This window comes from Streptomyces sp. NPDC020801 (assembly GCF_044334385.1).
In the GTDB taxonomy this organism is placed as follows: Bacteria; Actinomycetota; Actinomycetes; order Streptomycetales; family Streptomycetaceae; genus Streptomyces.
In genome coordinates this window covers 172,472-221,775 of sequence record NZ_JBIRST010000011.1, presented here as the reverse complement: position 1 = coordinate 221,775, position 49,304 = coordinate 172,472, and the positions used below count along the sequence as shown (strand labels likewise).

The window sequence follows — 49,304 nt, the reverse complement described above, 5'->3', positions numbered from 1 at the left end:
ATTCGCCGAAGACGGTGTACGGCTGGCCACCGCGGATGGTGCAGGTGACGCCCCGGCCCTGCGGCAGGAGCCGCGGATGCGAGAGCAGCACCAGCAGTCCAGCGCCCTCACCGGCCCGGCGGATCCGGGTCAGCAACTGCTCGTCGGCGACTAGGCCGGACACTGCGGCGCGCTGCTCCCAGCGCAGCCTGTCGAAGCCGGGTCCGTCGTAGCCGGGCTGGGACTGGTCGGTGAGGAACCCGGCCCGGTTCGCTGCGGCGAGGGTCGGGATCATCAGGGTGGTCTCCTCGTCGGCCCCGGCCGCATGGCCGGGCCACATCGTCAGCTCGCCCTCCAACCACAGGGCCATCAGGTCGGCCAGCTCGGGCAGGGTCTGCGCGGCGGCCCAGCGGCGCCGGTCGGCGCGCGCCTTCCTCCAGCGGCGCATCACACGGCCGCCTTCGGGGCGGGCGAGGGCCGGTGGCGGAGGTAGGCGATGACGGCGGTCAGCAGCAGGACAGGGCCGGGGATCGCGGCGAGGACGTGGGCGGCACCGGCGGACGCCCACGCGATCGGGGCGACCGCGGCCGGCCACAAGCCGATGACGATCAGCACGGCGGCCAGCAGCAGCCAACGGACGGCGGGGCGACGGAACATGACGACCTCACACAGGGTCAGAAACGGATTGGTGGGGGTGGTTGGCGCCCCGGGCCGGATTCGATCCGGCGGCATCACGCCGGGTCCGGGGCTGGTGGGTCGAGCCGGTCAGCGCTTGGTCTTCGCTCCGAAGAAGCCGTTGCCCGGGGTCGTGGTGTGGCTCTTGTGGATCCGTGCGTTGCTGTCCTTCGTGCGGACGGCGGGGTCTTGTGGGGTGGTCTCGTGGCCGCAGGCCTGGCAGGGCTTGCCGGTCTCGTTCTTGCTGAACAGGCTCACGGTGGGCTCCTCTCTGATGGGGGTTGGGATCAGCTGCGCTTGGCCTTGGCGGCGAGTTCCGCCATGGCTTCCTGCCGGTCGGCGGGGCTGGCGTGCTTGAGGATCATGTCGGCGTGCTGGCGGGCATCGGCCTCGCTGATCACTCCGGCCTTCGCCATGCCGACCTGCATCTCAACCTGGGCGGCGAGGATCTTCCCGAAGCCCATCGCTCAGGCCTTCTTCGGCTTGCGGCCGTAGGTGGCGTCGAGCTCAGCGGGTACGTCCTTGGCCTGGCCGCGCTCGATCCGGTCGTAGACCTGCTGGCCCTTGGCGACGTTCTCCTTGCTGGTGAGGTCGGACGACTTGGACTTCTTGCCGAACATGCGGTTCCTTCCGGTTGGTGATCGTTGGGGTGGTGCGCTGGTGCCGGGCGCGGGACGGGGGATGCGGCCGCGCCCGGCGGCTTGTAGGGGTCAGGCGGCGTCGCCGAGGCTGGCGCCGAGCAGCTCGTCCACGAGGGAGGCGCCTGGGTTGGCGCGGTCGTAGTCGGTGGCCTCGGCGAGCAGGTGCAGCTCGACGGCGAAGTCGTCAGCAACCAGGAACCGGCGGATCAAGTCGGTGCGGTACGCCGCATCCGACGACGAGGCTGAAGAGATCAAGCGCAGAGACATGGGGGATCCTTCGGGAACGCGGATTGGGGTTGGTCAGGCGGTGGGGCGGGGCAGGGCGCGGCAGACCTCGGCGTGGGCCTGTGCCCAGGTGGCGGCCTGCTTGGTCGCCCAGCCCGTTGCCCGAGCTCCGGTACACATCGGGTCGAAGCTGAAGTCGGCCTCGCTGTCGGGGCAGACAGTGCAGCGAGCGAGGACACTGTCGTCCTTCTCGATCAGGTCCACGGTGACGGTCGGGTCACCGATCGCCTTGCCCGCATCAGTCAGGTAGCGGGCGATGACGCCCTCCGGCCAGGTGACGGCGGTCTGGGTGGTCTGGGCGGTAGCAGGCATGGCTGATCTCCTCGGTTGGTGATGCCAGGAACGGGATGGGGGGTGGAGAGCCGTGGACGGCGGAGGCCGCGGGGGATTTCGGAACTTCCCCGCCGCCCACGGGTATGGGGGAGGTCAGCGGCGCCGGGCGGCCTCGTCGCCAATGTCGTGGACGTCGACGCCGTGGGCCTCGGCCGCGTCGTTCAGACGGTGTGACTCACGAACCGCGGCCTGCCAGAACGGATCCGAAGTGTGGTCTTGGCCCTTGGTGTTCAGGCCGGCGGCGATGCTGCGGCACACGTTCATCTGGTCAGCTGCCGCGCCGAGCGCGTCGGCGGTACGGGCGCGGTCGTCGATCTGGCTCTGCAGCCAAGCAGGCTGGGACATGGTGGTCTCCTTCAGTCGATTCGGGTGATGTTGGTCGGCTCGGGGTCGAGGCGGGTGCCGCCACGGTTGAGGCGGTTCAACAGCCGGCCAGCCTTGTCCGCGGTCTTCTCGACCGCCTCGTCCGCCGTCTCGGCGCGGGCGCTGTACGTGTACTGGCCTCCCGCGCCAGGGCCTTCGACACCTCGGCGGGTAACGGCCCATCGGGACATAGCGGACTCCTGGGAGAAGAAGGGGGGTGGGGTTGGGTGGCCGCGGGCGCGGGACGGGGGGACTGTCGGACCGCACCCGCGGCGGAACGGGGGCCCTACTTGGGCAGGGGGTGCTCGCTGCGGTCGTTGACCGCGTGGAGCCGGCGCATCATGCGCTCGTAGCTGACGAAGCAGGTCCCGAGCCGCTGCCCGGTCTCCACGTCGGTGACGGCCACCCGCAGCAGCTGGCCCGAGTCGATCGGCTCGGCGACCTTGGCGATCACCTCGTCGGCCTTCTTCTGCGCCGCGGACAGGCGCTTGATCTCGGCGGTCACGACACGGCCTCGATCACGAGGAACGCGTCGGCCTTGAGGTCCATCACGACGTCCACGGTGCGGCCGTCACGACGCAGGCGGGCCGCGAACTCCTCCGCCGGCCACGAACCGCGCGGGGCACCGGCGGGGAAACGCTCGATCACCGTGCGGGACGGCTTCGGCGCGGGCTGGGCGCGGACCGGGCCCTGCGCGGCGGCGTGGGCCAGGCGATCGGCGGGGCTCATCGGAACCACCGCCGCTTCGGCTTCGGCGGGTCCAGCAGGGCGCGGGCGGCACCGTAGGAGAACTCGTGCAGCATGCCTACGAAGTCGTAAATCTCCCGAGTCGCGCGGCTAGCGCCAGGCTTGCGCACCTCATCGAACAGTTCCTGCGCCAAGGCGAGCGTCTCAGCGGCGATCTCATCGAACACCCTGCCGACCGGCACGTCATCGCCAGGCCGCAAAGCCGCAGCCAGAGACGACAGGTGATTCGCGGTCGGAGCGGGGAGCTCGGCGGGAGTGCTCATGGTCTTGCTCATCTCAAGCCACCTCCGTGGCGGTCGGGGCGACCTGGGCGCCGCGCAGGTACTCGACCACGGCAGACTGCGGGACCTTGAGACCGGTGCGGCGCTTCTGGCCGCTGCCGATCCGGACGGTCCGCAACTGTCCGCTGGCGATCAGGCGGTAGACGGTCGCGGGGTGAACATCGAGGTACTCGGCGACCTCTGCCGGCTTGAGCGCGCCCTGCAACTGGGCGAGCTCTTCGGCGAGTTCGTCGTTGGGCTTGGGCACAGAGGCCTCCGGGCATTTGGGCAGGTCAGGACTAGGTTCCGCGACTTGGATACCCAAGCTGCGGATATAGAGACCGTAGCCACTACAGCTTGGGTATGCAAGTACTGCGACAAGTTCCCAGGCACACAAAAAGCCCCCAACCGCTAGGCAGTTGGGGGCGTCAGCAGAATGAGCAGGGATTACGGCACATCGATCACGTACCTGAAGGTGTGGCGGTCGCACGGCACGACCGAGTCGAGGACCTCGAGGGCGCTCCCCGCAGAGTCGTATGCGGTGCGCATGACCTTGGCGACGGGCACGCCAGCCGGGATCTCGAGCTGCTCGATCTCGTGCGGGTACGGCATGCGGATGTCGAGGTCTTCGATGAACTGAACGATGCGTCGACCGATCGGACCATCCGGGTTCTCGATGAAAGCGTTGGCCCCACCCTTGATGAGCTTGGCCTCGGCGAGCGGTGTGCCAGCCGCAAGGGTGCGCTCGTAGTAGCTGTCGCACAGCTGCATCGGCTGGTCGTCGACCGTGAAGAGCAGACGGCGGACAATCACAGGTGCACCAGGCTCAATGTCGAAACGATCAGCGATCTTTTCCGGGGCAGCCGTCTCGACGACTTCGCGGATCACCTGCTTGGGGCGCTGCCCCTGAGCCTTGGCCTCCGCGTTGTAGTTCGCCTCCCCCGTCGACCGCCGCGCTCTGTAGATGCTGCCCGTCTGGCGCATGCTGACGTGCGGACGCTCGCGCACAAAGGCGCCCTTGCCCTGGTGAGAGGTGATCAAGCCTTCCATGCGGAGCAGGGCGATTCCCTTCCGGACCGTAGCCCGGGTGACGCTGAAGCGGTCCGTGAGGTCGTTCTCGGATGGCAGCTTCGCGCCTGGCGCGAGGTCCCCCCTAAGGATCTCCGCGCGCAGTTCGTTGGCGACCCTTTCATAGGGGTGCTCTCGTGCCGGGTTCGGTGTCATCACTCTCCTGTCGGATGGCTACGCAAGTGAGCGTAACCGGATGTCACCAGGATTCGTCTACTCCTTCTTTGCCACCCACCCTGACCAGCGGCTTACGCGAATCTCGATCACGGGCCCGGCTGGGCGACGCTCGCGATACTGCTCGTACTTGTCTACCAATGCGTCTACAAGTTCGTAGGCAAGTTCGTTCTCGATCACGCGAGCCTCTCCGTCAGCGCGCACCCACCACAGGCGGTCCCAGTCCTCATCGAAGCGATCGACGAGGAGCGTGACGGCCGGGTTCTCCTGGATGTTGCGGAGGCGCTTCAGGTTCGAGTGCCGCTTCGGCTTGTGATCGACGGCGATGACGACGGTGTCGCCGACGACGGCGAAGGTGGCAGGCACGAGGTGTGGCTTACCCGCCGCGTCGGCAGTCCCCAGGTGTAGTACCCGGGCCCGCGTAAAGCGCTCGCGTAGCTGTTCTTCGGTCAGCCCCATGCCGCGACCGTACCCAGCATTCGTTTCGTCGCACTACTTGCACGCTCTGCGACAGTGGCGCTACTTTCGGGAAGCCAGCTTGGATATCCAAGTCTCCCGAGCTCGGGAACGGCAACGGCCGAGGTGCGTCAACACCCCGGCCGTCGAAGTCATCAGCGGTGCCAGCCGCTGACCGCAACTCAATCCTGTGAGATGGAGTCTGCCCATGAGCTTAGCTCTTGCCCTCTCCCCCGACCACCTGCTCGACGCTCCTCTCGACGCCCTGATCGCCGAGACCGGAGTCGAGATCATCGACAGCACGATCACCGACGCCGCCTTCTTCGGCGCGGTCGTCCAGCGCAAGACCGGCGAGGTGCTGCTCGCCATGCCGACCGGACGCACCGAGTTGGAGCACGACACGGTGGCCCGCTACCTGCTCGCCCAGGTCTTCGACGTCGACCTGCCTGAGCTGCCGGCGCCGTTCGTCACGACCGAGCTGTAGCACGCGATCCGTTCGACTCGCGGGGCTTCCTCCTGTGACGGGTGGGGGCCTCTGCTTCTTCATAGACTGACGGGGCCGGATGAGAGGATAGAGAAAATGCGACCCGCCGAATATCGCGACCACCTCGTTGACGTGCTGAAGAACACGCCTGACGTGCAGAAAGTCGACGTGCTGGAGGGTGGCCCGTACCCGTATGCGCTTACGGTCACCGCGGCTGGTCGTGAACAGCGTTGGCAGGTGATCGGGCAGCTCGCTGAGGGGGCGAAGCATGACACGCCGACCCCGGCTGTTCAGGCTGGGCCGCCTGCTTTCACGTCGGTGCCGGTTGATGGCTCGCCGGATGCGTGGCTGGCCGGTGCGATCGGGGCGGCGGAGCCGGCAGACACCCAGCGGATCGAGGTGTGGTCGGCGCGGGAGGGCAAGCAGGATCGGGGGGTCACGGTCTTTTTCCACAATGGCGAGCGTGCTTTCTTGCGCCATCTGTGAGACCTCCCGCCGCCTTGCGGCATGCGGTGGAGTGCACCACACGTCAGCACTGTCCCGATGACCAAGGGAGAACTGATCATGTGTGAGCACCGGCACGGCCACCGTTTCGATCCGGGCGAGTTAGCCGGGTCCTGCCCGGTCTGCGGGGCGGGTGTGGGCTCGCCGCCGGGATCGCCGACGACGATGCATCAGCGGGCGGGCAGCGGGACGGAGACCTGCCCGGGTAGCGGGCAGCCAGCCCTCTGAGTCGCTCGTAGACAGGTGAAAGCCCCGGCCGTCTGGCCGGGGCTTTCGTCATGCCGCGGACCGGGCTACGGCGTCTGCGTTCAGTTCGGCGTCGGTGTAGGCGTTGCCGCAGGCGGAGCAGCGCACGTACTGGTCCCAGTCGGTGCGGGTCAGGGCGAGGAGTCCGCAGTCGCTGTTCGGGCATGGCCGGCTGACGGCCCGGGTCCGCACCTCAACCCGCGCTATCCCCCGAATGGCGATCGTGAGGTCCCGCAATTCCTGCGCCATTTCACCGATCCAGGCCATCGTGGACGCCCACGGCAGAGCGGTGGACAGCCATGCCGACAGACCGGCCTCGCTCCAGTTGTCGGGCTGCTTGAAGTCCCGCTGGTGGCGCCGGGGGTGCTCTTCGAGGACGAGCCTGGTCCACGATCCGAGGAAGTCGATGATGGGCCGCTGCCCGATCTGGTCGCCGTGGAGGTCGCGGACGTCGGTGGTGGAGGCGGGTCCGATGAAGTTCATCGTGGTCGGCCGGCCGGGCAGCGGGGCCTCTTTGGTGCCGCCGCGTCCGCCAGACTCGCCGGACCGTTCGCGGTGCATGCTGCCGTCCGCCAGGACGATGAGCAGGTTGGGTACGGCGCGGAGCCACGCCCGCATCTGGTCTACGCAGGGTCGGCATATCTGCCAGTTGGCACTGGTCTCCCAATCCCTCAGCAGGCGGGTGCAGTGCTCGGCGATGCAGGCGGCGGTCATCGGTAGCTCCTTGGTGCGGGGCGGGGTTGGGGCGGTGGGGCGGCTACTCGCCGTTCTTCTGCAGCGGCCAGCGCCGGTCGACTTCGGCGCATTCGCGGATGGTCGGCCCGGCGTTGTGGGCGGGCGGCTGGTCGAGGGCGGCGTGGATGTCCTTGGCGACGGCGCGGCGGAGGCTGTCGGCTTCGATGTCGACGCCGTGCTGCTGGACGGCGAGCCGGTCGGCGACCGCACGCACGCGGGCGAGGGCGGCCCGGGTGTCGGCGAGTTCGATCTCCGACTTGCCGAGCGCGGCGAGGGCGGCGTCCAGCTGGTCGCGGCGCTCTGAGTCGAGGTGGGGCTGGATGACGGCGAGGACGGCGTCGGCGAGGTTGTCGGCCTCGTTCATGTTGAGGATGATCGGCTCTCCGCGCTGGACCATGGCCACGGCATTCGGGCCGAGGTGGAGCGGGACGGTGCGCGCGGCCTTGGCGATCTGTCCCCGAAGCGCCTCGCGCCTGCCTGCGGCCCGTTCGTCGTCTCGGCCCTCCGTCGCCCCGCCTGCCGCCTGCGGGGCGCTCACGCGGGCACTGGCGGGCTCCGTGGGGGTGGACGCCGGGTCGTCTCGCCGGGGCATGTCGTAGGCGCTGAGCCGTTCCCGCGGCGGCTTGCCAGCCAGACCTTCGTCCCGGCCCCACCGGAACAGCGTGTCGGCCTGCTCGTAGAGGTCCGCCCAGTCCGGAGCGCGGCACAGGATGCAGACCCGGACGTGGATCGGGTGCGCACCGAGGATGCGGGTCTCGTAGTGGTGCTCGCAGTTGTCGGCTACGGCCTGCGGCTGGTCGGTCATGCGGCTGCCTCCTGGGCGTTGTTGCGGCGTCCGCCTTGCGGGATCGAGTGAAGGTCGCGGACCCGTGCAAGATTGGCGTCGGTGAACCCGCAGGGCCGGAACCGATCGCAGCGGGCGCACTGGCCGTAGCCGTCGTGGTCGAGGACGGGCTGCTCGCAGACGCAGGTGGCGTGCGCCCGCTCGATCGCCGAACAGTCGTGGTGGAACAGGCCGGGCTCGCCCTGCCACCAGTGCCCGCGCGGCCCGTCCCACGAGTGGGAGACGTTGACCGGGTCGCCCTTGCGGTGGCGGCCGTGGCACCAGGAGCAGCGGGTGAGGAGACGACGGCGGAGTTCCTGCAAAGGATGGACCTGGATGCGCCAGTGGTGGACGTGGAGCTGCCACCGCTTGCCCCGGCAGGTGATGTGGTCGTAGCCGGACGGGTCCCGGTGCCACACGGTGATCAGGGCTGGGAAGTACAGGCCGCGCCCGGCGAGCACCCAGAAGGCGCCGTTGAACTGCCAGCGGATGCCGGTACGTGCCGCGTGCTCGGTCTTCCAGGTTTCGAGCTTGGGCCACGGGCGGCGGAGTTCGAACGCGACGGTGAGCGGATCGTGCATCAGGCTGCCTCCTGGCTGGCGGGTTGGGTGATGGTGGCGAGGTCGGCGGGGCTGATCTGGCCGGACCAGATCGCGAGCACGACGGCGTGGGTGCGGTCTCGGGCGCCGAGGCTGCGGTAGGCGGCGGTGAGGATCTCGGCAACCGAGTGCGCGCTGTTGCCCAACTGGGCGGCGATGCGGGCGTTCGTGTTGCCGGCCGCCGCGAGGAAGAGGACTTGCCGCTGCCGGCGGGTCAGGGGTTTCACTGCGGCCTCCCGAGAAAGCCGAGCGCACGATCGATGTCGGCGCTGTGCTGCTCGGCGTAGTGCCGCTGCATGGCGTCACCGGACGTGCGCGGGTCCGACGCGCTGGTGACGTGCCCGCAGTTGAAGAAGCAGTGAACCGAGTACACAGGCGCGGGCTCGGGCTTCGCGGGGACCATGTCGGCTATCTCGAACAGGGCGTCGCTCACGGCCGCCTCCCTTGCCGGGGTTCGCGCCGTACCTGGCCGCGGCCGTCGAGGATGCCGTCGGCGATGGCGAGGTGCTTCAGCGCGCGGCGGAGGACGGAGCGCAAGGGTTCGCGGGTGCGGGCGTAGGCGGCGAGGATCCGCGCGGAGCCGTCGTCGGGCAGCCACTGGATACGGGCGCGGGTCACCGGGTGCTCCCGTTGATCGCGCGGGCCACGGCGAGGGCGGCGTCCGGAAGAGCGATGTGACCTTCGGTGAGTGCGGCGGACTGCCACTCCAGCCAGTCGGCGAGCGCGACTCCGACGCCGGGGTGGAGTAGCTGCACGACGGCCTGGTCCTCGGGTTCGAGGTCGACGTTGCCGACGACGAGAACCCCTTCGTTGTCTGGCGTTTCCTCGAAGCGGGACATGAGCAGCGGGTCGGTGTACGGCGAGACCTTGGAGATCGTCCATGGGCCGGGCGCAGCGGCGTTACAGATGCGGCGCAGCTTGTCGGCTGCTGCGCGGAGTTCGTCGGCGGGTGTGGTCATCGGCTGGCCTTTCGGTGCGGCGGGGCTGTACGGGCCTGTGGGGCTCTGGGAGCCCCTCCGGCGTCGCGAGAGTCGCCGGAGGTGCTGTGCGGGCGCCTGGCGGGCGTCTGGGGGCCGTGGCGGGGCTGTGGTTGGATTGCCGGGCCGGCCGCCCCCTGCTAGCTCCAGGGGGCGGCCGTGCTGCGGGGTCATGCGGGCAGGTCGAGGTCGAGCACGCCCTGCGCGAACCGGTCCTTGGCGAGGTCGTGGTAGGCGGGGTTGAGATCGATGCCGATGTACTTCCGCCCGAGCTGGCGGGCCGCGGCCCCCGTCGTGCCGGAGCCGGAGAACGGGTCCAGGACGGTCCCGCCCGGCTTGCAGCCGGCCTTGATGCAGCGCAGCGGCAGGCCGATCGGGAACGTCGCAAAATGGGCCTGCGCGTTCGGGCGGGTGCTGATCGACCAGACGTCGCGGGCGTGGCGGCCGCTCTCGCTGGGGCGTGAGTGGATACCGGCGTTGTTGACGTTTCCCGGCTGTCCCGTGGCTGCCACGCGGTCGTCGTGTGCGGCGTAGCGCCTTGCCTGCCGATGGTTCTTTGCTTCCTGGGCGGGATCGCTTGTGTCGCGGATGGCGGCGGCGTCGTACCAGTAGCGGGGCCGCTTGGCGAGCAGGAACAGGTGCTCGTAGGCGTGGGCCAGACGATCGCGCACAGGCTCGGGCATGGCGTTGGGCTTGTGCCAGATTCCCTTGCTGCGCACTATCCAGCCCTCATCCTGAAGCGCGATCAGCAGGCGCTCGGGTATGAGGCACAGGTTTTTAGGCGGCAGGGCGCGGGTGTCGGGCAGAGGCTCGGCGGTGAACGTGCGGTCCTGCCGCTGCCCTTTGCCCTGTCGCCCTGCGCTGCCGGGCAGGTAGGCGTAGGAGTCGTCGATGTTGATCCAGCAGGTGCCGTCGTCCGAGAGGACGCGGCGCACTTCGGCAAACACCGCGCGCAGGGCCTCCACGTAGGCCGCGGGCGTGGCCTCCAGCCCGTACTGGCCGGCCGTGCCGTAGTCGCGGAGCCCGTAGTACGGGGGTGAGGTGACGATGCAGTCGACGGACTGGTCGGGCAGCATGCGCATCTGCTCCAAGGCATCGCCGAGCAGGAGGGTCACCTGCTCGTCTTGGTAGTACGGCGGCTCGCCGCTCATCTCGGGTTCCTTCCGGTTGTCATGCCTGGTTCGGGCTGGTTGGTGGTGGCGTGTCCTTGGCGGGCGGGCACCAACACGCGCTCAAACGGCAGGGGTGGGGTTGGCGAGCTCCAGCAGGACGTCGGCGTGGCAGGGCATCGCCTCCGGGCACCAGCACATGAGGTCCCGACCGTGAAGCCGGTGCGCGAAAAACTCGGCCTGCTCGCTACCGCCGGGGGTGCGGAGCATCGCCCGGAACTCGTCGACGGCGGTCTGCCGGGCCTCCCGCTCGCTGAACACGGTGGCGACCGTCCGCCCGGTCACGCCCGGCGCCGCGTCGACGAAGACGCACCAGACCTTCCCGACCCGGGCGATCTGGAAGGGGTTGCCGTACAGGGTGGGGCGGCCGACGTAGACGGCTCCCTCGGGTGCGCGCCAGCCGAAGACTCGACGGCGCTGAATCCGGCGCGGGGTGCTCATCGCGGGTTCCTTCCGGTGTCGGTCAGGTGCCAGCCGCCGCACTGGGCGCACGGCTGGGGTGTGAGGTGGGCGTCGCCGGACCAGGCGGGCAGCGCGGCAAGCGCGTAACCGCGGGACCGGTAACGGGGCCGGCCGGTCGGGCAGACGCGGCGCGGGCGGATCACCGCGGGCGGGTGGGGCAGCCACGGGCGGGACATCAGGCGGCGCTCCGGTCTTCGGCGCGCCAGCGGTAGACGGTGCGTTCGGTGACGTCGAGGATTCGGGCTATCTCCGACGCGGGCAGGCCGTGGTCGGTGAGGCCACGCGCGACCATGACGCGTTCGAGGCGGGTCAGTCCGGGCGAGGGCCGCTGCTCGGCGACGATCAGCTCAACGTCTGTGTCGTCGGCGACGGTCCACTCGGTGAAGTGCAGGTCGCCGTGCCGGGCGAGTCGCTGCCGGTGCATCTGGCAGATACGGCGACCGGGGCGCGCCGTCTTGGTGCAGTCGTCGATGGTGCAGTGACGGCTCATGCGGCAGCCTCCTCGAGCGCCTCGGTGGTCTCCTTCGGCTGGCGGAGGCGCTGCTCGGCTTCCGCGACGAGGGCGAGGAGGGCGGGCCGGCAGGGGGTGGTGTTCATGGCGCCGGTGCAGTCGGTGGTCGGGGGGATGTAGCCGTTCCACTTTTCGGGTGCTGTGAAGTTGATCGGCCGTTCGGTGAGCTTGGCGGCGAGATCGGGGTAGCGGAGGACGAGTCCGCGGCGGTGGGCGGCGTCACGCTGGGCTGCTGCCATGTGGAACTTGATGAACTTGCCGAGCTCGCCGTCGACCTTCAGGGCGCGAACGTCGTCGTAGGTGAGTGCAGTGGTCATGCCGCACGCTCCGAGGTGTTGGCGAGTTCGAGCAGGACGTCCGCGTGGCAGGCACGCTCGGGCGGGCACCAGCACATGAGGTCGTGGCCGGCGAGTTCCAGGCGCGCCTGCTCGACGACCTCGGGCCGCTCGGCGATCCAGCGGCGGTACAGCTCGACGACCTGCTCGGGGGTGGCGTCCTGCACGAGGTGCGACGTCACCTTGCCGTCGGGGTGGACGAAGGCGTGCCGCTGGCCGGATGTCTTGCCGAGGCGGCCCTCGTGCTCCCACTCGCTGCCGTCGAGCGCGGGCATGCGGACCTGCGTCTTATTGAGCGGGTATGCGTTGCCCCAGCGGCTGCCGCGGCCGACGTAGACGACGCCGTCGGGTGCGCGCCAACCCTTCGTGCGCTTGCGCTGGATTCGGATCGGGCTCATGCCGCCATCCCCTTCCGGCGGTCGTCGCCCTTGAGGGCGACCCGCTCGCACATCTCGGTGAGCCGGGAGGCGATGCGCTCGCCGAGGACGTCACGCAGCTGCGATGGGGGCACGTTGCTGGTGAAGATGCCGGGCCGGCACTGCTCGTACCGGTGGTTGATCAGCCGGTAGGTGACCTCTTCGGTCCACTCGGTGAGCTTCGCCGCGCCGAGATCGTCGACGAACAGGACGCCGGCTTGGGCGAACTTGTCGAACTCGGCTTCGCTGTCGCGCCCGGCGCGGGGCCGGAGCTGGGCGTACAGGTCGGCGGCGGTGGTTGCGGTCCAGATGGCGCCCGCTCCGGTCTCGGCGAGGGCGCGCAGGACGGAGTAGGCGTAGTGCGTCTTGCCGGTGCCGGTAGGGCCGACGATGAGGAGCGAACGGGTGTCGTCAGGGTTGGTGGCGACGGCTCGGGCCCATGCGGCGGCGGTGTCGTCGGGGGTGACTTTGGCGTAGCGGCGCGGGACACGGCTGGCGAAGTAAGTGAGGGAGCGTTCGCGCTGTTCGGAGACCTGCTGGCCGAAGAACTCGCGGAGATACTGAATGTCGCTGTCGGGCAGGTCGGTGAGGGGGATCTCACCGCGGAAGTGCTGCATCAGGCGCTCGTAGCCTTGCCCGGTGTCTTCCGCATGGTCTCGGTAGTCGCCTTCCATCGGGATGACGTAGCGGCCCTTGGGGATGCCGAGTCCGGCGAAGTCGACGCCGAGCGAATTGCGCTTGCTGGGCGGTGTCCACTGTTCGGGCATGACGGGGTCCTCCTTAGATGAGGGGTTCGTCGTAGACGGACTGGTCTTCTGGGTTCTTGAAGGGCTGGAAGCCGCCGGAGACGGCGCGGAGCGGCGGCCGGTTGGCGCGTTCGGAGGCGAACTTGGCGGAGCGGCGGATCCACTTCTGCCACTCGGCCGGCCAGTTGGGGCGGCGGCTGCCGTTGGCTCGGAAGTGGTCGAGGAATTGCGCGGTCTCGTAGTCGAGGTCGAGGCCGGCGCCGAAGGTGCGCAGCGACCAGGCGCGCATCGCGTCGGTGAGTTCGAAGCCGTCGACATCGATCGGGGCGGGCGCGAAAGCGTCAAGATCAGCCGGCCTGCTACCGGTAGATCCCCCACCTACATCAGCCCCGTCGTAGTTCTGGGAGGGGAGGGGAGGGGAGGGGACACCCGTTGCACCCTCCTGGGTGTCACGGCGTGACGTACCGTCCTGACCTGCGGCTGAGTCTTCAAACAGGGGTGCATTTTCGACGCGGTTTGCCGCCGAACTGGCGTCATTTCCGCGCGAGTTTGAGCTCAAATTCGCCGCAGAATCGTGCGAGCTTCGGTTCAGGCGGGCGTTGTCGCGGCCTCGCTGCTGCCGCTTGCGTGCTGCCTCGCGGGCGGCTTCGATCTGCTGGCGGGACTTGTTGTAGTCGAGGTAGTCGTGGATGTAGTAGCCCCCCTCGGCCGGCTGCGGGCATCGGGGGCAGCTATGACCGGGCTCGTGGAGCATGCCGACGGCGAGGAGCTTGCGAATCGTGGCCGCGGTGCCGTAGGCCGTGACGATGTCGCCGTCGAGGTGGCCCTCGGTGAGGTGCTTGGTGGCGTGCACGCCGAGCCGGACGAACAGGCCGACTGCGGCATTGCCCGCCTTGCGCACCTTGGGGTGCGTGTCGAACCCGTCATCAAGGGCGAACCAGGCCATGGGTTGGTCTTCTCTCGTTTGCGCTGGTCAGGGCATGGGTGAGCTGTCGCCCGTTACGGATCTTCGGCGCACATCCATGATGCCACATACATGTGGCCACGTGCGAGTGTCAGAATCAAGACGGTGGGCCGGGCTTCCGTGTGGCCACCTCGATGTGCGAACATGCAGGCATGCCCGTCACCGAAGAGACCGTTGCCGCCCTGCGGAAGGCAGTGCGCACCAAGACCGCCGCTGAGAAGCGCGCCGACGACGCCCGTGCTGCGCTGGCCATCGCCATGGCCGACGCCATACGGGAGGGCATGAAGCAGAGTGAGGTCGTCGAGCTGACGGGATACACCCGGGAGCACGTCCGCCGGCTCGTGCGCGAGGTCGAGGATCAGCGCGCTTCCTGACATCTCCCCTCCTCTCCTCCGGGGCCCCGCAATCGCGGGGCCCTTCGCCGTGTCCGGGCTAGGCGGCGGCTGGCTGGCTCTCGGTGGCGGGTAGCGGGATGCCGGTGGCGGCGGAGGCGACGTGCGCGGCGAGCAGCGGCGGGACGGCGTTCCCGATCTGCAGCGAGCGCTGCCCCTTGTTGCCGTGGAACGGGTAGCCCGGGCGGAACGTCTGGAGGAGAGCGCCCTCCTCGGGCGACAGGTTCAGGTGGCCCTCGGCCTGCTTGCCGCCGACATGGCCGACGGTGCCGGAGATGGTGGGTGCTGGCTTCCGCCAGGCCCAGTGCTTGCGGTCGTCCATCGCCTTGCGCATGGCCCGCCTAGTGGCGTTCCCGAACGGCTCGGGGCCGCCGGTCGCGGTGCCGCCGCCGGTGACGGTCGGCGCGGGCCGGTCGGTGTAGCCCCAGCCGAGCGCCTCGGCCATGGTGATCCACCGCGGCAGGTCGTCGCCGAACAGACCGAAAGCACCGTGCTCGCTGTGCGACGGCGCGGGCGCGGTGACGGCCCGGGCTCGGGAGGCGATGAGGATGGCGCGGCGCCTCGTCTGCGGGACGCCGTAGTCGGCGGCGTTGACTACGCCGACCCACACGCTGTAGCCCCAACTCCGCAGCACGGCGGCGATCTGCCGGAACAGCGGGAGGACGTCGGGGACTTCCTCCATGCACACCCATTCGGGCCGCAGGTCGTACAGCCAGCGCATCGGTTCGGCAGCGAGGATGCTCCGCTCGTCCTTACAAGCGGCCTTGAGCTTTGCCCGGGTGTCGCGGCCGTTGGCGAGGTCGTGCACGGTCTGGGTAATGAGCGGCTGATCCTCGAGACCGCCGCGCTTCCCGGCGCGGGACCATGCCTGGCACGGCGGTGAGGCGATCAGCCCGGTGATACGGCCGGCGAACGGCGCGGTCGGGTAGGCGGCGACGTCAGTCTGGATGACTGGGTGGCCGGCGGCGTGCGCGGTGCGGCATGCTGCGGTCTCCCACTCCAGGCCGATGTCCGACAGGCCGAGCATGCGCAGGCCCTCAGACCAGCCGCGCGGGCCGCTGAAGAGATCCACAATCACGCGGCCACCTGCTTCCGCTGCCGCCGCTGGCCGGCGCGGAGTTCGCGGACGACTCCGGCGACGGTGGATTCGCTGATGCCGAGCCGGTCGGCGATGTCCCGGGTGGGGAGGTTGAATGCGTCGAGGTGTTCGATCTCGGCGCGGCGGACGGCAGCGAGGTCGTTGCGCTTCAGTTCCAGCTCGTTGGGCTGCTCGACCTCGGGCTGTTCGTTGGGGTCGTCGATGTCGTCCCAGGCGAGCGGCCCGTGCCAGCCTTCGGCTGCGGCGCGCCGTTCGTTCTTCCAGTTGCGGCCGCGCTGGTGGGCGAGTTGGCGGTAGGTGTCGGCCAGTGCGGTGGCGGCCTTGTTGTCGATGACCTTCCAGCGGCCGTCGGCGAGGAGGCTGATGCTGGCGACGCTGAGGCCGCTGAGGGCGGCGATGTCGGCCCGGCTGTGGCCGAGGCTGTAGAGGGCGCGGATGCGGCGGGTGGAGCCGATGGCGGGGCGTTCGGCGTTGCCGTCGAAGCTGCGAGGCTGGACGGCGAGGATGCGCTGCGCCTTGCCGGTCTGGCAGGTCTTGTTGCGGCCGGTGGTGATGTAGGAGATGACGGCCTGTGAGACACCGGCCTCGCGGGCGATCATGGTTTGGCTCATGCCGCTGGCGCGGAGCATCAGGATGTGCGGCAGGACTTCGCTGACGGGGACGAGGTTGCGTTCGCCGCGCTGTCGGCGGAGTTCTCGCTGCAGGTCCGCCAGGCGGTGGCCTCGCGTGCACTTAGTGCAGCGGCAGGGTGGGCGGGTTCCAGTGCGGTTGCCCTTGTAGCGGGCGTCGCTCCCGTGCGGCGCGATCTTGGTGGTCTTCACGAGTGGTCCTCCTTCCGGGCGGCGTGGGGCAGGGCGTTGATGCGGCGGCAGGCGATGAGCAGGTCGATGTCGGTGCCGGGCTGGTTGTCGGGTGCGGCGGGCGTGTTGCGGAGGCGTCGCCGGTCGCGGGCTCGTTCGGCGAGGTGGAAGGCCAACCCGGTGGCGCAGGTGAGGACGACGGCGCCGACGGCTTCGACGGCGGTGACGGGGCCGATGCCGTAGGTGGCGAGCTGGTCGGTGTACCAGTCGACAAAGCCGGTCATGCGGCCCGCCTTTCGGCTGCGCGGGCGGTACGGCGCTGGGCGGCTATCTGCCGGCCCTTCGCGGTGGCGTGGCGCACCTCGCCGTGGACCCAGCGACTGATCGTCGTTTGCCCCACGCCGAGGACCTCGCCGATGGCGGCCTGAGTCATTCGGCCGCTGCGGTACGTGGCTATGGCCCAAGCCACCTGCTCGCCAGTCGTCGTTACGTTGTGGTGGTCGAGGCCCAGCCGGACTCCGTTCCGTCCGCGCCCCTTTGACGCCATGTCGGCGGCGTTCTCTGCCTGGGTGCCGGCGAACAGGTGGCTCGGCCGGACACAGGCCGGGTTATCGCAGCGGTGGCAGATGCCGAGGCCTTCGGGCAGGGAGCCGTGTTCCAAGGCGTAGGCGACGCGGTAGGCGTAGTAGACGCGGTTCTTGATCCTCATCCGGCCACGGCCGCCGCGCGTCTGGGCGACGCCCTTCCACGTCCAGCAGCCGGGTCCCTGCTCGACTTTCGCCAGGAAGCGCTGCCGGATGATCTGCATCTCTTCGGGAGTGAGGTTCAGCGGGATCACGCGGCGGCCCTCCGCTCTGCCCGAGCGGCCCGGCGCGTAGCGGCGATGCTCAGACCCTTGCCGGTGAGACGCCAGCAGGAGATCCGGTGTCCGTGCGTGTTGGCCTGGGTAGACGGGATCATCCGGCCGGTGTGCTCGATGACGCCGGCGGTGCGCAGGCTGTTGATGGCGGCGCCGAGGAAGCCGGGGCCAAGGTCGGGTAGCACTTCGCGCAAGTCGTTGCAGCTCCACTCGGCGCGGGTCTCGCCGAAGTGGAGGACGGCCTGTTCGACGAGGAAGCGGTCCCATTCGGAGTGGCGGGCGATGTCGTCGAGGAGGGCGTCCTTCTCCGTGGACGCGAGACGCTCGGCGACGGAGAGGCGGCGGGTCATGAGGCGGACTCCTCGTCTGCGGGAATGGCTTCGATGTGGAGGCCGGGTTGCGTGCCGTTGACGGTGTGGCGGCGGCCGTCCGGGCTGGTGACGACGAAGTCGAGGCCGCGCGAGATGCCGTTGGACCACTGCCACGCGTCGGCGATCTCGCCCTCGAACGTGACGCGCACCTTCGTGCCCTTCCGGGCCAGGGCGCGGAGTCGGGCTTCCTCGTTGGTGAGGGCGTGCATGGGGCGCGGCTTGGGTGCGTGAATGACGGTGACGCGTGTGGGGCGCAGGCCCGGGACGGGGCTGTCGCACTTGCAGGCGACCTGCTCGGGGTCCGGCGGCTGCACCTTGCATGACTTGTCGCAGCGGCGGCAGTACCAGACCAGCAGCGTCGACTCGGGGAGGGCGGTCATCGTCCGGCCTCCTCGGGTGTGCCGTGCTGCTCGAGCTCGGCGTCGGTCATCAAGGCGTGTGGCGGGAGTCCGGTGCGGAGGACGTCACGGAGGTCGCGGGCCGTGACCCGGTAGGTGTGGGCGACGGTGGCGGCCCACTGCTGGCCGGAGTCGGCGTCGACGAGCAGTTCCTTGGGCAGGCCGGGGTCGATGGCGTCGGCGAAGTGTTCCCAGCGGCCGGAGAGGTCGGCGAGCGCGGCCCTGAGGTCGGTCTCGGTGCGGGTGGGCAGGTCGTAGTCGGGGCCGCGGTGGGCCAGCGCGTCGAGCAGTTGGCGGAGGAAGTTGCGCATCGTGTGGTCTCCTTGGGGGTGGCCGCCCCGCAATGCCCGCGGGGCGGCCGTGATGTGTGCGGGCTACTGCTGGTCGTCGGTCTCGGGCGCGGACCCCTGGGCTGGTGCTTCGCTGAGCCAGGCGAGAAGCGGTCCGGCGATGTCGCGTGCTCCCTGGGGACGCTTGATGACCTTGCGGTTCAGTGCGGGGCAGCGGGACTTCAGGACTTCGAGCGTGTTGTCGATGTCCATCGCCACCGCGACGTCGAACTCGTACTCGATGCCCTTGCGTTGCTCGGGCCGGGTGCCGACGCGCTGAGGCTTGCCGCCGTCCAGGACCCACTCGGTGTAGGAGCGCATCGAGGCGACGACGTGGCCGGGGTAGGCGAGGATCGCGGCGACCATGTCGTTCTGCATGGGGGTGCCGTCTTTCCAGCCGGCGAACTTGTTGCCGCCGTACCGGCTGCTGGCCTTCTCGACCTGGTCGAGGGTTCCGTCGGTGCCCTTCCAGAAGTGGGAGAGGCTGTCGACGAACACGGTGGGGTATCCGACCTGGGCGGCGGAGTCGAGGATGCGGATGAGGTCGCGCGGGTCGTAGCGGTCCAGGGAGACGGCGTCGAACTGGATGCCGCCCATTCCGGCGTACAGGCTGGCGGCCCCTCCCTCGGTGTCGATGACGCCGAACTTGGCGCCTTCGGACAGGCCGTGGGCGATGGACAGCCCGGTCCAGGTCTTGCCCGAGCCGGACATGCCCTGGATGGACAGGCGGGCCTTGCGGCCGGCCTTGCTGGCGGGACGGAACGCGAACTGCTGCGAGGAGCCGTTCTGTTCGGCGGCAGGGCGTGCGGTTCGGACGGGCGGCGGAAGCTGGGTCACGAGTTCTCCTCTTCGTACTTGCGCTCGACCCACTTGGGGAGCGAGATGTAGGTGGTGCCTTCGCTGTAGGCGGGCCAGTAGTCGGTCTCCCGGCACGTGGCGTAGGTGTAGAAGGCGCGGTCGTTGAGCTCGCCGCCGATGACGCGCGCCGGGAAGTCGAGCTCGACGACGGTCACCAGGTAGGGCGGCTGCTTCTCCTGAAAAATGAACTTGAAGGAGCCGGTCGACGGGATGAGTCCGAGGTGGATGGCACCACGCCGGTAGAAGTCGTCCTGCTGGTGGTAGCCGTAGTCCTGCACGGCTTTCTGCAGGTAGTCGGGGTGTACGGACCGTGCCGACTTGTAGTCGACGATCTCCTCGGGGCGGAGCCAGTCGAAGCGGCTGCGCCGCCAGATCCCGTCCTCTTCCCAGAAGATCGACTGTTCGGCGAGGCCGCTGCCAGGGGTGAGCAGATCGGACGCTTCCGGGTGGTTGGCGAGGGCTTCCGCCATGTCGTCGATGCGTTGCCTGGCCTCGGGCTTGAGCGGCACCTTGCCGGCCGCCCGGATCGCGGCGACACGGGCCTTGGTCTCGTTGGTGTCCCAGCGCTTCTCGTCGACGACGATGAGCTCGGGGCCGTTGCCGAGGATGACGGTGTGGGCGGCTGTGCCGAACTCGAACTCGGGCTTGTAGGGCTCGGGGTTGTCGAGGAAGTACTTGAAGCGGGCCGGGCAGTCTGTGATGCGACGGGCACCGGTGGAGGAGAGGCTGCCGCCGGGGATCGGGTCGGAGTGGTACAGGTCGGCGGGGATGTCGTACAGGCCGGGCTCGACCTCGGCCGGCGCCTCGACGGCGGCGGTCACTGGCTGTCTCCGTAGGTGTTGGAGAGGGCGTGGCCAGCCATCTCGGCGAGCTGTTCGTCGGAGGCGGTGTAGAAGGCATCGGCCTTGGTGATGGCGTCGTAGACGTCGCGGGCCCAGCGGGCGTCGCCGAGTGCGGTGTGGGCGACGCTCGGCTTGGGCGGTTCGATGCCCATGAGGCGGGACAGTTCGTAGGACTTCCAGCCGTCCTCCAGCAGGGCGTCGGCACGGCCGTAGAAGGCGGCGTCGCAGTTCTGCTTGGTGAGGGTGTAGGCCTGCCCGTACAGGTGGCCGACGGCGAGGGTGGCGATGTCGACGGTGCGGTAGTGCCAGCGGGGAGGGACGCCAGCCTCGTGGAAGATCTTCGACAGGAACCGGTCATCGAAGGCGGGGTTGGATCCGACGAGCATGGCGCCATCGAGAATGGCCATCAGGTCGTGCATGAGGTCTGCCTCGGTAAGGGGCGTGACCTTGACCGGTGTGGTGGTGGAGATCTCGATGGCGAACTCCCCGTCGGGGACGGCGAATCGCTGCTCGTACTGGTTGATCTCCAGGGCCTTCGGGTCGGCCTCAGCAAGGCTGGTGCGGATCTGGAAGAGGTACTCCAGGTCTGCCGCTCCGGGACGGCGGAGGATGACGGCGATCTCCCACGCGTCGTGCTTGCGGGGGTCGAGGCCGGTTGTCTCGGTGTCAATGAAGGCGAGCGGCCGAGGCGCGCTCTTGGTGCTGCTGGTGTGCATGTGATCTCCAAATGGGATGCGTTGGGCCGGGCCCCGCCCTCGTCGGGGGTCGTGGAGGGCGGGGCCTCGGCTGGCCGCGGAGCGGGGGGCTGCTCCCGGCCGTCTGGGTTGTGGTCTTGTCGCCGGGCCGGCGGCCTTCGCCATCCGCGCGGCCCGGCGGGTCTAGTCGCGCTTGGCCCAGGCGGGCACGTGCGCGGGGTCGGTGCTGCCGAAGGCTTGCTGGAGGGTGAGGACGGGGATCGGCGCGGTGGCCTGGTCCTCGAGCGCCGTGGTGTCGCGGTGCATGAGCGGCACGGTGATCGCGTTCGCGTTGGCTTCGGCGGCGAGTTCGGCGCCGAACCGGAGCCGGAGTGCGGTGAGCTGGTCGCGGAGAACGTCCCGCTCCTCAGTGAGTTCGTCGATGTCAGCCTGCTGCTGTACGACGGTCGCCTCGAGCTCCGTCTGCCGGGCGCTCACCGCGGCGATGGCCCGGTCCTTGTCGTCGAGCTGCAGTTGCAGGCCGGCGATGCAGGCGTGGGCGCCGCCGAGGAGGGTCCGCAGCCGGGCCACCTCGTCGATCGCGCGGTGCTTGCGGACGGGTCGTTCGAGGCGGAGGTGGCCGAGGCGTATCGGCAGCAGGCTGATGCTCACTTCGGTTCCGTCCTCAGCTCTATGGCGGTGGTTTGCAGGAGGGTGACCGCGTGGTCTGCGCGGCGGCCGCGCTTGTCGTTCCAGGTGACGAGGCACGGCTCCTCAATGCGGGAGGTCAGTGCGCGTTCCGCGGCGGCGACGAGCGGGGAGGCCGCATAGCGGGGGGTTCCGTGCGCGGCGACGTTGAGGGCGCCGATGACGTCGACCCGGCACTTTTCGACCGGCAGTCCGGCGGCCTGCCGGGTGTCGTACAGGTGGCCCTGGCAGTGGCCTTGGGTGGCGATGACCGCAGCGGCCTTCTCGCACAGGTCGGCGACCTCAGCCCGGGTCGGGGAGGTGGTGTTCACTGGCCCTCCAAGTCGGTGTCGATGAGGCTGGCGGCGACACTGGCCTTGAAGTCGCGCCTGGTCCGCAGGGCCTGGTTCTCCTCGCGGGCGATGACCAGCAGGGCGAGCAACTCGCCCTCGCGGGCCGTGAGCAGGCGGATCGCGTGCACGCGGAGCGCATTCGTCAGACCCGCCATCGGCGACCTCCGCCGGGCCGGGGCCATCACGCTGCCTCCAGGACTTGCCGGTACAGGGCGGTGGTGGGGCGTGCGGACTCCGGGACGAGCGGCCCGTGGAGGCGGTACACGACCGGCAGTGGCAGGATCCCGGCGCCGTGGGTGTCGACCCGCAGCATCAGCGGCTCGCCGCCCTCCGTGTGCTCGCACGTCCACAGCCAGCGAGAGCCGTCCAACGCGACCTGCACACGGTCCAGGTCGATCGGCGTGCCATCCAGATCGGCGAACATCACGCCACCGCCTCAACGACGAGGGCCAGGTTGGGGGCGTAGCCGACGAGTTCGACGTGAGCGTCCGCGATGGTCGCGGTGCCGGTGAGGACGAGGGTGGTGCCGCCGCTCTGCGTGTTGTGGCGGACCTCGCCCGGGTCGATACCCAGGGCCTCACGCCACGCCTCGAACCCGCCGAGGTCACCGTGTACGGACAGGGTCAGGTAGTGCGGGTGGTGCGGCGACACACCCACGTGCGGCGCGGGCAGCTGAGGGTGGTCGGCGCTCAGGAGGCGCAGTAGGGCCAGCGGGCGGGACAGGTCAGCGAAGGTCGTCACAGCTTCCTCCCCTTGCGGAGGTCGACGAACGGGCGGGTGGTGTCATCGGCGTCGGCCGTGACGAGGAGGTGCAGGTACTCGGCGCGCTCGCCGTCGGTGGCCTGCGTCCGCAGATCGACGTGGTCGAGGGCGATGCAGGCGCCGTGGCCGTGGACCCAGACGACAGCGGTGCCGCCGAGGACGCTGGCCCGGCTGCGGGTGGTCGTCTCGATGCGGCGGGCGCTGGGGATGTCCTCAGGCCGGGCGCCGGGATAGGCAACCACCGGGGTACCGACCGGGTGGGCACGGTTCCAGGCGTCGGCCTCCACCGCGGCCTGCGGCACGTCGAGGGCGGCGAGGTCGCTGCCACCCAGCGGCACCGGCAGGCGGCCAGCGGCGGGCGCGGCGGGCAGGTCACGGATGTCGGTCATCGGGTGGCCTCCGTCGGGAACTCGTCCCAGGTGCGGCCGTCGAGCTCCCTGCCGGCACGTCCCTTGCCCCAGCGGCGGATCGCTGCCATACCCTCAGGCAAGCCGACGCGTTCGAGGGACCAGGGCTTGTGGCCGATCTCGTGCAGCCAGTAGTTCCGTTCGCCGTCCTCGAGGTACGAGTGGCCGGTGTGGACGTGGGTGGCGCCGCGGGCCTCGCTGTCCGCCTTCGCCGCGGCGAGCTCCTCGTCGGTGCCCTGCCAGCCCACCTTGGGGTCGCAGACGCGGACCTGGAAGGGAGCCGGGCCCCACTCCCCCCACTGCTTGAAGAAGAACGACACTTCAGCCTGTCCGCACTGGTCGCGAAGACTGCGCAGCCAGTCGGGGTGAACGGCTCGCGCTCCGTGGCCAGACTCACCGCCGACGATGACCCAGTCGATGCCGTGGAACTTCCGGCAGCAGCCACCGGCGTGGACGAAGGAGGCGGTCAGCCCGTGGCCTCGCTCACTGCCCAGGGTTCGCACAGCCTGCTTCAGGTCGACGGGGCCGAGGAGCGGCTCGCAGGACAGGAAGCGGACGGCGGCCGGGGTCTCCAGCAGGGCGGGGATGCGGAGGTCGGCGTACTTCTGGTTCTCGACGCTTGTGCCGATCCACACGTTCGGCAGCGGCCATCCGCTGCGGTGGTAGATGCCGTGCTCCAGACCGGGGACGTAGGTCGGGCTGTGCGAGGTGGCGGCCCACTCCATCTCGGAGCGGAAGTGCGTCCCCGGGACGCAGCCGTTGCCGCAGGTGCACAGGTCGGTGAGGATCCGGGCCGCCCGGTCCGGGCGCTTGGTCAGGATCTGATACGTGTGCTGCGGGGTTGCGGCCATCACGGCGAACACCCGGGCGAGGAACTCGCGGGGGACGCGGGCGTGGAACAGATCGCTCATGCTGTTGACGAAGACCCGGCGGGGCTTGCGCCAGCGCAGCGGCTCCGTCAGCGCGTCCGGGTGGGTGGCGACGCCGAAGCCCGGTCCCGAGGTGCGAGGGTCGCCGTCGGTCTGGTACTTGGCCTGCCCCATGCCCTTCAGGCGCTTGGCCATGGTCAGGGCGTAGCAGTTGTCGCATCCAGGGCTGATGCGGTCGCAGCCGGTGGTGGGGTTCCAGACCTCGTCAGTCCACTCGATCTTCGTCATGCCGTCACCTCCTCGATGGGCTCGTAGGAGATGCGGCCGTCGCCGTACACAGTCACCGAAGCGACCGCGCCAGTCATCGGCTCCGGAATGCCGTCGCCCTTGTACAGCAGCACCGTCAGCCTGTTGCCGAAGCCCGGCATGACGTGGATCTCGTTGACGGCACTGTCGAGGTGCTCGATCAGCGGGGAGGAGGGATGAGAGGATGGCATTGATCTGCCCTTCTGTTCACGGATGGTTGGGGTGGATCTGGCCGTTCCCGTCTGCAGCGGGGGCGGCCTCTTTGCTGCCGTCAGGCGGCAGCGCGGGCTCGATGGGGCCGGTCGTCGTCGGCGGTCTCGCCGTTCAGCCAGGCATCGAGGTCGCTGATCTTGTAGGCGTAGCGACGGCGGCCATGAAGGACGCTCTTCGGGCCGGCGCCGTCGCGGCGCCAGTTGCGGAGGGTGACGACGTGAACGCCGATGTAATCGGCGGCGTCTTGACTCCAGAGCCAGCCCTTCGGCGGCTGCGGCTTGTTCGGCATTGGTCTATTCCTCGCTCATGGGGGTTGGGGGACGAGACGTTTGGTTCAGGTTCGGAGACGCTGGGGGTGCGAAAAGGGGGAAGATCGCGCTACCGACGGCCTCCGCGAGGGCTGTGGCGTCGTCGACGTCGGCGCTGTCCTGCCGACCCGCGAGGAGGTTTTCTATGACCCCCTTGCTGACACCCGACTCTTCAGCCAGGTCGCGGATCGAGAAGGACCGGCCTCGGCCCGGGAAGTCCATGTAGTGCCTGAAGATCTCGACGCTGCGTATGGTCCAGCGTCTGCTTGCACGTCGGCTCACTTTGCCCCCGAGTGGTGCGGTTGGTTGCACAACATAGGAAAGCACAGTGGAGCCGATTCGTCTACAGTTCCGAGACGATCCGGGGTCGAGTATCGGTACGAGTTCTGGCTAGATAACATCGATCTGTAGACGAAGTGTCTCGGATCCAGGAAGGTTGTACGGGCTGAGCTGGTAATTTTCGGGAGCTCATCCGTACCCATAGAGACAGCCGGTGTGAAGGTGACGCGAGAGGAAGAGGACATGACGGCAGCGGCCCCCGACCGGGCGACCGGTACGGACGAGCCGAGTCCCCGCGGTGCGCTCTCACAGCTCATCCAGGACGCCAACGACCGCGGCCTCTCCTACGCCAAGATGTCCCAGCGCGCCGTCGACCCGGAATCCGGCACCAAGCTGTCCAAGCCCTACCTCCAGCGGCTCGTCACCAACCCGCCGGCCAATGCGCCCAGCCCCGCCCAGCTGAAGGCTCTTGCCGCCGCTCTCCATGCCAGTGAGCGGCGCGTCAAGGCCGCCGCCGCGGCGCAGTGGCTGGAATATGAGGCCACAGAGCTGGCGGGCTACAACGACGACGTGCGCATCATCGTCAGCCACCTCGGGAACATGCCCGAGTCTGAGCTGCGCCGTTGGCGGGCGATGATCGAGGCTGACGAGCGGGCGCGACACGAGAACGACTAGCGGAGATCATCCCGGTGCGACCAAGGGTGACCGGATAAGTCCCTAAGTAGACATTCACTTCAACGGATTGTCGACGCCTGCTCACGGGGCGTACCCTTCCACAACCGTGCGCGTTCGGCTCATTACGCTCGCGCGCACCGTACCAACGGGAGGGCGCATGCTGCGTGTCGTGTACAAAGCCACCAACGACCTCAAGCCGGGCCAGATCGTCGTCATAGAGGAAACCCGCGGACAGGTCACCATCAAGCTCCGCGAAGGCGCCGTCGCCGACGACTACCTCCCCCCGCTGAACGCGGCCCTCGAGTACTTCGTCAACCAGTGCAGCTGGTTCCAGATCTGGCGGGGTCAGATCATCAGCGCCAACTCACCCGGCAGCCCCCTCACCGTCCAGTTCGAAGCAGACCCCGACGTCGACCGCATCCAGGCTGTCCACATCCGCGAGTCCCAGGGTGTCGTCCGTCTGCACGTCTGCCCCGAGCTGACCGCCGACGACCTCGCCCGCGCCGTGAACCCCCCCATAGAGCTGTTCCTGCGCGGCGGTCAGTGGTTCCAGCTGTGGCAGGGTGAGATCGTCACGATGGACGACCCGGGCAGCACCGCTGCCTGACCCGCACCATCCAGGGGGTACCGCATGGCCGGCTATATCGAGGATCGCTGGTACAAGAAGGGCCCGGACGGCAAGCGGACCATCCCCACCGACCGCTGCAACCAGGGCAAGCGCTACCGGGTTGCGGGCGTCCCTGGCGTGAAGGACCGCAGCTTCGCCAAGCTCACCGGGATCGACGGGGCGAAGGCGTGGCTGGCGAAGGCTCAGCACGAGTCCTCCCGCGGCGAGTTCATCGACCCGCGTGATGGCACCATGCTGCTGCGGGAGTACGTCGAGGAACACTGGTGGCCCAACCAGGACTATCCCGACCCGATCACCAGGGCCACGATCAAGGGCAAGGTGTGGAACCACATCCTCACCCACCTTGGTTCCAAATCGCTCAACACGATCAAGACGCCGCAGTTGCGGGCCTGGCTGAAGACGCTCAACGCTCAACTCGGGCCGGGCACGGTCAACGATGTGTGGGGCGCGCTCTCCGCGATTCTGCAGGCCGCCGTCGACGACGAGCGGATCACCAAGAACTACTGCCGCTCACAGAAGACTGTGCGACCGCCGGCCCGGCCCGAGCCGCGGGCGAGCGCGTGGTCGCGTGAGCGGGTGCTACTGGTGCGGTCGCTGATCGACCCTCGGGTGCAGCTCGCTGTCGACCTGGGCGTGGGTGCCGGGCTTCGGCAGGGAGAAGTGTTCGGCCTCGCCCTCGAGGACATCGACTTCGACTCCCAGGTGATCCATGTGCAGAGGCAGATAAAGAAGGTGGGGTCGAAACTCGTGTACGCCCTGCCGAAGGGCCGCAAGACCCGGACCGTGCCAGTACCGGCCCATCTGCTGACCAGGGTGCGGGAGCATCTCGAGCAGTGGCCGGCTCGGGCGGTGACGCTGCCGTGGGGGGATCCGGAAGAGGGCGAGACGGAGAAGGAGTTGAAGGAGCGGGCGCCACGCACCTACCAGCTGCTGCTGACGGCTGTGCGGGGCGGGGCCTGGCGGCGGGACTACTTCAACGACTCCTTCTGGAAGCCTGCACTCGAGGCGGCCGGGCTGGTCGCACCACCCGAGGAGACGAAGCGGCCGATCGCCGGGAAGCCGGGCAGGTTCCGCACGGTGAAGCGGTATGCGGAGGACCGGGAGATGGGCTTCCATTCGCTGCGTCACACGTTTGCGTCGGTGCAGCTGGACGCGCGGGAGTCGGTTGTGTCAGTCTCGAAGTGGCTGGGCCATGCGGATCCGTCGATCACACTCCGGATCTACGCGCACATGATGCCCGAGGCGGATGGCCGGGGCCGCACCGCGATGCAGAACTGGTTCGAGGGAAGCCCGAAAAAGATCTCCCCAGCCGCTCCCCAAGAAATGGAAGCGTCGGTTCCGTCGCCTGCTCCGTCACGTGAAGCGGCATCGGTGGGCGCCTCAGCTGAGGTAGCAGCAGCGCTCTGACCTGGTGTTTCCTTGAGATCTGCTCAGGATGCGGTGGCTTCGACGGGGTGTTGGCGAGGTGCTCTGGTGGCTGGTGGGGCGATGTCGTGCCAGATGGTGTTGTTCAGCCAGGTGGCCTCCGGGACCGGAGTGTGACCGTAGACCACGGCCGCCCGCCCCCGGTAGTCCTCCGCCCACGGGTAGCGCACCGGGAGCCCGAACTCGTCCGTCTCCCCGGTGGTGTCGCCGTAGAGCGCGTGCGAGCGCACCCGGCCGGAGGTGCGGCCGTGGTACTTCTCGGGCAGACCGGCGTGGCAGACGACCAGCCGTCCGCCGTCGAGGACGTAGTGGCTGACCAGGCCGTCGATGAACTCCCGTACCCGCGCCCTGAACTCCTCGCTCTCGCCCTCCATCTGCGCGACGGTCTCGGCGAGCCCGTGGGTGTGCTGGACCTTGCGGCCCTTGAGGTGACGCCCGTACTTGTTCTCGTGGTTGCCCGGCACGCACAGCGCGTCGCCCGACTCCACCATGGACATCACGCGGCGCAGTACGCCCGGGGTGTCCGGGCCGCGGTCGACCAGGTCGCCGACGAACACCGCCGTACGGCCCTCCGGGTGCACGCCGTCCGCGTAGCCCAGCTTGCCCAGCAGCGCCTCCAGTTCGGCGGCGCAGCCGTGGATGTCGCCGATGATGTCGAGCGGCCCGGTGAGGTGGGTGAGATCGTTGAAGCGCTTCTCGGTGACGACCGAGGCGTTCTCCACCTCCTCGGCTCCGCGCAGCACGTGCACCTTGCGGAAGCCCTCGCGCTCCAGGTGCCTGAGTGAGCGCCGCAGTTCGCGGATGTGCCGCTGGATCACCCGGCGTGGCATGTCCGCCCGGTCGGAGCGGGCCGCGTTGCGCTCGGCGCACACCTCCTCGGGCACGTCGAGCACGATGGCTATGGGCAGCACGTCGTGCTTCTTCGCCAGGTCGATCAGCTGCCGGCGGGCGTCCTGCTGCACGCTGGTGGCGTCGACGACGGTACGGCGGCCGGCCGCCAGGCGTTTGCCGGCGATGTAGTGCAGGACGTCGAAGGCGTCGCGGGTGGCGCTCTGGTCGTTCTCGTCGTCGCCGACCAGGCCGCGGCAGAAGTCCGAGGAGATGACCTCGGTGGGCCTGAAGTGGCGGCGGGCGAAGGTGGACTTGCCCGAGCCGGAGGCGCCGACGAGGACGACCAGGGAGAGGTCGGTGACGGGCAGGACGCGCCCCTGCCGTGTGCTGTGCCCGGTCATGCCGCCTTCGCCTCCTTCTTGTCGTTGCCGCCGCTCAGGGTGAGGACGGCCATCTGGGTGGGCGGGCCGACCTCGGGGTCGTCGGGGCCGATCGGCCGGAACTCCACCTGGTAGCCGTGGCGTTCGGCCACCGTGCCCGCCCAGGCCCGGAACTGCTCGCGCGTCCACTCGAAACGGTGGTCGCCGTGCCGGGTGTGGCCGGCCGGGAGGGTCTCCCAGCGGACGTTGTACTCGGCGTTCGGGGTGGTCACGAGGACCGTGCGGGGGCGGGCCGCGCCGAACACCGCGTACTCCAGGGCGGGCAGCCGGGGCAGGTCGAGGTGTTCGATCACCTCGCTGAGCACGGCGGCGTCGTATCCCTTGAGCCTGTTGTCGGTGTAGACGAGCGAGCCCTGCAGCAGCCCGACCCGGTTGGCCTGCCGCTCCCCCATGCGGTCCAGCTTCAGCCGCCGGGCGGCGATGGTGAGGGCCCGTACGGACACGTCGACGCCGACGATCTCGGTGAACCGCACGTCCTTCAGCAGTGCCTGCACCAACTGGCCCTGCCCGCAGCCGAGGTCGAGCACCCGGGCCGCGCCGGACTCCTTCAGTGCCGCGACGATCGCGTCCCGGCGCTGCACGGCGAGCGGCGTCGGCTTCTCCTCGGTCCCGGTCTCCGCCGCCACCGCGTTGTCGAGCTCCTCGACCTCGCTGTCGTCCGACTCGGCCAGCCGCACCAGTTCCAGGCGCTCCATGGCCTCGCGGGTGAGCGACCAGCGGCGGGAGAGGTAGCGGCTGGTGATCAGCTTCTGCTCCGGATGCCCGGGCAGCCAGCCCTCCCCGGCCCGCAGCAGCTTGTCGACCTCGTCGGCGGAGACCCAGTAGTGCTTGGCGTCGTCCAGGACGGGGAGCAGGACGTACAGGTGGCGCAGTGCCTCGGCCACGGTCACCGCCTCGGACCGAAGCACCAGGCGCACGTACCGCGAGTCCCCCCACTGCGGGAACTCGGTGTCCAGTGCGACCGGTTCGGCCGTCACGGTCCAGCCGAGGGGCTCGAACAGCCGCCGTACGAGGTCGGGGCCGCCGCGGGCGGGCAGCGCCGGCACCTCGACGCGGAGCGGGCGGGTCTGCGCGGGCAGTTCGGGGCGCGCGTGGCACACCCCGCGCATCGCGCTGGAGAACACGCTCCTCAGCGCCACGGCGAGCAGCGAGGAGGCGGCGTAGGGGCGGTCGTTGACGTACTGCGCGAGTGCCGCGTCGGGTGCGCCGCCGCGGCCCTTTCCCTTGCCGCGCCGGGCCAGTGCCACCGTGTCCACCTCCAGCAGCAGCGCCGCCGTGCAGCGCTCGGCGCCGGCCTCGGGGTAGAGGACGTGCGCCCTGCCGTGGGAGGTGGAGAACGCCTGCGCCTTGTCGGGGTGCTTGTGCAGCAGGAACCCCAGGTCGGTCGCGGGGCGTTCGGGAGTGCCGGTGGTGGTGATGGTGATGGTCAGGAACATGCGGAGGGCCTCTCCGGCTGGACGGACGACTGCGGTGCCGTACGCGCGAAAGCCCCCGAGGGCGGTGCTCCCGGGGGCTCGGCAGGACGACGCTCTCACCTTGGCACAGGGCGCGCCACCGGTGCCTTCCTTTATTCGCCGGTGCTCCGGGGGTGCCGGCGGTTCGGGCGGTTCGCGGCGCACCGCGTCCTCGTTCCCGCCGGGCGTGGTCCCCTCCCGGAAGGGGTGAGCGGTCCCGGCACCGCCGGGCGCCCGATCCGCTACGACAGCTGCGACTGCACCTGGGACGAGATCAGCTCCAGGTGGTCCGGATCGGAGAGGTCGAGGATCTGGAGGTAGATCCGCCGGGAGCCGATCGCGACGTAGCGGCCGATCTTGTCGACGACCTCGGCGGGGGAGCCTGCCAGGCCGTTGGCCTTCAGCTCGTCGACCTCGCGGCCGATCGCGGCGGCCCGGCGGGCCACCTCCTGGTCGTCGCGGCCGACGCAGGCCACCAGGGCGTTGGAGTACGTGATGTCGCCGGCGCCGCGGCCGGCCGCCTCGGCGGCGGCCCGCACGCGGCCGAACTGGCGCTCGCTGTCCTCGATCGAGGCGAAGGGGATGTTGAACTCGTCCGCGTACTGGGCGGCGAGCCGCGGGGTGCGGGTCGCGCCGTGGCCGCCGATGAGCACGGGGATCTTCGCCTGCGCGGGCTTGGGCAGCGCGGGCGAACCGGTGAGTTCGTAGTACTTTCCGCGGAAGTCGAAGGTCTTGCCGACCTCCGTCGCCCACAGGCCGGTGACGATGGCCAGCTGCTCCTCCAGGCGGGCGAACTTCTCCTTCGGGAACGGGATGCCGTACGCCTTGTGCTCCTCCTCGAACCAGCCCGCGCCCAGGCCCAGCTCGACCCGGCCGCCGGACATCCGGTCGACCTGGGCGACCTGGATGGCGAGCACGCCCGGCAGCCGGAAGGTGCCGGCCGTCATCAGCGTGCCGAGGCGGATGCGCCTGGTCTCGCGGGCGAGTCCGGCGAGGGTGATCCAGGCGTCGGTGGGGCCGGGCAGGCCGTCCACGCTGCCCATGCGCAGATAGTGGTCGGAGCGGAAGAAGGCGTCGAAGCCGAGGTCCTCGGTGGCCTTCGCCACGGTGAGCAGGGTGTCGTAGGTGGCCCCCTGCTGGGGCTCGGTGAAGATACGAAGATCCATGTCTCCATCCTGCACGCCGAGGGGCCCGTCCACTCGGCGGCCCGTCACGTGGCGCGGGGTTCAGCCCACTTCCCGCTCCGGCAGGGCCTCCTCTCTCGCCGCGAGTTTGCGCAGCATCTCGTGGACCCGGTCCCGGGACTCGTCCGCGGCGTCGATCGCCTCCATGCACTGCCAGTACGTCCCCTCGTCGGCCGCCGAACTGGCGATGCCGACCAGGGCGATGCCGACCTCGCCGAGCAGCACGCCGAGGCACAGCAACGCGTGGCGGGCGTCGTCCAGTTCGGTCAGCTGGGCCGCACGTAAGTCACCGGGGTCGAGGTCCGGCACGTCCAGCACTCCACAGCCACGGCCCGCCAGCTCCGTCAACCCCAGTGCTTCGCCCCGCAGTTCGGGCGGACCGGAGACGGCCAGGCGGCTGCCGATCGCCTGCGCCAGGGCCTGCGCCTGCCACACCTCCGTCAGGGTGCCAGGGGGCTCGCCGCTCGCCGCCAGGGCACGCCTGCTCGCCAGGATGAGCCACACCGCGTCCATGCGCTGTCCCCGTCTCTCCCGACGTGCTTCTCGCACGTCCGCCCGAACTCCGTCGTCCACTACCCAGAGTGAAGGTGTGTGGGACGAAAAGCCAGAGGAAGGCGGAAATCTGCGGACAACAAATCGATTTCGGCTCGGTGAACGACTTCGGAGAGTGATAGTGGAGTGATTAGTTCCCCTCCGGACCGCCCGGCTCCCCCGGCGCCGGGAACCTCCGCTCGTTGCGGTCGATCTTCGCCGCCAGCGCCGCCAGCGGATCGACGCCGAGCACCTCGCACAGTTGCAGCAGATACGCGAGCACGTCGGCGACCTCGTCCCGCACACGGTGCGCGGTCCCCGGGTCGGCCATGACGCGGGCCGACTCCTCCGGGGTCAACCACTGGAAGATCTCGACCAGTTCGGACGCCTCCACGCTGAGCGCGGCGACCAGGTTCTTCGGCGTGTGGTACGGCTGCCAGTCGCGTGCGGCGGCGAACTCGGCCAGCCGGCGCTGCAGAGCGGCCAGGTCGGGCCGCGCGCGGTCCTCGGGGTGCCGCGGTTCGGTGTCCTCGGGGTGCTGCGGTGCGCGGTCCTCAGGGCCCAGCGGTGCGGGGTTGTCAGAGCCTGGCCGTGCGCGGTTGCCAGGGCCTTGCGGTGCACGGTTGCCAGGGCCTTGCGGTGCACGGTTGCCAGGGTGCTGCGGTGTGCTGCGGTTGTCAGGGTGTTCGGTCACGGCACAGATCTACCACCCGCGCGGCCGGCTCCTCGCCCGCCCAGGAGGCGTCACTGACCGCCGCCGTCAGCCGGATGTGCCCGCGTTCGCACATCCGCGCCGCCAGCCCCAGCAGCGCGGCGCGCTGCCCGGGGTCCAGCCCCCGGTCCAGGCCGTCGGCGAGCACGGTGAGCGTCTGCAGGGCCGCGGGCACCTCGCCCACCGGATCGACCTCCAGCACCCCGGGACCGGTCAGCAGCACCAGGGCCAGTGCGGCGTACCGCAACTCGCCGTCGCCCAGCCGCTCGAACCCGGTGCGCATGCCGTCCCCGCGGTCCAGCACCGCCCGTACCCGGCCGTCGCCCACCGGCTCGGCGAGCACGTCGGCCACCGGGCCGGCGCAGCCGGCGCGCACCGCCGCCACGAACAGCCCGTGCCGTCGCCCGCACTCGGTGCGGGTGCGCCACAGGACGTCGGCGAGGTTGTCGCACCCGCGCAGCAGCCGGCCGGCGCCGAGGGGTGCGGGCACCCGCATCCGGCCGGGCAGCGGATCGCAGGCGAACACCGACCGCAGGGCGACCACCGTCTGCTCGGCGGCGGCCAGGACCCGCCGCTGCCCGTCGGTCTTCCCGGCCACCCGGAGTGGCAGCAGCGCGGTGCCGAGCCGGTCGTCGGGCAGCGGCGCCCGGGTCACCGGCGTGGAGCCGGCGGTGTACCAGGCGGCCTGGACGGTCCGCCGCCCCGGGTCGCGCAGCGCGGTCTCCAGCAGGACCAGCTCACCGGCCGTCAACCGCTCCCCCACGATCCGCAGTTCGGGCTCGGCCTGGACGGCGACGTCCAGCCGCACCGGGCCCTGGGGACCGTCCGCCGTACAGCCGATGCGAAAGCCGCGGCGGCGCTGGGCGTCGGGCCGGGCGCGCTCGGGCACACAGCCCCCGGGGTCCGCGAAGACCTCGCCGAGTTCGGCCCCGCCGCCCAGCAGGGCGAGCGCCTCGTACGCCCGCAGCGCGCTGCTCTTGCCGCAGCCGCTGGGCCCCGCGAGAAGGGTGAGCGGTCCGAGCGGGAAACGGGCCTTGCGGTGCCCGGCGAAGGCGGACAGCCGCAGCTCGGTGACGCGCGGCCGGTCCGGCCGGTCCGGCCGATCCGGCTCGTTTGCGTCGCTCGCCCTGGACGGGCGTTCGGGCAGCGGCGGTTGCCCGGTGGGGCCGGGAAGCCGGGCGGAGGACGGGACAGACGCGGAGAAGGCGGAGAATGCGGGCATGTCCGGACGGTAGGGCGCGGCCGCCCGGGCGAACCGTTCCGCCCGCGCGGCCTTCCTACGATCGGGGGTGGTGCCGCGGCACGGCACCGGCACCCGGCCCACGGTTCACGCCCCGGGGACCGCCGCCCCCTCCATGAGGCCGCTGACCTCGGTGCCGGGTGGCGTCAGAAGGAACACGTTGCGGTCGACCCGGTGCATGCCGCTGCCCAGCCCGAAGACGACACCGGTGCTGAAGTCCAGGACGCGCTTGGCGACCTCGTTCTCGGCCCCGGTGAGGTCCAGGAGCACCGGGGCACCCGCCATCACCGTCTCCGCGACGTCGCGGGCGTCCGCGAACACATTGACCCGGAGGACGACGAAGCGGCGCCGGGTCTCGGTCACCGCCTCGGGAGGCGCACGGTGGTTCACCGCGGACGGCCAGGCGTCGCGGCCCCGCAACGGGACGACCTGGGCGAGCCCCTCCCACTGTTCATCGGTGACGTCGTGGCCGTTCACCGGCTCCCCCTGACCTGACTCGCACTCATCGCCTGCACCAGCCAATTCTTAACCCACATCACCCGTTCGGCCCAACAGCGACACGGTCCGCGACCGGCCGTTCCGACCGCGGTGCCGCTCGCGGTGGCGCCTGTCGTGGCCACCCGGTCGCGGCTTCTCACCGCGCTCACACCGCACTCTTCACTGCTGGCCGCCGCCCTGCCGGCCGTCTTCGTGCTCTTCGTGCGGTGCCTGGGCCCGGCGGCCCGCCTCGGCCGCCTGTGTCTCCGGGCCGGCCCTGCAGGTGACCGACACCGGGGACAGCGCCCTCACCCCGCACTTCATGCTCACCGCGGACCAGGGGATGAGCAGATTCTGGTCCCTCGCGCATGGCCCGGCCACCATCGCCGCACACACCACGGCCCAACTCGAACTGAGGCCCCCCGACGGCAGGTTCATCCTGCCCGGCCGCCATGCCCGAGTCCGCCTGCGCGCCTTCACGGCCGCGCCGCAGACGCTGTCCGGCCAGGACATCGGACCGGCCCTGCCGAAGACGGGCCGACGGCCCCACCGCCCCTCAGGCGCTCAGCTGCCCGTCCCGGCCTTCACGGCGGAGACGAACGCCGACCACCCCTGCGCCGCGAACATGATCACGGGCCCGTTCGGATTCTTGCTGTCGCGCACCGGGACGGTGGTGGCGAAGTCGCCGGAGACCTCGACGCAGGCGCCACCGTCCTGATTGCTGTAACTGCTCCTACGCCACGACACAGCACTCAAGTCGACGATTCGCACGGCGCCTCCTCCAACTTGCGCAGGATGTACTTCCGCGACTCGGCAGGGGACAAGGCCAGGTCGCGCACAGAATCGTACGCTTTCTGCAGGCGCACAACCGGCGCGGTCTCCTCGATCAGTTCGCCCCGGTAGCCATTCTCGGTGTACGCCACCATACGGCCGTCCGGGAGCAGCAAGTACCACACGTCGAAGCCCATCAGCGCGTGCAGGCCAGCGCTGTTGGGCAACACGTGGACGGTCACGTTCTCACGGTCCGCGATGGCCAGAAGGTGTTCCAGTTGTGCCCGCCACTCCTCCGCATCTCGCAGCGGCGTCAGCAAAGCGGCCTCCGAGAGAATCGTCCGGAACGGCGGCGCGTACTCACCCTCCAGCAGCTCCCGCCGCCCCATGCGTGCCTCGACCTGCTGATTCAGCTCTTCGCCCTTGAGACCGCCCGCTGCCAGCAGTTCCCGTGCGTACCCCGGCGTCTGCAGCAGGCCGGGCAGAAAGCTGACCGCGAAGTGCCACAGGCTGGTCGCCTCCGCCTCCAGGGTCATGTAACGCCGGTACTGCTCACGGAACAACGTGTTGTCCGCCCTTGCCAACTCCCACAGTGCCAGCAGAAGCCCCGGCGTCCCGTAGTAGTGGTCGAGCGCCTGGATGACCTCCGGACCGCCCAGGGTCTCCCCCTTCTCCATCTTCCCGAACAACGACCAGTCCCAGCCGAGCCGTTCACCGAGCTGTCGCAGAGTGTCACCGCGTTCGGCCCGCAACTGCCGTAGCTCCTCGGCGAACCGCGTGCGCGGCTCCTGGCTGCGGCCCGTGACAAGGCGGCGCTGGGGCATGGTGACTCCCGTGTGGACGTTGTGGAACGTGGGTCATCCGGCGGGGAACGAGAGCGCGTCGACGCCGCACAGCAGCGCACGCGGGCCGCATTCTCGTAACGCCCCCGCTACGCACCGTAATTCACCGGCTGCGAAGGCGGCGGCGGATCCGCGAATCATCACCGCCATGCGCTCAGTGAGGACAGACCCGATGCCGATCCCCAAGCTCCAGGAAGCCACCGCCGCCCGCGACGCCCTCGCCGCCGCCCTCACCCGGGCCGGCATCCAGCTGCCCGCCATGGACGTACGCACCCCCTGGCCCGATGCTCACACCCAGGACGACGCGCCCGCAAGCGCCCGCCACGCCCTCGTCCACCTCGGCGCCTGCTCCGCCCCGGTGGCCCTCGCACTCGCGGCCGTCATCACGAAGGGCGCGTCCCGGTGACCGTCCAGCCGTCCGCCGGGCCCGAACCCGAACCGAAAGCCACCCCTCCCCCACCCGGCACCGCCGTTCGCGACACCGCGCGGGACCTCGTGGGCATCGTCATGGGCCAAGAGGGCCCCTGCCTCCAGCTCCGCCCCCTCCTCGGCGGCCGCGAGTGGGACGCCGACCCCGCTCGCGTCCGGCCGCTCACCCCTCAGGAACTGCTCCGCGCCCGCGTGGCCGAAGTGAACGCCCGGAGCCGGCGGCCGCCGCGTGGAACAGCAGGGTGAACCGGCGAATCCGAAGAGGGACCGACCCGGCGCTGCCCCGCGCAACGGGGACCCCCGGCATCAACCTACGATGCCGTAGGTTACGATGCCGTAGATTACGGAACCGTAGGTTTCGGGATCGTAGGTTTACGGATGCGCCGGCCCGTGCCCGGGGTTCACTGCCCCGGTGCGGCCGCTACGTTTGCGAGGACCCCATGAGTGCACCCCGGGCAGCGACCGGACTGCCGTGGCTGATCCAAGGCGGGATGGGTGTGGGGGTGTCCGGCTGGCGGCTTGCCCGGGCGGTCGCGCGCACCGGGCAGTTGGGGGTCGTCTCCGGCACCGCTCTCGACACTCTGCTGATCCGCGTGCTCCAGAGTGGCGATCCGGGAGGTCACCTCAGGCGGGCGCTGGCCGCCTTCCCCGTGCCGGAGCTCGCCGACGGCGTGCGGGAGCGCTACTTCGTGGAGGGCGGGGTCGGGCCCGGTGAACGGTTCGCGGCCACCCCCATGATGACGGCCGACGAGGCGTGTCCCGCCCGGTCACTGACCGTTGTCGCCAACTTCTGCGAGGTCTGGCTCGCCAAGGAGGGCCACGACGGACCGGTCGGCGTCAACTACCTGGAGAAGGTCCAACTCGCCACCGTCCCGGCCATGTTCGGCGCGATCTTGGCAGGCGTGGACTACGTCCTGGTCGGCGCCGGTATCCCCGCGCAGATCCCCGGGATCGCCACCGGGCTCTCCCGGTCGGAGCCGGTCACCGCGCGGGTGGACGTGGCGGGCGACGAGCAGCCGTTCGAACTGCGCTTCGACCCTGCCTCGGTGCTGCGCGGAGCGGATCCGGTCCATGCCGCCCGCCTTCGCCGCCCACGCGTCCTGGCCATCGTCTCGTTGCCGGCGCTGGCCGCGTACCTGAACCGCGACGAGGAGACCAGGCCGGACGGATTCGTCGTCGAGGGCCACAGCGCCGGCGGTCACAGCGCCCCGCCCCGAGGCCCGCTGAGCCTGGACGAGCACGGTGAACCCGTCTACGGGCCCAGGGACATCCCCGACTTCGCGAAGATGGCCCGCCTCGGTCTGCCGTTCTGGATCGCCGGCGGCCAGTGCGGGCCCGAGCACCTCCGCGCGGCGATGGCGGCGGGGGCGGCCGGCGTCCAGCTCGGCAGTGTCTTCGCGCTCTGCGAGGAGTCGGGTATGGACGCGGGGTTGCGGCGGCAGCTGATGGAGCGCGAGCTGGCCGGAGGACTGAGGGTGCGCAACGACCCGGCGGCCTCCCCGACCACGTTCCCGTTCAAGGTCGCCGACCTGCCCGGTACCCTCGCCGACCCCCGTGTCAGTGCCACCCGCGCCCGCGTCTGCGACCTCGGTTATCTGCGTACGCCCTACCGCACCCCTCGCGGCACCATCGACTACCGCTGCCCGGCGGAACCACCTGCGGCATACGCCCGCAAGGGCGGGGACACCGAGCGGACCGAGGGACGGCAGTGTCTGTGCAACGGGCTGCTGGCCGCCGTCGGCTTCGGGCAGCGCCGCCCGCGGGGCGCGGTGGAGCCGCCCGTCGTCACTATCGGCCAGGACCTGGGCTTCCTGCGTCACATCGCCCCCGACGGCAGCCCGTACAGCGCCGGGACGGTGGTGCGGTGGCTGTCCGCGGGACTGATGACCGAGGCGGCTGCCTCCCGCGTGTGAGCGGGGCGGTCAAGGGCCGCGGACCCTGAACCGCCGGGCAGCGGATCGTGGCGGATGCGTCCGGCGGGTGTCACCGCCATGCCGGCCGCCCTCGAACGACGGGCGCAGCGTTCAGAAAGTGGCTGACCTCCCGTCGCCTTCGGCCCCGCGCACACCGGGCGTCTCGCCGATTCCGGCTCGGCGGGTGGACGAGTGCGCCGATCACATCTCGCGAGGACGCCGGAAGCCCTCCGGGCCTCCTCGCGCCCGGCGGCGCACCTGCCCCGGGGTGGTGCCCAGGCGCCTGCGCAGGAGGGAGGTGAGCGTGGTGCCGTTCTCGTAGCCCACCTTGCGGGCCACCGCTTCGATCGGCAGGTCCGTGGTGCGCAGCAGGTGCATCGCCTGTTCGAGCCGGATCCGCTGGGCGAAGCGCAGTGGCGAGACGCCCGCCACGCGGTCCAGCGCGCGCTGCAGTGTGCGCTCGCTCGTGCCGACGGCCCGGGCCGCGTCCGCGATGCGCAGCGGCTGGTGGAGGTGTTCGCGGACCCAGCGCTCGAAGGCGCTGACGGTCGGGTCGGCACGGGCCAGGTGGCCGGGTATGGCGTAACTGGCCTGGGTGGGGCGGGTGTCGACGACCAGATAGCGCGCGGTGAGGTCGGCCAGGGCCGGACTGCTGTCGTGCACCAGGCACAGCGCCAGGTCCAGGTGGGCCATGGCGGCCCCGGCCGTGATGACGTCCGGGCCCCGGCTGATCATCCGGCTCTCTTCCAGGGCCACCTTCGGGTAGCGCCGCCGGAACTCGGGGGCGAGCCACCAACTGGTGGTCGCGGGCAGCCCGTCCAGTACTCCGCTCTCCGCGAGCAGGAACGTCCCGGTGCAGGCGGCCGCCAGGGCTACCCCGGCCGCACGGGTGTTCTGGACGGTCTCGCGTACGGGCCGCTGCTCCGGGGAGGCCACCCAGGCGGTGAGCGGCGCCGGCTGCTTGTGCCAGACCCCGGGTACCACCAGCACGTCCGGCTCCGCGGCGGCCTCCGGCCTGATCGCCTCCACGAGGTGTCCGGCCGCCGTCCGCACCGGTCCGTGCGGGCTGACGCACTGGACCTGCCACGGCGGTGGGGGCTCCGGGATCTCCCTGCGCAACTCGTCGGCCGTCCGCAGCACGTCGAGCACCGAGGAGAGCCCGGAGTCGAAGACTCCGTCGACGACCAGCACCGAGATCTTCATGTCGAAAACGGTACGGGATGTGTCGCATCCGCCACTGGGAGGGGCCCGTCCCCGGCTCCTACGGTGATCACACCGACCGATCCCTCTTACGGAGAAACCCATGGAACAGCCCAAGACCCCCACCACCCCCGCGAGCACTCGCGTCGGACTCCTCGTCCGTCTCGAGGCCAAGCCGGAACACGCCCAGGAGGTCGAGGAACTCCTCACCGGCGCCCTCTGTCTGGCCCGGGAGGAGAGCGGCACCACGGTGTGGTTCGCGCTGCGTCTCGGTCCCACCACCTTCGCCATCTTCGATGCCTTCGGCGACGACGAGGCCCGCCGCGCCCACATGGAAGGGAAGATCGCAGCCGTCCTCCGTTCCGAGGGCCCGAGGCTGCTGGCCGGGAAGCCGGACATCCACCCGCACGACGTCCTGGCCGCCAAGCTCCCGGCCGCCTGAGACCCTGGGCGGTCCGCACGCCGGCTTCCCTCCGGCGCGACACGTCGGAGGGAAGCCCACCGGCCGCACGGGCCCGAGCCGCATCAGGTGCGCCAGGTGCATCAGGAGCGCGAGGAGCGTCAGGAGCGGCCGGCGGATGTCCAGCCCTGCCGATGGAGTCGTTCGCATCCGTCCAGGAGGAGATCGAGGGCGAATTCGAACTCGAACTGGTCGTCACAGCCCGAGCCCACGGCCGTTGTGCTGTCGTGGGGCCGGGCCGTCGCGATCTCGACGATGTGGGGGTACTTGGCCGCCATCTCGCGGATCGCGTCCGCCTGCGCGCTCGGGTCGGCGTCCGGCTCGGCGTCCGGGTCGGTTCCGGCCGAGGTGGGGAACAGCTCCGGGGTGAAGCCCCACACCCGGCTGCCCAGCGCGTGCATCACGTGATGGGTGAGGTCGGCGGACAGACCACCGGAACGGAACATTCCGATGAGGGAGTCCAGGTAGTCCAGCACGGCGGGCGTGGGATGGGTGCGCGACTCGATGACGCGCGAGGCCCATGGGTGGCGCAGCAGAGCCCGTCGGGCGGAGAGGATGCGCCGGCGGACGGCTTTCCTCCAGTCACCGCCGCCGGCCGGGGGATCGATCTCGCTCACGACGACGTCGACCATGCCGTCGAGGAGTTGCTCCTTGTTGGCCACGTGCTTGTAGAGCGCCATCGGCACGACGCTCAGCTCCTGGGCGAGGCTGCGCATGCTCAGCGCCTCGATGCCCATGTGGTCGGCGAACGCGACGGCGGCCCGCAGCACGCGGTCCCTGTTGAGAAGGGTCCGGCGCGCGGCGTCCTCCTGCTGGGCCATGGTCGGTACCTCCCTCGGACCGGCCGCCGACCGATCACCCTCGTTGACAGGTGTACGACGTACACCCTACCGTGAGACCCCTGGGTGTACGGCGTACACCTCATCAGGTGCCGCGCACTCCGGTCATCCGTGGGCCGAATGCGCTCGTGCGCGGCGCGCACGCCTCGGCAGGACGGACCGGCGATCGCACGCACCTGCCCGGCCCTCATCGACGAAGGAGTCCCAGTGGCCTCACCGAGAAAGCTCGCGACAGCGGCGGGCCTGTGTTACCTCCTCACCCATGTGGCCTCGATCGCCGGGCTCGTCCTGTACGGCCCGGTACTGAACAGCCCCGGCTGGGTGCTCGGCCGGGGCCCCGACACCCGGGTGCTCCTGGGGGCGTTGAGCGAGGTGATCCTCGTCCTCGCGATCATCGGCACCGCCGTCACGCTGTTTCCCGTCGCCAGGCGGCACGACGAGGCCGCCGCCGTCGGGTATGTCGGCCTTCGCACGCTGGAGGCGGCCGTCATCACCGTCGGCATCGTCGGTCTCCTCTCGGTCGTGACGATGCGCCGGCACGCGTCGGAAGGACCGGGTACGGACACCGCCTCGCTCGTCACCCTGGACAAGGCCCTGGTGGCCGTCCACGACTGGACCTTCCTGCTCGGGCCCAACTTCGTCTGCGGTGCCAACACGGTCCTGATGGCCTGGCTGATGTACCGGTCCGGCCTCGTCCCACGGTTCATCGCGGTGCTCGGGCTGGTCGGCGGCCCACTGATCTTCGCGTCGGCGGCCGCCGAGCTGTTCGGCCTCTACCGCCAGGTCTCCGTCTGGGGATTCCTCACCGCGATTCCGGTCTTCACCTGGGAACTGACACTGGCCGTCTGGCTCCTGGCCAAGGGATTCAAGCCGTCCGCCGCCGCGGTGCTCCCGGCCGCGCCGACGATGGCGGCCGCCGGCGGCCACTGACGTGCTGCTGCCGATCTACGCGAAGGAGTACGACGCGGCGACGTACTCGGGTGCCTACCTGGGTGCCCCGTCCGTCGGCAGCGTGCCGGGCAGCCTCGTGCTGGGCGCCGCGGCCCCTCCTCCTGGCCCGCGGCCCCACACCGGGCTACGGCGAGGACCGCAGGAGCGTCCTTGACGACCCGGCCGTCACCCGCATCGCCGAGGCGCACGGCAAGAGCCCGGCCCTGTGGGTCGTACGAACGGGCGACCACGTCTGCGTCCGCTCGGTCAAGGGCGTGGACGGCCCCTGGTATCGGGGCACACGGTCCCGCAACCAAGGCCGCATCACGGCCGGAGGCGTCCAGGCCGATGTTGCCTTCCGGGAGGCGGATCCCGGCGAGTACGCCGCCGTGGATGCCGCCTACCGGGAGAAGTACGGGCGGTACACGAGCATCGTCGAGCACGTGCTGACCGAGCAGGCCCGCGCCTCCACCCTGCGCCTCGAACCCCGCTGATCCCCCGACCACCATCTGATCGTCACCGCTAGGAGAAACCTTCGCCACCGGCAGGCTGATGGACGCCTCCGTGTCGCTGACCCGCAGACGCTCTGGCGCGCGAGGGGCACGGACAGCGCGTCCGTGACCGCTGGGAAAACAGGGGCGGGTGCTGGTTGGGAAGAGACCGCCGTAGCCGATGTGGACCTTGCCTGCCGCCCAAACGGGAAGGCGCTCTCGGGACGCCATTTCCGCGCCGAGCGGACCCGCTGACCCGTCTCGCGAAAGCATACGAATCAACCCGCTGAACGAACGGGTCCCACAAGAACGGGATCAGTCCGCCCGGCGGACTGCCAGGAGCCGGCACCGCTCACGGAACCTCATTCCGTCCCGTACCTCACGACGTCGAACATCAGGAAACGGGGAACCAGGCCGACAGGCGCTTGGCGATGGCCGGTACATCAATGTTGTCCTGCGCGACTTCCTCGACGAACGGGCCGGCAATGGAGACGGGTGGCGGGACGGTACTGGCGCTGGCGCCGTTGAACCGCAGGAAGACACGCATGGCAAGCCAGGCGGTTCGCTTGTTGCCGTCGATCAGCGCGTGATTGCGGGCAACGGAGTGCAGCAGTGCCGCCGCCTTCTCGTGCAGCGTGGGATACAGCTCGGCTCCGAACACGTTCGTCCGCGGCCGTTCGATCGCTGACACCAAGAGTCCCATGTCACGCACGCTGTGCTCGCTATCGTTGACCGTGCGAGCGATGGCCAGGATCTCGTCGATCTGGAGGTAGCGCACTTCGGTCACTTCAGGTAGTCCAGGATCTCCGCATCGCTGTCCATGAGCTCGGCCAGGACGTCATCGACCTTCAGCTCGGCCCGATTCTGGGCGTCACGGATGGCCTCGATGGCAAGTTCCTGCTTGCTGCGGCGCTCCCGGCGAGCCCGCTCGGTGAGCTTCGCGTCAAGGTCGTCGGGGAGTCGGAGTGTCATCGCCATACAGCGATGATACCGGACTGGTATCTAGGTCGCGAGGTGATACCAGCCACTCAAGACCTCGGACCACGGCGCCGTCCTTTGCGGCCCGGTCGAGCCGCGCTCTCGGTTCCAAGGCGCGTGCGAAGAGGTAGCAGCACGCGCCGTCGCTGGCCAGGTGCAGTCGGACTCCCTAACCGGAGTCCTTGCCCCGTGCCGACGGCTCCGTGCCGACGGCCCCGGTCCGCGCGGCCCGGGGCCGGAGAGGTCCGCGAGGTTGAGACTTCCGGTATTCGAGCGTCATCCGAGCGTCAAGATTCTGCATTCCGCATCGCCTCGTCGCCCGCGAGACCCGCGCCAGCCCTTGAAGCTGCAGCTCAGACCGTTCTGCACAAGCGAACCCCAGCCGACGCATTCCGCGAGCGAAAACAAGCCGAACAGACCACCTGGAATAAAAGCAGCAGGTCAGAGGCCCTTCGTGGCAGGCTCCAGAATCGCCACGCACTCCACGTGATGAGTCATCGGAACATGTCGACAGAAGACCCGCCAAAGAAACCCGCAGGTCAGAGGTGCGTGACACGCAAAACGGGCTCAAGATCAATGTGCGTTACGGGCACTATGGGCGCTGCGTGCGAGCTATCGACGCACCCACGAGACCATCAAGGGGCGTCGAGTCCCCGACCCCGGCGAAAATCTCGCCTTATGGCATTTGAAATGCCATACTCGTGTCATGGCTGACGACGACACCGATTTCCCGCCCGGCGGCGGCCCCACCAGGGGCATCTCCGTCTCCCTCTCGGCCGGCACTCTGCAAACGATCCGTGAGCGGGTGGGCAAGCGGGGTGTGTCCGCGTACCTGGAGAAGGCCGCGCAACGGCAGATCGAGCGCGACAACCTGGACGAGCTGATCGCCGACTTCGACAAGGCTCACGGCCCCGCCGACCCCGATGCGGTAGCGGCCAAGCGGGCCATGCTAACCGGCGGCACCTCCTCCGACTCTGGGGCCGGGGCGGCCGCGTGAGCGGCGCCCTCATCCTCGATAGCGAGGGCCTCGCCAAGGTTGTGCAACGCGACCGGGAGGTCCACGAGTGGCTTACCGCCGCCCGCGACGCGGACCTTCCGGTGATCACCTCGGCCGCGGTGCTCGTCGAGGTGATCCACCCGCGGATCAACGACGCCGCGCTGAAGTGGACGCTGTCCCGATTGCGGGTCGAACCAGTCACCCAGGCTCTCGCCCAGTCCGCTGCCACCCTGCTGCGCGCGGCCGGGCTGCACGGCCATAAGTACGCCATCGACGCCATGCTCTGCGCCACAGCCCTCGCTCACCCTGGCCGCGTCACGATCTTGACCTCGGACGTCGAGGACATCTCCATGCTCACCACCGACCATGCCCGGATCGCCACCGAGAAGGTCTGACGCCGTCTGGGCACGTGGGATTCCCGCATCCGAATCTGGAGCGGTGGACCGCACCGCACACTGTGCAGCGCCTTTTCGCCGACTCTCGCTCGGCCACCCCGGCTACCAGCGCCCCACACCCGACTGCCATGTCCACTGAACGTGGACCGGCCACGCCGGACACATCGAAACAAGCGCGGTGAGCTGGTCAACGTCGTCACGACTTTTCACGCTGCTGTCCCCGGCAGCCGAACGTGCCGTCAGCGACCGATGTAGAGGAATCGCAAGTAGCACGCGAACGACAATCCACGCTGCCGGAGCTTGGCAACCTCGACGGAGGCGCTCAGCGTCCCGTGGAGCGCGCTGTTCTGCTGGAGTGCGACCGCGCGCCGGCTGAACTCCTGTCGCTGCTGTCGAGCCTGATCTCCTGCCAGGGTGTTCTCTCGGGTAAGACGCTTCTGGTCGTCCTCCATCTGCTTCCGTGCCTTCGCACGCGACGCATCGGTCTCGGACTCGACAGCCTTACGCTGAGCTGTGAGCTGGACCCGACGGTTGGCGACTCCCTGCTCGATCGACTGTCGCTCTGACGCATCGAGGGCTCTTGGCTGCCGGGCTTCAGCAGCAGCGACCAAGTCTCTGCGCCACGCATCGAGGGCGATGGCCTTGGCTTCGCCGATGCCGTGGACGTCGACGACACGGCCGCTGCTCAGCACGAGCACGGCTCCGGTGCTGTTGTACTGGGTGTTCTGCACAGGCCGGTAGCCCGTGAAGTCAGCTGCCGTACGGATACCCTCGGCTGCCAGCCGCGCGGCGAGTTTCGGTCCGATGCCGTGCGGCGGGGACTGAGCGATCAGCCGTCGGCCGAGCTGATCCCGCACATACGCGGACTGCTTGTCGGTTAGTGCCTTGGCCAGGGCTCTGCGGAGTTCCTCCGAGAGTCCGTCGATCTTCTTGTCTATGTCGCGCTGCTTGCGGACCTTGCGCTTCTCGACCTCTTTGAGCTCAGCGTGGTACCGGGCTGTGAGCCTGCCCTGGGCTCGCGGGTAGTCAGCGGCCCGCTTCGCCTCCGCTGCGTCGAACTTCGCCCGGTCCTTGCGCAGCTTCTCGGCGGCCTTGACCGGGTCATCTAGCTGAGCCAGTTCATTCGTCAGTTCTGCGAAGGCGGCCCGTGACTGTGCCCGCTCCGCACGACGGCCTCTGGCGAACGCAGTGAGCGCGATGGCAACGAGAACGGGCACACCTGGCCCGATCGGTGGCGCCGAGAACCCCGCGACGAACATCAAGACCGTTGCGACCAGCATGAGCGGCCAGAGCACGGCTGTGGCGACATCCAGCAGTGTCCGAGTATGGAAGCCGTCCGGTGCAGTGATCGAGGGCACGGTCGGCGCAGGAGTGGCCTGTGGAGAAACGTGGCCGGTCATCCATCCGGGCAGTCCGCCTGCCCCAGGGGCGGCCGCTGTGCCACCGCCCGATACCGCTGAGCTTGTCGTCGCAGCGGCCCGTTGTCTCGGCACGGCTGCGGCGAGCGGAGGTAGCACCTCCAACGGTTGGAAGGCCAAGGACCGCACCTGGTCGGCGAGGCCACTCACCGTCCGGTCAGGGTGGGACAGCAGCGTTTGCAGTCTCGTGGAGCCGCCCGAGTTCTTGAAATCGTCCTCGGTCAGCAGCAGGAACTCACCGCTGGGCTCGTGCAGCCGATTCCACAGGGTCGGGTCGGAGGCAATTGCCTTGAGGGACAAGAAGATGACCCAAGCGGAGAACCGGTCCAGCACAGCCCCGAAGTCATCATTCCCCCGCATGGGCGACTGGTAGTTGCGGTGTCCCCGCTCAGTGCCGCCCATGCCGGCCAACGCCGGGACGTACATTCCGTCGTAGTCGACCAGACGCAACGTGTCATCGCTCGCGACGAGCAGATTGCCGTGCTGGAGGTCACCATGGGCTATCTCATGGGTGGCCAGATCACGGGTCAGTGCCTCGAACCGGTCAGCCAGACGATCGACGGCGAGCTGGTGGTTGTGGTTGTCGTCGAGCCAGGAGGAGAGGGTGACGGCCTCGACCCACTCCATCTTCAGGACCGGATAGCGGTCCTGCCCGACACTGATGGCGTCGGGCAGGTACTCAAATCCCAGATTCCATGGTTGTGAGAGTTCGGCTGGGTCCAGCTGCGCGAGTCGGGAGCTGATGGCCTCGTAACGGCGTTCCTGGTCCGGGACATGACGAGTAAAGCATTTGATCGCGTACCGCTGGCCTGAGGAGGCCGAGGTCAGCGAGAAGACGCTCGCGAAGGCGCCGGAGATGGCTCGGGGCAAACCGAGCTTGGTCAGTTCCGGCCGTGCCCCCTTGAGTTCGGGATGCTGGAAACACAGTTGCGTGTGTTGCAACGCCTCCGCGTAATCGGCGCCGCTGGGAAACTGTCGCTGCGGACCAGTGGCCGAGCCCACTTTCAGCGCCCCTCGAAATCGATCCGTACGAGCGCCACGTCGTCGTTGCGCAGTTGTCGGCGGTCCCGCAGACCGTTCAGCCAGTTCTTGAATCCGGCCAGGTCGTCGGGCCCGGCGAACTCCAGCAACTGGCTTACGGCGTCGTCCTGGTCCGGGGCCGACAAAAGCCACAAGGCCAGAGCGTCGGTCATCAGGAGCAGCCGGTCGCCGGGTTGGCACCAGCCTTCGGTGAACCGCGTGCGACGAGCCAGCAACGCCACGTCGCGATTGCGGCTGCTGAAGAGGTCGGGGGTTGTGCCGAACTCCTCGACAGCCGCCACCGGAAACGCCTGTACCAGCCGGTCGTCGTGCAGGTGGAACAGGCAACTGTCCCCCAGGGCGGCAGCACGCCATCGCCAGGCCGGTTCACTTGTGTCGCGGTGGGAATCGGACTCCGGGTCGACGCGCACCGTGAGCAGGGTCGCGTAGGCGCCCTCTGCGAGCTTGGTGTGCTCGTACCACTTCAACGGGCGCCCCTCCGCATGGCGCATCTGCGTGTACTGCACGAGCCAGGGATCCCACTGGGCCACCGCCGCCGCCGCGAACTCCTCGAAGGCAGTGCCGCCCGCCAGCAGATCCGGCAGCGTCATGGCATGTTCGGCCGCTGCGCGGGACAGCAGACGGGCCCAATCCTTGGCCAATGCGCTCTCCGTCGCACCGTCGCAGACGCATGCGGTGAGCGGCTCCTGCAACATGTAGTCGTGTGGACGGCCGGGAAGCACGGCGACGGCGTCTTCGCATTCCGCCTCCGTGCTTCCGTGCTTAGGGGCCACGAGGTGCGTGACGTACACGCATGAGGTGGAAGTCGTCACCGCAGTTCGGTGGCTCGGGTGCCGATGTCGAGGAACTGCACGACCGTGGTGATGTCCGCGTTGTAGACGAAGCCACGGGTGGTCTCACTGACCCGCTGCCCCTGCGAGGCGGCGTACGAACGCATGTGGCTGGGCAGCGGACTCGACATGGCGAACAGTGTCTGGGCGTAGCTGTCCGGGAGGCCGTCGGCCGTGTCGGGGAAAGCGGTGGGGGTTCCGCCTGCGGCAGACACGTGCAGATTGAACAGCAGCGCCGCTCCGTCGGCCGTAGCGTGCGAGGTGATGGCCTCGGCGGCCGCGGTGGGGTCGCCGTCGGTCGACTCGCCGTCCGTCAGGTTGATGACGATGGGCGGGAAGCTGGCCGGGTAGCGCTCGGTCCACGCCGCGACGAGGCTCTCAGCGTACTGAAGCGCGCGGTTCATCGGGGTCCCGCCGTGGGCGACCGGGTCGATCCACAGCGGGAAGTTGACCACGGTCTCCACCAGGCCGCCGGCACCGTCGGGCACCTTTTTGCTTCGCTCGTCGACGCGGGCCGGATTGTCCGCCACCTCACTGAGAGGGACGATGTCCCGGCCGGCGAGCGAACCCGCGAACGCCGAGCCGACGGTGGCGCCGTAACCGACGACCGCGACGTGGAAGTAGTCGCGTACGCCTTCTTCCTTTGCACACTTGACCGAGAGTTCAGTGAGAAGCCGGTTGATGGCGTCGGCAACGACATCAGCCTTCTGCTGGGGTACTTCTCCACCGATGGGATCGCTCATGGAGGTCGACTGATCGACGAGGAAGATGATGCTCGTCGGATTGCTGCGGCTGATCTCTGCCGTATACGGCACGTTGGGCTCCTGGCGGACTGTGAAAAAGTCGGTCGTCGGAGAAGCTCGCAAGACATGCTGACGTGCCGGTCACCGGCACGCAGGCCAAGACACCGAGATCCCCCCGGTCTTATGGTAGTGCGAGGACCTTGGCGTTTGGGGCGCACTCAATGCCCTCGACCAGATCATTTGCTTCGGCCTCCTCACCGGCCATCGAGCCGCGCCGTCACTCGCTCCGTTCGATCGGCCCACACATGCCAGGCGGGCAGCCGCACGCCGTTCGGCAGCAGGGCCGTGTGGCTGAGGGCGAGCCTCAAGTGGCGTGCGTCCTCCATGTCGGAGGACGCCCCGTGGTCCAGCCGGACCTGTGCAGCGCCCGTGCCTCGACGGACGTCGAAGTCGTAGGCGTAGCCGTCAGCCGTGACGTTCCTGTCGAGCAGGACTCCGGAAATCGCGTCCGTCAGCAGGAGTTGAAGCCGGTCGCCAACAAGTTCGTCCTGCTGCCCGGAGTTTGTACCGAGCGAAGGCAGCGGAGCTTTGGCCTCAGCCGCGTCCAGCAGTGCATGCGGCATGCCCGCCCGAACCGACCAGAAGTCGCGGTCGCCGAACACGATGAGATGC

78 protein-coding genes and 1 pseudogene (2 of these 79 running past the window's edge) are annotated in these 49,304 nt (G+C 69.6%); 13 read left to right on the top strand and 66 right to left on the bottom strand.

Annotated features, from left to right (window positions below; all coding sequences use genetic code 11):
* The 15 genes from ACH4UM_RS23790 to ACH4UM_RS23720 form a co-directional block, all read right to left on the bottom strand.
* On the bottom strand, nucleotides 1-427 hold the 5' portion of the coding sequence (locus ACH4UM_RS23790) for a DUF6919 domain-containing protein (protein ID WP_398182666.1). Its footprint begins 167 nt before the window's first position; only the first 427 of its 594 coding nucleotides appear in the window; its start codon is at nucleotides 425-427; its stop codon lies off the left edge, out of view.
* A complete protein-coding gene (locus ACH4UM_RS23785; protein WP_398182663.1) occupies nucleotides 427-636 on the bottom strand; it encodes a hypothetical protein in 210 nt (69 codons plus the stop codon). The genes ACH4UM_RS23790 and ACH4UM_RS23785 overlap by 1 nt, the downstream gene beginning before the upstream one ends.
* A gap of 108 nt (nucleotides 637-744) precedes the next feature.
* On the bottom strand, nucleotides 745-912 hold the full coding sequence (locus ACH4UM_RS23780; RefSeq protein WP_398182661.1) for a hypothetical protein: 168 nt from the start codon (nucleotides 910-912) through the stop codon (nucleotides 745-747).
* Nucleotides 913-941: 29 nt separating this feature from the next.
* Nucleotides 942-1,118: a hypothetical protein gene (locus ACH4UM_RS23775; RefSeq protein ID WP_398182659.1), complete on the bottom strand. Its 177-nt coding sequence runs from the start codon at nucleotides 1,116-1,118 to the stop codon at nucleotides 942-944.
* Between the two features lie 3 nt (nucleotides 1,119-1,121).
* On the bottom strand, nucleotides 1,122-1,274 hold the full coding sequence (locus ACH4UM_RS23770) for a hypothetical protein (RefSeq protein ID WP_398182656.1): 153 nt from the start codon (nucleotides 1,272-1,274) through the stop codon (nucleotides 1,122-1,124).
* 90 nt (nucleotides 1,275-1,364) lie between these two features.
* The gene (locus tag ACH4UM_RS23765) at nucleotides 1,365-1,562 is read right to left on the bottom strand and encodes a hypothetical protein (RefSeq protein WP_398182654.1); all 198 of its coding nucleotides are present in this window, start codon (nucleotides 1,560-1,562) and stop codon (nucleotides 1,365-1,367) included.
* Nucleotides 1,563-1,595: 33 nt separating this feature from the next.
* The gene (locus ACH4UM_RS23760) at nucleotides 1,596-1,892 is read right to left on the bottom strand and encodes a hypothetical protein (protein ID WP_398182651.1); all 297 of its coding nucleotides are present in this window, start codon (nucleotides 1,890-1,892) and stop codon (nucleotides 1,596-1,598) included.
* Between the two features lie 114 nt (nucleotides 1,893-2,006).
* Nucleotides 2,007-2,258, bottom strand: coding sequence for a hypothetical protein (locus tag ACH4UM_RS23755; RefSeq protein ID WP_398182648.1), 252 nt, complete (start codon nucleotides 2,256-2,258; stop codon nucleotides 2,007-2,009).
* 11 nt (nucleotides 2,259-2,269) lie between these two features.
* Nucleotides 2,270-2,467 carry a hypothetical protein gene (locus ACH4UM_RS23750; RefSeq protein ID WP_398182645.1) on the bottom strand — a complete coding sequence of 66 codons (198 nt, stop codon included), beginning with the start codon at nucleotides 2,465-2,467 and terminating at the stop codon, nucleotides 2,270-2,272.
* A gap of 95 nt (nucleotides 2,468-2,562) precedes the next feature.
* Entirely contained in the window at nucleotides 2,563-2,781 is a 219-nt protein-coding gene (locus ACH4UM_RS23745) for a hypothetical protein (protein ID WP_398182642.1), read from the bottom strand.
* Nucleotides 2,778-3,005, bottom strand: a complete 228-nt coding sequence (locus ACH4UM_RS23740; protein WP_398182939.1) for a hypothetical protein — start codon at nucleotides 3,003-3,005, stop codon at nucleotides 2,778-2,780. The genes ACH4UM_RS23745 and ACH4UM_RS23740 overlap by 4 nt, the downstream gene beginning before the upstream one ends.
* The gene (locus tag ACH4UM_RS23735; protein ID WP_398182639.1) at nucleotides 3,002-3,298 is read right to left on the bottom strand and encodes a hypothetical protein; all 297 of its coding nucleotides are present in this window, start codon (nucleotides 3,296-3,298) and stop codon (nucleotides 3,002-3,004) included. Before ACH4UM_RS23735 ends, ACH4UM_RS23740 begins: the two co-directional genes overlap by 4 nt.
* Nucleotide 3,299: 1 nt before the next feature.
* Nucleotides 3,300-3,551, bottom strand: coding sequence for a helix-turn-helix domain-containing protein (locus ACH4UM_RS23730; RefSeq protein ID WP_398182637.1), 252 nt, complete (start codon nucleotides 3,549-3,551; stop codon nucleotides 3,300-3,302).
* Between the two features lie 179 nt (nucleotides 3,552-3,730).
* Nucleotides 3,731-4,507 carry a GntR family transcriptional regulator gene (locus ACH4UM_RS23725; RefSeq protein ID WP_398182634.1) on the bottom strand — a complete coding sequence of 259 codons (777 nt, stop codon included), beginning with the start codon at nucleotides 4,505-4,507 and terminating at the stop codon, nucleotides 3,731-3,733.
* Nucleotides 4,508-4,564: 57 nt separating this feature from the next.
* Complete coding sequence (locus tag ACH4UM_RS23720; protein WP_398182631.1) at nucleotides 4,565-4,984, bottom strand: TIGR03668 family PPOX class F420-dependent oxidoreductase; 420 nt, start codon at nucleotides 4,982-4,984, stop codon at nucleotides 4,565-4,567.
* A 205-nt stretch (nucleotides 4,985-5,189) separates the two neighbouring features.
* On the opposite strand from ACH4UM_RS23720, the gene ACH4UM_RS23715 reads away from it, so the two are divergent.
* Both ACH4UM_RS23715 and ACH4UM_RS23710 read left to right on the top strand, forming a co-directional pair.
* Nucleotides 5,190-5,465 (top strand): hypothetical protein, encoded by a 276-nt coding sequence (locus ACH4UM_RS23715; RefSeq protein ID WP_398182629.1) that lies wholly within the window; start codon nucleotides 5,190-5,192, stop codon nucleotides 5,463-5,465.
* A gap of 96 nt (nucleotides 5,466-5,561) precedes the next feature.
* Entirely contained in the window at nucleotides 5,562-5,951 is a 390-nt protein-coding gene (locus ACH4UM_RS23710) for a hypothetical protein (protein ID WP_398182626.1), read from the top strand.
* 294 nt (nucleotides 5,952-6,245) lie between these two features.
* On the opposite strand, the gene ACH4UM_RS23705 is transcribed toward ACH4UM_RS23710, so the two are convergent.
* From ACH4UM_RS23705 to ACH4UM_RS23640, 14 genes are all read right to left on the bottom strand, one after another.
* Nucleotides 6,246-6,929, bottom strand: coding sequence for a hypothetical protein (locus ACH4UM_RS23705; protein ID WP_398182624.1), 684 nt, complete (start codon nucleotides 6,927-6,929; stop codon nucleotides 6,246-6,248).
* A gap of 43 nt (nucleotides 6,930-6,972) precedes the next feature.
* Nucleotides 6,973-7,755 (bottom strand): hypothetical protein, encoded by a 783-nt coding sequence (locus tag ACH4UM_RS23700; protein ID WP_398182621.1) that lies wholly within the window; start codon nucleotides 7,753-7,755, stop codon nucleotides 6,973-6,975.
* The gene (locus ACH4UM_RS23695) at nucleotides 7,752-8,354 is read right to left on the bottom strand and encodes a hypothetical protein (RefSeq protein WP_398182618.1); all 603 of its coding nucleotides are present in this window, start codon (nucleotides 8,352-8,354) and stop codon (nucleotides 7,752-7,754) included. The genes ACH4UM_RS23700 and ACH4UM_RS23695 overlap by 4 nt, the downstream gene beginning before the upstream one ends.
* On the bottom strand, nucleotides 8,354-8,599 hold the full coding sequence (locus ACH4UM_RS23690; protein WP_398182615.1) for a helix-turn-helix transcriptional regulator: 246 nt from the start codon (nucleotides 8,597-8,599) through the stop codon (nucleotides 8,354-8,356). The genes ACH4UM_RS23695 and ACH4UM_RS23690 overlap by 1 nt, the downstream gene beginning before the upstream one ends.
* Nucleotides 8,596-8,805 (bottom strand): hypothetical protein, encoded by a 210-nt coding sequence (locus ACH4UM_RS23685; protein WP_398182612.1) that lies wholly within the window; start codon nucleotides 8,803-8,805, stop codon nucleotides 8,596-8,598. The genes ACH4UM_RS23690 and ACH4UM_RS23685 overlap by 4 nt, the downstream gene beginning before the upstream one ends.
* The gene (locus ACH4UM_RS23680; protein ID WP_398182609.1) at nucleotides 8,802-8,990 is read right to left on the bottom strand and encodes a hypothetical protein; all 189 of its coding nucleotides are present in this window, start codon (nucleotides 8,988-8,990) and stop codon (nucleotides 8,802-8,804) included. The genes ACH4UM_RS23685 and ACH4UM_RS23680 overlap by 4 nt, the downstream gene beginning before the upstream one ends.
* Nucleotides 8,987-9,331, bottom strand: coding sequence for a hypothetical protein (locus tag ACH4UM_RS23675; protein ID WP_398182606.1), 345 nt, complete (start codon nucleotides 9,329-9,331; stop codon nucleotides 8,987-8,989). Before ACH4UM_RS23675 ends, ACH4UM_RS23680 begins: the two co-directional genes overlap by 4 nt.
* A gap of 188 nt (nucleotides 9,332-9,519) precedes the next feature.
* A complete protein-coding gene (locus ACH4UM_RS23670) occupies nucleotides 9,520-10,500 on the bottom strand; it encodes a DNA-methyltransferase (RefSeq protein ID WP_398182603.1) in 981 nt (326 codons plus the stop codon).
* Between the two features lie 81 nt (nucleotides 10,501-10,581).
* Complete coding sequence (locus ACH4UM_RS23665) at nucleotides 10,582-10,959, bottom strand: DUF4326 domain-containing protein (protein WP_398182600.1); 378 nt, start codon at nucleotides 10,957-10,959, stop codon at nucleotides 10,582-10,584.
* Between the two features lie 196 nt (nucleotides 10,960-11,155).
* Nucleotides 11,156-11,470: a helix-turn-helix domain-containing protein gene (locus ACH4UM_RS23660; RefSeq protein ID WP_398182597.1), complete on the bottom strand. Its 315-nt coding sequence runs from the start codon at nucleotides 11,468-11,470 to the stop codon at nucleotides 11,156-11,158.
* The gene (locus ACH4UM_RS23655; protein ID WP_398182594.1) at nucleotides 11,467-11,808 is read right to left on the bottom strand and encodes a hypothetical protein; all 342 of its coding nucleotides are present in this window, start codon (nucleotides 11,806-11,808) and stop codon (nucleotides 11,467-11,469) included. Before ACH4UM_RS23655 ends, ACH4UM_RS23660 begins: the two co-directional genes overlap by 4 nt.
* Nucleotides 11,805-12,224 carry a DUF4326 domain-containing protein gene (locus tag ACH4UM_RS23650; protein WP_398182592.1) on the bottom strand — a complete coding sequence of 140 codons (420 nt, stop codon included), beginning with the start codon at nucleotides 12,222-12,224 and terminating at the stop codon, nucleotides 11,805-11,807. The genes ACH4UM_RS23655 and ACH4UM_RS23650 overlap by 4 nt, the downstream gene beginning before the upstream one ends.
* The gene (locus tag ACH4UM_RS23645) at nucleotides 12,221-13,009 is read right to left on the bottom strand and encodes an ATP-binding protein (protein WP_398182589.1); all 789 of its coding nucleotides are present in this window, start codon (nucleotides 13,007-13,009) and stop codon (nucleotides 12,221-12,223) included. The genes ACH4UM_RS23650 and ACH4UM_RS23645 overlap by 4 nt, the downstream gene beginning before the upstream one ends.
* 13 nt (nucleotides 13,010-13,022) lie before the next feature.
* On the bottom strand, nucleotides 13,023-13,934 hold the full coding sequence (locus tag ACH4UM_RS23640) for a hypothetical protein (RefSeq protein ID WP_398182586.1): 912 nt from the start codon (nucleotides 13,932-13,934) through the stop codon (nucleotides 13,023-13,025).
* A 170-nt stretch (nucleotides 13,935-14,104) separates the two neighbouring features.
* Between ACH4UM_RS23640 and ACH4UM_RS23635 the strand changes: the two genes are divergently transcribed.
* Nucleotides 14,105-14,326: a hypothetical protein gene (locus ACH4UM_RS23635; protein WP_398182583.1), complete on the top strand. Its 222-nt coding sequence runs from the start codon at nucleotides 14,105-14,107 to the stop codon at nucleotides 14,324-14,326.
* A 58-nt stretch (nucleotides 14,327-14,384) separates the two neighbouring features.
* Here the strand turns inward: ACH4UM_RS23635 and ACH4UM_RS23630 are convergent, their stop codons facing one another.
* The 19 genes from ACH4UM_RS23630 to ACH4UM_RS23540 form a co-directional block, all read right to left on the bottom strand.
* Complete coding sequence (locus ACH4UM_RS23630; protein WP_398182580.1) at nucleotides 14,385-15,422, bottom strand: DNA cytosine methyltransferase; 1,038 nt, start codon at nucleotides 15,420-15,422, stop codon at nucleotides 14,385-14,387.
* Nucleotides 15,419-16,264: a hypothetical protein gene (locus tag ACH4UM_RS23625; protein ID WP_398182577.1), complete on the bottom strand. Its 846-nt coding sequence runs from the start codon at nucleotides 16,262-16,264 to the stop codon at nucleotides 15,419-15,421. Before ACH4UM_RS23625 ends, ACH4UM_RS23630 begins: the two co-directional genes overlap by 4 nt.
* On the bottom strand, nucleotides 16,261-16,527 hold the full coding sequence (locus tag ACH4UM_RS23620; protein ID WP_398182574.1) for a hypothetical protein: 267 nt from the start codon (nucleotides 16,525-16,527) through the stop codon (nucleotides 16,261-16,263). Before ACH4UM_RS23620 ends, ACH4UM_RS23625 begins: the two co-directional genes overlap by 4 nt.
* A complete protein-coding gene (locus tag ACH4UM_RS23615) occupies nucleotides 16,524-17,081 on the bottom strand; it encodes an HNH endonuclease (RefSeq protein ID WP_398182571.1) in 558 nt (185 codons plus the stop codon). The genes ACH4UM_RS23620 and ACH4UM_RS23615 overlap by 4 nt, the downstream gene beginning before the upstream one ends.
* A complete protein-coding gene (locus ACH4UM_RS23610) occupies nucleotides 17,078-17,452 on the bottom strand; it encodes a hypothetical protein (protein ID WP_398182568.1) in 375 nt (124 codons plus the stop codon). The genes ACH4UM_RS23615 and ACH4UM_RS23610 overlap by 4 nt, the downstream gene beginning before the upstream one ends.
* The gene (locus ACH4UM_RS23605; RefSeq protein WP_398182566.1) at nucleotides 17,449-17,853 is read right to left on the bottom strand and encodes a hypothetical protein; all 405 of its coding nucleotides are present in this window, start codon (nucleotides 17,851-17,853) and stop codon (nucleotides 17,449-17,451) included. The genes ACH4UM_RS23610 and ACH4UM_RS23605 overlap by 4 nt, the downstream gene beginning before the upstream one ends.
* Entirely contained in the window at nucleotides 17,850-18,182 is a 333-nt protein-coding gene (locus ACH4UM_RS23600; RefSeq protein WP_398182563.1) for a hypothetical protein, read from the bottom strand. Before ACH4UM_RS23600 ends, ACH4UM_RS23605 begins: the two co-directional genes overlap by 4 nt.
* A gap of 63 nt (nucleotides 18,183-18,245) precedes the next feature.
* Complete coding sequence (locus ACH4UM_RS23595; RefSeq protein ID WP_398182560.1) at nucleotides 18,246-19,037, bottom strand: ATP-binding protein; 792 nt, start codon at nucleotides 19,035-19,037, stop codon at nucleotides 18,246-18,248.
* Complete coding sequence (locus ACH4UM_RS23590) at nucleotides 19,034-19,879, bottom strand: PD-(D/E)XK nuclease-like domain-containing protein (RefSeq protein ID WP_398182557.1); 846 nt, start codon at nucleotides 19,877-19,879, stop codon at nucleotides 19,034-19,036. The genes ACH4UM_RS23595 and ACH4UM_RS23590 overlap by 4 nt, the downstream gene beginning before the upstream one ends.
* The gene (locus ACH4UM_RS23585; RefSeq protein WP_398182554.1) at nucleotides 19,876-20,616 is read right to left on the bottom strand and encodes a hypothetical protein; all 741 of its coding nucleotides are present in this window, start codon (nucleotides 20,614-20,616) and stop codon (nucleotides 19,876-19,878) included. The genes ACH4UM_RS23590 and ACH4UM_RS23585 overlap by 4 nt, the downstream gene beginning before the upstream one ends.
* A gap of 162 nt (nucleotides 20,617-20,778) precedes the next feature.
* Complete coding sequence (locus ACH4UM_RS23580; protein ID WP_398182551.1) at nucleotides 20,779-21,246, bottom strand: hypothetical protein; 468 nt, start codon at nucleotides 21,244-21,246, stop codon at nucleotides 20,779-20,781.
* Nucleotides 21,243-21,593, bottom strand: coding sequence for a hypothetical protein (locus ACH4UM_RS23575; RefSeq protein ID WP_398182548.1), 351 nt, complete (start codon nucleotides 21,591-21,593; stop codon nucleotides 21,243-21,245). Before ACH4UM_RS23575 ends, ACH4UM_RS23580 begins: the two co-directional genes overlap by 4 nt.
* The gene (locus tag ACH4UM_RS23570) at nucleotides 21,590-21,769 is read right to left on the bottom strand and encodes a hypothetical protein (protein WP_398182545.1); all 180 of its coding nucleotides are present in this window, start codon (nucleotides 21,767-21,769) and stop codon (nucleotides 21,590-21,592) included. The genes ACH4UM_RS23575 and ACH4UM_RS23570 overlap by 4 nt, the downstream gene beginning before the upstream one ends.
* A 26-nt stretch (nucleotides 21,770-21,795) precedes the next feature.
* Nucleotides 21,796-22,038, bottom strand: a complete 243-nt coding sequence (locus ACH4UM_RS23565; protein WP_398182542.1) for a phiSA1p31-related protein — start codon at nucleotides 22,036-22,038, stop codon at nucleotides 21,796-21,798.
* Nucleotides 22,038-22,355: a hypothetical protein gene (locus tag ACH4UM_RS23560; RefSeq protein WP_398182539.1), complete on the bottom strand. Its 318-nt coding sequence runs from the start codon at nucleotides 22,353-22,355 to the stop codon at nucleotides 22,038-22,040. Before ACH4UM_RS23560 ends, ACH4UM_RS23565 begins: the two co-directional genes overlap by 1 nt.
* On the bottom strand, nucleotides 22,352-22,765 hold the full coding sequence (locus ACH4UM_RS23555; RefSeq protein WP_398182536.1) for a hypothetical protein: 414 nt from the start codon (nucleotides 22,763-22,765) through the stop codon (nucleotides 22,352-22,354). The genes ACH4UM_RS23560 and ACH4UM_RS23555 overlap by 4 nt, the downstream gene beginning before the upstream one ends.
* Complete coding sequence (locus ACH4UM_RS23550; RefSeq protein ID WP_398182533.1) at nucleotides 22,762-23,940, bottom strand: phage Gp37/Gp68 family protein; 1,179 nt, start codon at nucleotides 23,938-23,940, stop codon at nucleotides 22,762-22,764. Before ACH4UM_RS23550 ends, ACH4UM_RS23555 begins: the two co-directional genes overlap by 4 nt.
* Nucleotides 23,937-24,149, bottom strand: a complete 213-nt coding sequence (locus ACH4UM_RS23545; protein ID WP_398182530.1) for a hypothetical protein — start codon at nucleotides 24,147-24,149, stop codon at nucleotides 23,937-23,939. Before ACH4UM_RS23545 ends, ACH4UM_RS23550 begins: the two co-directional genes overlap by 4 nt.
* An 80-nt stretch (nucleotides 24,150-24,229) precedes the next feature.
* Nucleotides 24,230-24,460, bottom strand: a complete 231-nt coding sequence (locus ACH4UM_RS23540; RefSeq protein ID WP_398182528.1) for a helix-turn-helix transcriptional regulator — start codon at nucleotides 24,458-24,460, stop codon at nucleotides 24,230-24,232.
* Nucleotides 24,461-25,001: 541 nt separating this feature from the next.
* On the opposite strand from ACH4UM_RS23540, the gene ACH4UM_RS23535 reads away from it, so the two are divergent.
* The 3 genes from ACH4UM_RS23535 (at nucleotide 25,002) to ACH4UM_RS23525 (ending at nucleotide 27,468) form a co-directional block, all read left to right on the top strand.
* A complete protein-coding gene (locus tag ACH4UM_RS23535; protein WP_398182525.1) occupies nucleotides 25,002-25,433 on the top strand; it encodes a hypothetical protein in 432 nt (143 codons plus the stop codon).
* 157 nt (nucleotides 25,434-25,590) lie between these two features.
* On the top strand, nucleotides 25,591-26,040 hold the full coding sequence (locus ACH4UM_RS23530; protein WP_398182522.1) for a hypothetical protein: 450 nt from the start codon (nucleotides 25,591-25,593) through the stop codon (nucleotides 26,038-26,040).
* Nucleotides 26,041-26,064: 24 nt separating this feature from the next.
* Nucleotides 26,065-27,468 (top strand): tyrosine-type recombinase/integrase, encoded by a 1,404-nt coding sequence (locus ACH4UM_RS23525; protein WP_398182519.1) that lies wholly within the window; start codon nucleotides 26,065-26,067, stop codon nucleotides 27,466-27,468.
* Nucleotides 27,469-27,551: 83 nt separating this feature from the next.
* Here the strand turns inward: ACH4UM_RS23525 and ACH4UM_RS23520 are convergent.
* The 10 genes and pseudogenes from ACH4UM_RS23520 to ACH4UM_RS23475 form a co-directional block, all read right to left on the bottom strand.
* Nucleotides 27,552-28,718: pseudogene (locus ACH4UM_RS23520) on the bottom strand (AAA family ATPase); the annotation flags it as partial.
* A complete protein-coding gene (locus tag ACH4UM_RS23515) occupies nucleotides 28,715-30,187 on the bottom strand; it encodes a 3' terminal RNA ribose 2'-O-methyltransferase Hen1 (RefSeq protein ID WP_398182930.1) in 1,473 nt (490 codons plus the stop codon). The pseudogene ACH4UM_RS23520 and the gene ACH4UM_RS23515, both read right to left, overlap by 4 nt.
* A gap of 266 nt (nucleotides 30,188-30,453) precedes the next feature.
* A complete protein-coding gene (locus ACH4UM_RS23510) occupies nucleotides 30,454-31,377 on the bottom strand; it encodes an LLM class F420-dependent oxidoreductase (protein WP_398182516.1) in 924 nt (307 codons plus the stop codon).
* A gap of 60 nt (nucleotides 31,378-31,437) precedes the next feature.
* The gene (locus ACH4UM_RS23505) at nucleotides 31,438-31,908 is read right to left on the bottom strand and encodes a DUF6099 family protein (RefSeq protein WP_398182513.1); all 471 of its coding nucleotides are present in this window, start codon (nucleotides 31,906-31,908) and stop codon (nucleotides 31,438-31,440) included.
* A gap of 169 nt (nucleotides 31,909-32,077) precedes the next feature.
* Nucleotides 32,078-32,413 (bottom strand): nucleotide pyrophosphohydrolase, encoded by a 336-nt coding sequence (locus tag ACH4UM_RS23500; protein ID WP_398182927.1) that lies wholly within the window; start codon nucleotides 32,411-32,413, stop codon nucleotides 32,078-32,080.
* 190 nt (nucleotides 32,414-32,603) lie between these two features.
* A complete protein-coding gene (locus ACH4UM_RS23495) occupies nucleotides 32,604-33,860 on the bottom strand; it encodes an AAA family ATPase (protein WP_398182510.1) in 1,257 nt (418 codons plus the stop codon).
* Between the two features lie 105 nt (nucleotides 33,861-33,965).
* Nucleotides 33,966-34,355, bottom strand: coding sequence for a cell division protein SepF (locus ACH4UM_RS23490; RefSeq protein WP_398182508.1), 390 nt, complete (start codon nucleotides 34,353-34,355; stop codon nucleotides 33,966-33,968).
* Nucleotides 34,356-34,535: 180 nt separating this feature from the next.
* Nucleotides 34,536-34,739 (bottom strand): hypothetical protein, encoded by a 204-nt coding sequence (locus tag ACH4UM_RS23485; protein WP_398182505.1) that lies wholly within the window; start codon nucleotides 34,737-34,739, stop codon nucleotides 34,536-34,538.
* A 180-nt stretch (nucleotides 34,740-34,919) separates the two neighbouring features.
* Complete coding sequence (locus ACH4UM_RS23480; protein WP_398182502.1) at nucleotides 34,920-35,126, bottom strand: DUF397 domain-containing protein; 207 nt, start codon at nucleotides 35,124-35,126, stop codon at nucleotides 34,920-34,922.
* Nucleotides 35,108-35,950, bottom strand: coding sequence for a helix-turn-helix domain-containing protein (locus tag ACH4UM_RS23475; RefSeq protein ID WP_398182499.1), 843 nt, complete (start codon nucleotides 35,948-35,950; stop codon nucleotides 35,108-35,110). The genes ACH4UM_RS23480 and ACH4UM_RS23475 overlap by 19 nt, the downstream gene beginning before the upstream one ends.
* A gap of 190 nt (nucleotides 35,951-36,140) precedes the next feature.
* Here ACH4UM_RS23475 and ACH4UM_RS23470 point away from each other — a divergent pair, with 190 nt between their 5' ends.
* Nucleotides 36,141-36,374 carry a hypothetical protein gene (locus ACH4UM_RS23470; RefSeq protein WP_398182496.1) on the top strand — a complete coding sequence of 78 codons (234 nt, stop codon included), beginning with the start codon at nucleotides 36,141-36,143 and terminating at the stop codon, nucleotides 36,372-36,374.
* Between the two features lie 463 nt (nucleotides 36,375-36,837).
* Nucleotides 36,838-38,310, top strand: coding sequence for a nitronate monooxygenase (locus tag ACH4UM_RS23465; protein ID WP_398182494.1), 1,473 nt, complete (start codon nucleotides 36,838-36,840; stop codon nucleotides 38,308-38,310).
* A 201-nt stretch (nucleotides 38,311-38,511) separates the two neighbouring features.
* Here the strand turns inward: ACH4UM_RS23465 and ACH4UM_RS23460 are convergent, their stop codons facing one another.
* Nucleotides 38,512-39,513: a GlxA family transcriptional regulator gene (locus tag ACH4UM_RS23460; protein WP_398182491.1), complete on the bottom strand. Its 1,002-nt coding sequence runs from the start codon at nucleotides 39,511-39,513 to the stop codon at nucleotides 38,512-38,514.
* Between the two features lie 100 nt (nucleotides 39,514-39,613).
* Between ACH4UM_RS23460 and ACH4UM_RS23455 the strand changes: the two genes are divergently transcribed.
* Nucleotides 39,614-39,952 carry a putative quinol monooxygenase gene (locus ACH4UM_RS23455; RefSeq protein WP_398182488.1) on the top strand — a complete coding sequence of 113 codons (339 nt, stop codon included), beginning with the start codon at nucleotides 39,614-39,616 and terminating at the stop codon, nucleotides 39,950-39,952.
* A 119-nt stretch (nucleotides 39,953-40,071) separates the two neighbouring features.
* Here the strand turns inward: ACH4UM_RS23455 and ACH4UM_RS23450 are convergent, their stop codons facing one another.
* Entirely contained in the window at nucleotides 40,072-40,791 is a 720-nt protein-coding gene (locus ACH4UM_RS23450) for a TetR/AcrR family transcriptional regulator (protein WP_398182485.1), read from the bottom strand.
* A gap of 225 nt (nucleotides 40,792-41,016) precedes the next feature.
* Between ACH4UM_RS23450 and ACH4UM_RS23445 the strand changes: the two genes are divergently transcribed.
* Nucleotides 41,017-41,739, top strand: coding sequence for a DUF4386 domain-containing protein (locus tag ACH4UM_RS23445; protein WP_398182482.1), 723 nt, complete (start codon nucleotides 41,017-41,019; stop codon nucleotides 41,737-41,739).
* A 62-nt stretch (nucleotides 41,740-41,801) separates the two neighbouring features.
* A complete protein-coding gene (locus ACH4UM_RS23440; protein WP_398182479.1) occupies nucleotides 41,802-42,233 on the top strand; it encodes a DUF2255 family protein in 432 nt (143 codons plus the stop codon).
* Nucleotides 42,234-42,624: 391 nt separating this feature from the next.
* Here ACH4UM_RS23440 and ACH4UM_RS23435 read toward each other — a convergent pair whose 3' ends face one another.
* Nucleotides 42,625-43,017, bottom strand: coding sequence for a type II toxin-antitoxin system death-on-curing family toxin (locus ACH4UM_RS23435; RefSeq protein ID WP_398182477.1), 393 nt, complete (start codon nucleotides 43,015-43,017; stop codon nucleotides 42,625-42,627).
* On the bottom strand, nucleotides 43,014-43,208 hold the full coding sequence (locus tag ACH4UM_RS23430) for a ribbon-helix-helix protein, CopG family (protein ID WP_147995503.1): 195 nt from the start codon (nucleotides 43,206-43,208) through the stop codon (nucleotides 43,014-43,016). Before ACH4UM_RS23430 ends, ACH4UM_RS23435 begins: the two co-directional genes overlap by 4 nt.
* A gap of 706 nt (nucleotides 43,209-43,914) precedes the next feature.
* Between ACH4UM_RS23430 and ACH4UM_RS23425 the strand changes: the two genes are divergently transcribed.
* Nucleotides 43,915-44,205, top strand: a complete 291-nt coding sequence (locus ACH4UM_RS23425) for a hypothetical protein (protein WP_398182474.1) — start codon at nucleotides 43,915-43,917, stop codon at nucleotides 44,203-44,205.
* Nucleotides 44,202-44,600 carry a type II toxin-antitoxin system VapC family toxin gene (locus ACH4UM_RS23420; RefSeq protein ID WP_398182471.1) on the top strand — a complete coding sequence of 133 codons (399 nt, stop codon included), beginning with the start codon at nucleotides 44,202-44,204 and terminating at the stop codon, nucleotides 44,598-44,600. Before ACH4UM_RS23425 ends, ACH4UM_RS23420 begins: the two co-directional genes overlap by 4 nt.
* Before the next feature lie 239 nt (nucleotides 44,601-44,839).
* On the opposite strand, the gene ACH4UM_RS23415 is transcribed toward ACH4UM_RS23420, so the two are convergent.
* The 4 genes from ACH4UM_RS23415 to ACH4UM_RS23400 form a co-directional block, all read right to left on the bottom strand.
* A complete protein-coding gene (locus tag ACH4UM_RS23415; RefSeq protein ID WP_398182468.1) occupies nucleotides 44,840-47,020 on the bottom strand; it encodes a hypothetical protein in 2,181 nt (726 codons plus the stop codon).
* 2 nt (nucleotides 47,021-47,022) lie between these two features.
* Complete coding sequence (locus ACH4UM_RS23410; RefSeq protein WP_398182465.1) at nucleotides 47,023-47,850, bottom strand: hypothetical protein; 828 nt, start codon at nucleotides 47,848-47,850, stop codon at nucleotides 47,023-47,025.
* Nucleotides 47,851-47,867: 17 nt separating this feature from the next.
* Nucleotides 47,868-48,704 (bottom strand): vWA domain-containing protein, encoded by an 837-nt coding sequence (locus ACH4UM_RS23405; protein ID WP_398182462.1) that lies wholly within the window; start codon nucleotides 48,702-48,704, stop codon nucleotides 47,868-47,870.
* 182 nt (nucleotides 48,705-48,886) lie between these two features.
* A protein-coding gene (locus ACH4UM_RS23400; RefSeq protein ID WP_398182459.1) for an AAA domain-containing protein crosses the window boundary here: on the bottom strand, nucleotides 48,887-49,304 show its final stretch. It continues 3,281 nt past the right edge of the window; only the last 418 of its 3,699 coding nucleotides appear in the window; its start codon lies beyond the right edge, outside the window; its stop codon occupies nucleotides 48,887-48,889.

Coding starts and splice junctions, on each gene's coding strand:
- ACH4UM_RS23785 (WP_398182663.1), bottom strand. CDS start 636: ATGTTCCGTCGCCCCGCCGTCCGTTGGCTGCTGCTGGCCGCCGTGCTG.
- ACH4UM_RS23775 (WP_398182659.1), bottom strand. CDS start 1,118: ATGGGCTTCGGGAAGATCCTCGCCGCCCAGGTTGAGATGCAGGTCGGC.
- ACH4UM_RS23770 (WP_398182656.1), bottom strand. CDS start 1,274: ATGTTCGGCAAGAAGTCCAAGTCGTCCGACCTCACCAGCAAGGAGAAC.
- ACH4UM_RS23765 (WP_398182654.1), bottom strand. CDS start 1,562: ATGTCTCTGCGCTTGATCTCTTCAGCCTCGTCGTCGGATGCGGCGTAC.
- ACH4UM_RS23760 (WP_398182651.1), bottom strand. CDS start 1,892: ATGCCTGCTACCGCCCAGACCACCCAGACCGCCGTCACCTGGCCGGAG.
- ACH4UM_RS23755 (WP_398182648.1), bottom strand. CDS start 2,258: ATGTCCCAGCCTGCTTGGCTGCAGAGCCAGATCGACGACCGCGCCCGT.
- ACH4UM_RS23750 (WP_398182645.1), bottom strand. CDS start 2,467: ATGTCCCGATGGGCCGTTACCCGCCGAGGTGTCGAAGGCCCTGGCGCG.
- ACH4UM_RS23740 (WP_398182939.1), bottom strand. CDS start 3,005: ATGAGCCCCGCCGATCGCCTGGCCCACGCCGCCGCGCAGGGCCCGGTC.
- ACH4UM_RS23735 (WP_398182639.1), bottom strand. CDS start 3,298: ATGAGCAAGACCATGAGCACTCCCGCCGAGCTCCCCGCTCCGACCGCG.
- ACH4UM_RS23725 (WP_398182634.1), bottom strand. CDS start 4,507: ATGACACCGAACCCGGCACGAGAGCACCCCTATGAAAGGGTCGCCAAC.
- ACH4UM_RS23720 (WP_398182631.1), bottom strand. CDS start 4,984: ATGGGGCTGACCGAAGAACAGCTACGCGAGCGCTTTACGCGGGCCCGG.
- ACH4UM_RS23715 (WP_398182629.1), top strand. CDS start 5,190: ATGAGCTTAGCTCTTGCCCTCTCCCCCGACCACCTGCTCGACGCTCCT.
- ACH4UM_RS23710 (WP_398182626.1), top strand. CDS start 5,562: ATGCGACCCGCCGAATATCGCGACCACCTCGTTGACGTGCTGAAGAAC.
- ACH4UM_RS23705 (WP_398182624.1), bottom strand. CDS start 6,929: ATGACCGCCGCCTGCATCGCCGAGCACTGCACCCGCCTGCTGAGGGAT.
- ACH4UM_RS23700 (WP_398182621.1), bottom strand. CDS start 7,755: ATGACCGACCAGCCGCAGGCCGTAGCCGACAACTGCGAGCACCACTAC.
- ACH4UM_RS23695 (WP_398182618.1), bottom strand. CDS start 8,354: ATGCACGATCCGCTCACCGTCGCGTTCGAACTCCGCCGCCCGTGGCCC.
- ACH4UM_RS23675 (WP_398182606.1), bottom strand. CDS start 9,331: ATGACCACACCCGCCGACGAACTCCGCGCAGCAGCCGACAAGCTGCGC.
- ACH4UM_RS23670 (WP_398182603.1), bottom strand. CDS start 10,500: ATGAGCGGCGAGCCGCCGTACTACCAAGACGAGCAGGTGACCCTCCTG.
- ACH4UM_RS23665 (WP_398182600.1), bottom strand. CDS start 10,959: ATGAGCACCCCGCGCCGGATTCAGCGCCGTCGAGTCTTCGGCTGGCGC.
- ACH4UM_RS23660 (WP_398182597.1), bottom strand. CDS start 11,470: ATGAGCCGTCACTGCACCATCGACGACTGCACCAAGACGGCGCGCCCC.
- ACH4UM_RS23655 (WP_398182594.1), bottom strand. CDS start 11,808: ATGACCACTGCACTCACCTACGACGACGTTCGCGCCCTGAAGGTCGAC.
- ACH4UM_RS23650 (WP_398182592.1), bottom strand. CDS start 12,224: ATGAGCCCGATCCGAATCCAGCGCAAGCGCACGAAGGGTTGGCGCGCA.
- ACH4UM_RS23645 (WP_398182589.1), bottom strand. CDS start 13,009: ATGCCCGAACAGTGGACACCGCCCAGCAAGCGCAATTCGCTCGGCGTC.
- ACH4UM_RS23640 (WP_398182586.1), bottom strand. CDS start 13,934: ATGGCCTGGTTCGCCCTTGATGACGGGTTCGACACGCACCCCAAGGTG.
- ACH4UM_RS23635 (WP_398182583.1), top strand. CDS start 14,105: ATGCCCGTCACCGAAGAGACCGTTGCCGCCCTGCGGAAGGCAGTGCGC.
- ACH4UM_RS23620 (WP_398182574.1), bottom strand. CDS start 16,527: ATGACCGGCTTTGTCGACTGGTACACCGACCAGCTCGCCACCTACGGC.
- ACH4UM_RS23610 (WP_398182568.1), bottom strand. CDS start 17,452: ATGACCCGCCGCCTCTCCGTCGCCGAGCGTCTCGCGTCCACGGAGAAG.
- ACH4UM_RS23605 (WP_398182566.1), bottom strand. CDS start 17,853: ATGACCGCCCTCCCCGAGTCGACGCTGCTGGTCTGGTACTGCCGCCGC.
- ACH4UM_RS23600 (WP_398182563.1), bottom strand. CDS start 18,182: ATGCGCAACTTCCTCCGCCAACTGCTCGACGCGCTGGCCCACCGCGGC.
- ACH4UM_RS23585 (WP_398182554.1), bottom strand. CDS start 20,616: ATGCACACCAGCAGCACCAAGAGCGCGCCTCGGCCGCTCGCCTTCATT.
- ACH4UM_RS23570 (WP_398182545.1), bottom strand. CDS start 21,769: ATGGCGGGTCTGACGAATGCGCTCCGCGTGCACGCGATCCGCCTGCTC.
- ACH4UM_RS23565 (WP_398182542.1), bottom strand. CDS start 22,038: ATGTTCGCCGATCTGGATGGCACGCCGATCGACCTGGACCGTGTGCAG.
- ACH4UM_RS23555 (WP_398182536.1), bottom strand. CDS start 22,765: ATGACCGACATCCGTGACCTGCCCGCCGCGCCCGCCGCTGGCCGCCTG.
- ACH4UM_RS23550 (WP_398182533.1), bottom strand. CDS start 23,940: ATGACGAAGATCGAGTGGACTGACGAGGTCTGGAACCCCACCACCGGC.
- ACH4UM_RS23545 (WP_398182530.1), bottom strand. CDS start 24,149: ATGCCATCCTCTCATCCCTCCTCCCCGCTGATCGAGCACCTCGACAGT.
- ACH4UM_RS23540 (WP_398182528.1), bottom strand. CDS start 24,460: ATGCCGAACAAGCCGCAGCCGCCGAAGGGCTGGCTCTGGAGTCAAGAC.
- ACH4UM_RS23535 (WP_398182525.1), top strand. CDS start 25,002: ATGACGGCAGCGGCCCCCGACCGGGCGACCGGTACGGACGAGCCGAGT.
- ACH4UM_RS23530 (WP_398182522.1), top strand. CDS start 25,591: ATGCTGCGTGTCGTGTACAAAGCCACCAACGACCTCAAGCCGGGCCAG.
- ACH4UM_RS23525 (WP_398182519.1), top strand. CDS start 26,065: ATGGCCGGCTATATCGAGGATCGCTGGTACAAGAAGGGCCCGGACGGC.
- ACH4UM_RS23510 (WP_398182516.1), bottom strand. CDS start 31,377: ATGGATCTTCGTATCTTCACCGAGCCCCAGCAGGGGGCCACCTACGAC.
- ACH4UM_RS23505 (WP_398182513.1), bottom strand. CDS start 31,908: ATGGACGCGGTGTGGCTCATCCTGGCGAGCAGGCGTGCCCTGGCGGCG.
- ACH4UM_RS23495 (WP_398182510.1), bottom strand. CDS start 33,860: ATGCCCGCATTCTCCGCCTTCTCCGCGTCTGTCCCGTCCTCCGCCCGG.
- ACH4UM_RS23485 (WP_398182505.1), bottom strand. CDS start 34,739: ATGGTGGCCGGGCCATGCGCGAGGGACCAGAATCTGCTCATCCCCTGG.
- ACH4UM_RS23475 (WP_398182499.1), bottom strand. CDS start 35,950: ATGCCCCAGCGCCGCCTTGTCACGGGCCGCAGCCAGGAGCCGCGCACG.
- ACH4UM_RS23470 (WP_398182496.1), top strand. CDS start 36,141: ATGCCGATCCCCAAGCTCCAGGAAGCCACCGCCGCCCGCGACGCCCTC.
- ACH4UM_RS23465 (WP_398182494.1), top strand. CDS start 36,838: ATGAGTGCACCCCGGGCAGCGACCGGACTGCCGTGGCTGATCCAAGGC.
- ACH4UM_RS23460 (WP_398182491.1), bottom strand. CDS start 39,513: ATGAAGATCTCGGTGCTGGTCGTCGACGGAGTCTTCGACTCCGGGCTC.
- ACH4UM_RS23455 (WP_398182488.1), top strand. CDS start 39,614: ATGGAACAGCCCAAGACCCCCACCACCCCCGCGAGCACTCGCGTCGGA.
- ACH4UM_RS23450 (WP_398182485.1), bottom strand. CDS start 40,791: ATGGCCCAGCAGGAGGACGCCGCGCGCCGGACCCTTCTCAACAGGGAC.
- ACH4UM_RS23430 (WP_147995503.1), bottom strand. CDS start 43,208: ATGGCGATGACACTCCGACTCCCCGACGACCTTGACGCGAAGCTCACC.
- ACH4UM_RS23425 (WP_398182474.1), top strand. CDS start 43,915: ATGGCTGACGACGACACCGATTTCCCGCCCGGCGGCGGCCCCACCAGG.